Origin of the sequence: Geovibrio thiophilus (genome assembly GCF_004087915.1) — a bacterium.
Taxonomy (GTDB): domain Bacteria; phylum Chrysiogenota; class Deferribacteres; order Deferribacterales; family Geovibrionaceae; genus Geovibrio; species Geovibrio thiophilus.
Window position 1 is genome coordinate 1 of sequence record NZ_CP035108.1, and the last position, 57,671, is coordinate 57,671.

Sequence of the window (57,671 nt, forward strand, 5' to 3'; positions counted from 1 at the left end):
ATGGAAGACGTAAAAATCTGGGAAGAAGTACTTAAAGAAGCGAAAAAACACTGCTCCGATGATGTGGTGTCCACATGGATAAAGCCATTGCAGATGGTTGAGGTAAGGGGAGACCTTATCACCCTTCAGGCTCCGAATAAATTTTATAAAAACTGGGTTGAGGAAAAATACCTTGATACATTGAAGAAAATATTCAATGAAGGGCTTTCCATAGACGCGGATGTGCTCATTATCACAGGGGATGCGCCCAAGGCTCAGGCGGTTTCGCAGATTGCCTCCCCATCCGCCGCTGTGGCGGACTATAAAATTCCCGCCTCTTCCAATCTCAACAGGGACTACATCTTTGAAAACTTCGTTGTGGGAAGCTCGAACCAGTTTTCCCACGCCGCGTGCCTTGCCGTTTCGGAGGGACATTTCCAGAAATACAACCCGCTTTTCATTTACGGCGGTGTGGGGCTGGGGAAAACTCACCTCATGCAGGCGGCGGGAAACAGGATCATGGAGAGGTTCCCAAAACTCAAGGTTCTGTACATCACATCAGAAACCTTTACAAATGAGATGATCCAGTCACTGAAAACCAAAAAAATGGATGAATTCAGAAGCAAATACCGGAACATAGACATGCTGCTTTTTGACGATGTGCAGTTCCTCGCCGGAAAACAGAGGAGCACGGAGGAGTTTTTCTACACCTTCAATACACTGTACGAATCGCAGAAGCAGATTATTCTCACCAGCGACAAGACTCCCAGCGAGATCCCCGAACTTGAGGAAAGGATGCGCAGCCGTTTCGCATGGGGGCTCATAGCGGACATTCAGGCTCCATCAACGGAGGAGAAGGCGGCGATTATAATGAAGCGTGCTGATATTATGAACCTGAAACTTTCGGATGAGCTTGGCATATTCCTTGCGGAAAACATAAAAACTGAGAATATCAGGGAGCTGATAGGCGCTCTTGTCCGTCTCAGCGCATACGCATCCTTCCATAACGAGCCTCTGAGCATCGCCCTTGCCCGGAAGTCTCTTGATAAATTCCTTGTCCGCAAGGATAAAATGGTTACTGAAGAAAACATTATCGATGCTGTAACAGGCTATTTCAACGTGAAAATGAGCGACCTTAAGTCAAAAAAGCGCACCAAAAGCATATCTCTGCCCAGACAGGTTGCCATGTATATACTGAGAAGCAAGCTGAATATATCATTGCAGGAAGTCGGTGAGCTTTTCGGCGGAAGAGATCACTCCACGGTTCTGCACTCCGTCCAGTCCATTGAGAAGAAATGCAGGGATGATAAAGAAATTCAGGAGATCATCGCGACTTTGGAAAAGAGTCTCTATTCATAATGTCAAATTCTCCATCCATGGGAATTTGACATACACGCTCGCGCCGTGGTAAACACGGCTTCGCTTCGCACGGCGCAGTTCCGTCCGCGGAACTGTTTGCGTCATTGCGAACCCTGAAAGGGTGAAGCAATCTCTCACCTGATAACATCAAACAGTACATCCATGGGAATTTGACATACACGCTCGCGCCGTGGTAAACACGGCTTCGCTCCGCACGGCGCAGTTCCGTCCGCGGAACTGTTTGCGTCATTGCGAACCCTGAAAGGGTGAAGCAATCTCTCACCTGATAACATCAAACAGTACATCCATGGGAATTTGACATACACGCTCGCGCCGTGGTAAACACGGCTTCGCTCCGCACGGCGCAGTTCCGTCCGCGGAACTGTTTGCGTCATTGCGAACCCTGAAAGGGTGAAGCAATCTCTCACCTGATAACATCAAACAGTACATCCATGGGAATTTGACATACACGCTCGCGCCGTGGTAAACACGGCTTCGCTCCGCACGGCGCAGTTCCGTCCGCGGAACTGTGTTATCTGTCGTAGTAGTAAAGAACAGTGTCCACAGTTCCGTCAGTGAGGTTACTTTCGCACATGCCTCCCGCAGTCCATGCGGAATTGCCGGAGACTCCCGCCTTGATCCTGCCCTTGGTTCCGTCCATTGTTTTATCAATTGCCGTATCAAGGCTGATTGCCGCGTAGCAGGGGACATTCCTCAGCGTTATCACGTTTTTGCCGTCCGCATCCTGAGCGAAATATGCGAAGCCGAAGCCGCCCTTCATCGTGGCAAGGGCTGAGTTGCCCTCATCAGACAGCATCCCCACCGCCTTAAGCTCGCTGTAGGCGGTATCCGGATCATCCTGCGCTGTGCCTTCCGCGCACAAGCCGGAAGGTGTGCCGTCTAAATCGCTGAGTGCCAGAGCCAACCCCTTTTCATCAACCAGCCCGTCACGGTCGCAGTCTCCGGCGAATCTGCCGAAGCGGTCGTAAAATGTATACTGCATATTTTCAAGATTTTTCACGTCAACAATGAAGCTCTTGGTCTTCGCCCCCTGAACAAGCTCCCTGCCCTTTACAACCATGCCGAGGATTATTCCGATAATAACCAGAACAACCGCCATCTCCACCAGAGTAAAACCTTTTCTGTTCATATGACTGCACGCTCCCTGTGACCATACCAATCATATCAGCATCGGGGCGGCTAAACAATAAAATCATGCCCCCTCTGTTTTTTCCTGTTTGTCTTCCTCTCTGTGTTGTTGTATTTTTATTTATGAAATTTTTAGCCGCAGAGTTTGAAGGAAACAGGACAGACACAGCATCCCGCTCAGCCCTTTTTGAAAAGAAAAAGGGGATGTTCTCCCTTGCGGGCATTTTTTCCGCCAAGGCGGATGATCTGATCTCCGTAAAGGGCAGCGCATCTCTTGTAATATCCTGCGGCTGCCCTGATTTCTCGGCGGAATCCGTTTACGCTCCCGCAGCTCTGAAAGGCAATTCCCTGAGGCTGTTTCTCAGATCGAAATCACTGAAGAACGGTGAAAAAAGCATGGTAGTCCCCGGGAAATGTTCCCTCCCCGAAGGCGCAGGCGAAAAGGAATGCCATGTATACATAATGCCCGAGAGGACATATGAACAGGAGAGCGGGCTGGACTATGAACAGCGTGCATCGGCGGATATTTTCACCCTCTCCCCCGCAGCGCTCTGCGGAATAAGCATGACTCTGTACCCCGACAGAACAGTAGCCCACGCATACGCGGACACAGGCAAGATAATCATAGCCGTTTCCGCCGGAGAAAGCATACTCTACGCCAGAACGGCACTCTGCACAGAAGGAACAGCGCTTGCAGATGAGCTGGGGCTGACTCTCACTCATATGTCAAAAAATAAAGGCATACAACCTGAGCTGATACTGCTTTCCGGCATGTTCGCCACCGACGGACACACAGCGGATGCGGTACGGGGAACACAGACAATACAGACAGTATGCGCCGCACCGGACGGATTGCTCAGTGAATGCAGCTTTGAAGACTTTCATAAAATTATAATCCCCTTCGGTGCTGTGCTGAACGGAAGCAGATTCGACTTTACACCGGAAAAATACAGGAAAAAGAAAGCCTTCACCAAAACCATGCTCTCCTGCAACTGCGCCCTCCTTGTGCTTCTTGTGGCGCTGACGGCTGTGAATCTTCACTTTTTTTCTTCGTACAAAACCAAAACAGAGAAGCTTACGGAATCCGCATCAGCCTTACGGGCAGACAGGGAGAAAACAGCGGAGATACTTGCCTCCTCCCCTTCTGCCGAATATCTGCTCTCCTATCTGGAGCTCCTAGCCGACAGAAACAGGAACCCCATAAGACATCTGAAAGCCGTGGAGCCTCTGATCATGCACATAGGGTTCGACAGAGTGATTATAAGCCGCTCCGAGCCCCTCGTTGTTGCGTCATCCAAGGAGTTCGGCACGCTCAATTCCCTTACGGATTTTGAAGATGAGATCAAGGCGGAAGCCGAACGTCTCCGGTCACTGAAATATAATGTTAAGAATGAAAGCAGGTTCAGCTATGACGAGCTCACGGCAAACGTGAAGCTCAGCATCACCCCGCGGGGAGCAGCGGAATGAAGATACTCTCAAGCTACGGGCTCTTTCTTCTCCTCACAGCCGCCTGCGCGGTCACGGCGGGCATAGGGCTGACCGCATTCAGGCTCAACACCTCAGCAGACAGGGCTCTGGCAGACATAAGCACCCGCGCGGCGGTGCTGAACGCCGCAGAAACGGAAGAAAAAATCGCCGTACTGAACAAGACGGCGGAGAATGCAGATCTTTTCATTTTCTCCGAGAGTGACGCCCGCAAATGGTTCCTTGACGCTCTGGATACCTTTCTCAAAAAATACGACGCTAAAGTGATCAGCCCCATGCAGAAGACAGGCAGCGCCTTCCGCAGCAGGGTCTCCTTCCGTTTCACACCGAAGACACCGGGTGAGCTCGCCACACTCCTTGAATATATGGAAAACTCCGCCGCTCCGGTCTTCATAATAGAGAGCACCGCCTTCATCAGCACCGACAGGGAGAAGTACATCAACGTAACTGCGGAAATAATCCAACCCTTTTACGGAGGCGGAGAATGAAAACAGGGTTCAAGGAAATTCTCATGGTCCTGATTCCGCTTGTGATAGCCGCCGGAGCCGTCTACGGAGTCGCCCTCGGTGGGGAGTATCTGGTTATGCCGGCGGAAAAGCGCATATCGCATCTTCCCTCATCTGCGGACAATGCGCTGCGAGCGTACAGCGATCAGGCTTTTCGCCTGAGCAGCGCCGCTCTGCCCGGAAAGACAGAGCGCTTCACCCTTCGCCCGCTGGATGATGAGGGGCTGCTTGCCCAGTTCGACAATTCCGAAATATATGAAAAACTCGCGGCGCAGGAGAGCGCAGCCTCCGCAGAAGGAGCGGCGGAGAAGAAAGAGGATCCGGACGCTCCGCCTAAATACAGAATAAGCTCCATCCTCAGAGGAGAAGACAGGACATTCGCAGTAATTAACGGTAAAATATACCATCGTGGCGATAAGATTTCCGCAGATGAACATATAGCACGCATTGAAACACGCAGGATTCTTCTTAAGGGCAAATGGGGGGACAGATGGATTGCCGTAAACTTCTGACAGTTGTGCTCACTATGCTTTTTCTTTTCGCCTGCTCGGCTAAAAGACCCGAACCTCAGACGGCGGCACCTGAGCCCGCCAAGACGGAGCAGAAAGAGCCAAATCTGCCTCCGCCGCCGCCTCCGGTTTTCGGCGCTGAGCTCAAGAAACCCGACCCCCTTGAGGGGCGCTATATAACAGTCAGCGCTGTGGAGGCTCCCCTCTCCTCAATCCTCTATATGGCGGCGTCTGAATCGGGCATGAATCTTGTGATCAGTCCGGAAATAGATATTAACAGACCCGTAACCCTCAATCTCAACCGCCTTCCAGCGCGGGAAGCGCTGAACATAATCACCGAAACAGCCGGAATATACTACGAAACAGAAGGCAACATCCTTCGTGTCAGACCGCTGATGACAAAAACATACAAAATTCCCTATGTCCACACGGTAACAGGCTACTCATCCCGTCTCGGCGGCGACATAATAGGCGGAGCGGCGGAAAGCGCAGGCACAATGGCGGGCTCATACAACCTTGAGTTCACAAATCCGGGAGAAAGAAACGACCTCTACAGGCAGGTAGCCGAAGGTGTCCGCAGCATAATCTTCACCGGCAGAAACACAGACAACGGCGGAGACACTAAAACTGCCGAATTTTCTCCCGCCGGAGAAGGGTTCAGCCTTAATATGTTCACAGGAATCCTCACAGTGCAGGCGGGACGTGGCAAAATTCAGCTTATCGACAGATACATGGATTCCATCCTGAAAGAGACCTCAAAGCAGGTGCTCATAGAAGCCAAAATGGTGGAAATAACTCTTAACGACATAAATTCATACGGCATAAACTGGGACAACTTCTTCTTCAATGACCAGCTCCGCTACAGACAGAACTTCGCCACATCAAGCGCCGCTGCCCTTGAGAACATCGGGCTTACTCCTGTCGCGGCTATCTCCTATGCCTCAGGCGGCGCAAACGGACTGCTTAATCTCCTCTCTCAGCAGGGAAAGATCGAAACCCTCGGCAATCCCCGCATAAGAGTGGTCAACGGACAGAGCGCCATAATATCCTCCGGAAGCCTGATCCCCTACTGGGAAAAAAACGTTGAGGACGGCGAAGACCTCCGCCGGGTGGTGAGCTACAACAGGATTACCATTCTGGACGGCATAATGCTCGGCGTAACCCCGTACATCCACGATGACGGAACCATTACTCTCAACATAATCCCCGTTTCCACCATGGCGGAGAAGGACAAGGTGCAGCTCGGGGAGGAAGGGGAGATAGTCGCCAGCTTCCCTGTACTGAACCTCAAGGAAGCGGGAACAGTGCTCAATGTCCGCAACGGAGAGACGGTCGTTCTCGGCGGAATGATAGATAATTACGAGGAGAACACCGAGCAGAAGGTTCCGTTTCTCGGCGATATGCCTCTGGTGGGGAATCTGTTTAAGTCGGTACACAAGCGCAAGGTAAAGAAGGAGCTTGTGATTTTCATAAAAACATCGGTGATACGCATTTGAGAAAGCTCACAGCCGCCGTCCTGACAGCTTTGTGCATAGGTTTTTTCACGGGAAGATATTTTTCTCCCGAACCCGCCGTCTCAGAAGCGCCCGCCGAACCTGTACGGGAATTTCATTTTGCTGATGCGGACGCAGAACCCGCTCCAAAAGCGAAAAGCGCAGAAGTCCTGCCGGACGACCTGTACATAAGGCTGAAGAATGAGGCGGAAAAGCCTGTTCAGAAAAAGACTGCTCAGCCTGCGGCAAAGGCAGCGCCCCGGATGACTCCGGAGCCTCCGTTCACTGAGGACAGAGCTTCAAGGGCGCACAGGGAAGCCTCCGCCGGCATAAAGGCATTAAACGGCGGAAACTGCGTGAAAGCATCGGAATATCTGGCTGAGGCGTTCGCTTATAAAAAGGATAAAAACATCCTCTCCCATTATCTCGTCTCCCTGCTCCTCTGCGGAGAAGCGGAGAAAGCCGCTGAGCTTGCCGCTGAAAACCCTCTTTTCACGAATGGGGGAACCCTTGCGGATGTGCTTGAAACAGCAGTAAAAAACGGCAGAAGCAGCGAAGCGCTGACATTTTTTGAGTCACTGGGAATAAGCGGAAACGGCAGACTGATGAACGCCGCAGGTCTGGCTTATGAGACCGCAGGCAAAAAAGAACAAGCTCTGCTGCATTACAAGGAGGCGTACAGGCTCGATTCGGACAACCCCTTCATAACATTCTCCCGTGCGAGAACTGCCGATATGGAGGGGAATTATGCGGAGGCTGTCATACTCTATGAAAAGACTGCCGCATCAGCGCCGACTGCCGACCTCAAGAGGCACGCTGTCACCAGAAGCGCCGAGATCAGGGAACATCTGACGGGCGAAGCGCTACAAAATCCTTAATATCTTTAATTATATATGGTTTTTTATCCTGACTCTCAAAATAAGTGCGCAGCACCTGCTCGGCAATAAAACCGGAGGAGATCAGCTGTATCCCGCCCAGAGTGAGCACAACACCGAGAAGCAGAAGCGGTCTGCCCCATATGTTCTGCCCGAACAGCTTAAGCACCACCATATAAAGATTGATCAGCATTCCGAAAAACAGACCGAAAAAGCCCAGTGTCCCGAAAAGGTGCATGGGGCGCTGCGAATATTTCTTCAGGAAGAGAACAAGCATCAGGTCGCTTATAACCTTTGTGGTTCTGGCTATGCCGTATTTTGACTGACCGTACATCCTCGGATGATGGCGGACACCCATCTCGTCAATCCTTGCTCCCTGAAGAACGGCGAGAACAGGAATAAACCTGTGCATCTCTCCGTAAAGCCCGAGATTTTTTGCTATATCCTGCTTGAAAAGCTTCAGGGTACAGCCGTAATCATGGATATAAACTCCGGTGAGAAGACATATCAGCTTGTTGGCTATGGTGCTGGGAAGCTTCCGGAGTATAAAGCCGTCCTGCCTTTTCAGCCTTCTTCCGGCTACAACATCAAGCCCCTCATTCTCAAGCTTTTCTATCATAGCGGGTATGTCATCGGGATCGTTCTGCAAATCTCCGTCTATGGTGACGATGTACTCCCCTTTGGCATAGTCGATCCCTGCCGCGAGTGCGGGGGTCTGACCGAAATTACGCTTGAAGCGTATAAGCTTCGCGCGCTCGTCGGCGTATTTTTCGACCATTTCGACAGTCTTATCCCTTGAGCCGTCATCAACAAGAATAATTTCATAATCTATGTACTTTAAAGCGCTTCTGATCTTCTCAAAAAACGGCTTTATGCTTTCCTCTTCGTTATAAAGAGGAACCACAACAGAAAGCTTCATTTTTCCTCCGCAACCTGTATCAAACGATAACCCGCCCACTCTTTTATTGTAACATAGGGTCTGTTGATTTTTCCTGTTTTATCACTGTCAACAAATACAAACCCGCCGTCAGCGGGCAGATTTTTATCGGCATTTTTCCCGTAATAAACATTAAATGACGGCACACGCTGAGTCCATACATTGACCTTTATATTTTTTCCCGCAGTGTAAAGCGCTGCCTCCCTGACCGGAGCCTGCTTAATATCCGCCACCAGAGGAATATAAAGCACATTCAGCGAGATTACGGTAAAAAACGCCAGTACAGCGATGAATGTCCTGTAGCTGAGCGTCCTTATGAGACTCATCACAACAGCCACCGCAAGCATCGCACCAACCGGAACGGTGTAAGTCATATCCAGCCTGCGCCCTGTCTCAAGCAGCATCTCCGCCGCCGTCAGGCTGCCTGTCTTCGCCGCAACAGACGGAATAATAAAGGGCAGAGAGAGCAGAAAAATAAAATAAGCAAATATCGGCAGGGCAAACAGAATCTTTTTTCTGTGATTATTGAATACATAAGCGCAGAGTATGAAGAGCGGGGTCATGCCGCTGAGTATAAGGTGCGGAAGCTTCGTTCCGCTGAGAGCAAAAAAGATGAAGACAAAAAAGAACCAGATCATCATATATCTTGAGAAGAAATCGTTCCACAGCGGACGCAGACGCTTGAGCACGCTGAAAAGAAGGGATGTTCCGGGAAGGAGCCCTGCCAGCAGAAGCGGAATATAGTATGCGAAACCGCCCCCCTGCGCCGCTCCGCCGAATCTGCCCGGATTATTCTTCGCAAGGAAACCGCTGACAAAAACATCCCCGTACTCCATATATTCAACGACATACCACGGCAGGGCGATAATAAGCATGATTCCGATCCCCAAAGGGGAGAAAGCAGCCCTCAGCCACTCCTTCATGCGTCCGGCGGAGAGGAAAAACAGTCCGCTCACCGCAAAAGGAACAAGGGCGGCAACGGGTCCTTTTGTCATTGCGCCCAGACCTGCGGCGGCAAAAGCAAGGTATACGTACTTTTTCCTTCCGGTTTCAAAATACTTGTAAGCAGAGAACATCGAGCCAGCCAGAAAGAGGTTGAGCAGGACATCCGCAACCGCCAGCTTGGAAAAGACAGAGACTATGACGGATGAGGAGGCGATAAAAGCGGAGTTAAACGCCATCTCCTCGTTTCTGGTATTTCTGACAAAAAATAATATGAGAAGAATCCAAGCGCACGCAGCCAGAAGGGAGGGGAGGCGAAACGCCAGCTCTTCCGCTCCCAGAAGCTTTACGGAAGCTGCCTGAAGCCAGTAGATGAGAGGCGGGTTATCGAAATCGGGTCTGCCGTCCAGATACGGGGTGAGCATGTCGCCGCCCTGTGCCATCGCCGCCGAGCCTTGGGCAAAGGTGCCTTCCGATGTGTCAAAAAGAGGATTTGAGGCTGTTCCGTAAAAAAAGCTGAAGAAAACAAGCAGACAGAGCAGCAGATACTTTAACACACCCTTCAATATTCACCACCGTTTAAACCCTGAAAAAGAAGACTAGCATAATAGCCGTATTATGGAAACATTTCCGTAAATTCAGGAGTGCGGAACCTTTATATTCATTCCCTCAAGCTGCTTCTCCACATATTCCATGTGCTCCAGCATATATTCATAAGCTTTTTCAGGATTGCGGCTTTTTATGGCTTCAAAAATCTTCCGGTGGAGGGTGTCCACCTCTTTTGTGCCGCCGGCGGGTCTTATGTGTCTGCGAACCTCATAGGTCACTTTGGTAATCCACTCGTAAATAGTGTTCATCACATGAACTATCAGAACATTGTGCGAGGCATAGGAAATAAGCGCATGGAAGCTGGCATCGCTCTCATAGTCTCTTTCCGAATCCTCCATCTCGTTGAGGAACTCCTCAAGCTGCTCTATCTCCTCTTCCGTGGCACGCGTAGCGGCGGCTTTTGCCGCCCATGTCTCAAGGATTTTCCGGAGTTCCATGAGATCCCCCATGGCATCATCCTTATTGAGCATTTCGGTGAATGCCTGAGAAAGCACAGGGGAAGCGGCAGACTGTACATAGGTTCCGTCACCCTGAATCTGCTTCAGGAAACCGTGCGCCTCAAGCTTTTGCAGCGCTTCCCGCAGTGTCGGACGGCTGACGCCCATCTGCACCGCAAGCTCTCTTTCCGAAGGGAGTTTTTCACCCGGCTTCAGTTCTCCGATCAGAACAAGCTCTTTAAGCTGTCTGTAAATTTCATCGCTAACTCTTTTAGGTTTGATCTTCTGAAATCTCATCCGTCCGACCCCGCAGTAAAAACAATAATAAAACAGCGATATGACATACTGCTAAAACAGCCGTTTGAAAAGAACAAATGCACAAATCATACCCAAAGCGTCTATTAATTCTCTCTTAAATCCGCACGTGCTTTAAGCAGTGTTTACCAAAGGTCTTACCCTTTAAACATCTTGCCGTTCATTAACATATACTATAAACACACCCCTAAGGCAACGATTGAATACGCTGTTTTGAAAATATGGATGACTGACGGAAGCGAATCAGGACGTCAGCATTTCAGGCTGGATTTAATATCCGCAGGAAACAGCAGTCGGTTTTATAAACAAATTGGTATGGAATATCGAAAAATTTGAGTATATAATTCTCCTAATTATTTATCTGACGCAATTGCGCTCTAATAGGTAAATTTTATTAAGAATTATAAATTTGCTGCAAATTTCTGAAATTCCGCTCTATAAAAAGGTTGCGATGAATTGTTCTGCTAAAACCGTAACGGGCATCTGCGCCGCGCTTGTCATTCTGTATGCCGCAAACATATTCTGTGTCCATGCGGTGCTTTCCGGCTATGCCGGAAAAAGGCTTGCTGCTGAGACAGCCTCCGCCGCAGACATGGCAGCGGACAGAATCTCTCTTACCCTGAAAGACATACGCTCTGAATCCCTGTTTATAATTGAGAGCATTGCAGGGCAGAGCGAGCAGTCACGCGCTGCGGTTCTTTCATCCTTTATACAGACAAAGCCTGAAATAACCGAAATTGTGGCGGCGGATTCCGAAGGTTTTTCATGGTTCACCGCGGGACGCGCGGAAACACCCCCCATAGGCGCCGATTATTCCGCTGAGAAATCGATCTCCGCTCCGCTTGAAACAAAAAGCACACACACCGGACAAATCAGAACGGACGCCTCGGACGGTTCGCCCTATATCGAAATATCCGCTCCGCTGATAAACCCCGAAACAGATAACACAGACGGAGCCGTGAGGATCAGAATTTCACTGGGCATGCTTAAGGACGCGGCGGCGGCAGCGGTTCCCGAAGGGATGAAGACTGCGGTTCTCATAGGGAAAGACGGAGAAATGATAGCGGGGGACATGAGTCCTTCCGAGAAAAACATGCTCACCGCATCCGCCCGCCTGAGCGGTGGAGAGACCCACGCCTTTTCTCCCGAAGAATACATAATTTCTTACAGTAAATTCAACTTTGACGGTAATGAGCTCACTGCCGCCGCTTATCTGCCCGGCGGAAAAGTGTCCGCCTTAATATCGCCAAGCCTTAAAAGTTACGCCGCAGCGTCTCTGGCTGTATTTCTGCTTGCCGTGCCCTTTGCTGTCTTCATAGTGCGCAGATACAGATCTCCCTATGAAAAATGCGGGGAACGGATGCTGGAAACGGAAAAAGTGCTTGAGCCCGCATTTACAGAAGCACTCAAAGGAAAAAGCGGAACAGAGTACACGGAATGCTTTCTGGACGCCTGTGAGGCAACCGTCAATTCTTTGAGAAGGGTCTCTGAGGAATCGGGCAGGTGCACCGCAGAGCTTGTGGAAAAGCGTACCGAGCACCTGAAAAGCGAGATAAACGAGCTTCAGCGCAAGCTGAAGGAGGAATACACCAAGAATACCAAAAAAGACCAGATGATGATCCGCCAGAGCCGCCTTGCCGCAATGGGAGAGATGATCTCAAACATTGCTCACCAGTGGCGCCAGCCACTGAACGCCCTCGCTCTTACAATTCAGGACATAGAGGATTCGTACCGCCACAATGAAATCAATGATGATTACATAAGGGACACCGTGGAAAAATCCATGGAGCTTATTCTGCATATGTCCGTCACCATTGACGATTTCCGCAATTTTTATAAAACCAATAAAGACATAATGGAGTTCAGTCTGAAACGCGCGATAGACGAAGCTATGAAAATTATCAGCGCAAGCCTGAAAAACTCCAGCATTGATATAGAAATCGACTGCAAGCATGATGTCACGGCACACGGATACCCCAATGAGTTCTCTCAGGTTATCCTGAATATTCTCAGCAACTCCAAGGACGCTCTCATAGATAACAGACCCGCCGGCAGGCTGATAAAAATCTCCATAGAAAAAACTCCGGAAGGCAAGGGACGCATAATCATAACCGATAACGGCGGCGGCATCCCCGCCAATGTAATAGACAGCGTGTTCGACCCCTACTTCACTACGAAGGAGCAGGGCAGAGGCACGGGCATCGGTCTCTACATGTCCAAAACCATCATCGAAAACAATATGGGCGGCAAGATCGATATAGCGAATATCGGTGACGGTACAAAAGTCACCGTCGAACTGTAGCCATCACAGTTCCACGGATGGAACTGCGCCGTGCGAAGCGAAGCCGCATTCAATGCGGCGCGAGCGTGCAGATAAATCCGACAGGATGTACGGATTTACCTTATCAGTCAGATATAGCGAATATCGGTGACGGTACAAAAGTCACCGTCGAGCTGTAGCCATCACAGTTCCACGGATGGAACTGCGCCGTGCGAAGCGAAGCCGCATTCAATGCGGCGCGAGCGTGCAGATAAATCCGACAGGATGTACGGATTTATCTTATCAGTCAGATATAGCGAATATCGGTGACGGTACAAAAGTCACCGTCGAGCTGTAGCCATCACAGTTCCACGGATGGAACTGCGCCGTGCGAAGCGAAGCCGCATTCAATGCGGCGCGAGCGTGCAGATAAATCCGACAGGATGTACGGATTTATCTTATCAGTCAGATATAGCGAATATCGGTGACGGCACAAAAGTCACCGTCGAGCTGTAGCCATCACAGTTCCACGGATGGAACTGCGCCGTGCGAAGCGAAGCCGCATTCAATGCGGCGCGAGCGTGCAGATAAATCCGACAGGATGTACGGATTTATCTTATCAGTCAGATATAGCGAATATCGGTGACGGTACAAAAGTCACCGTCGAACTGTAGCCATCACAGTTCCACGGACGGAACTGCGCCGTGCGAAGCGAAGCCGCATTCAATGCGGCGCGAGCTCCATTCATCATAACCGCATGTCACTCTGAACGGAGTGAAGAGTCTCAAACCTCAGAAGCTCCGTTAACAGCGCCTCCCGACCCGCTCCCTAAACTTTGCATTGACTATACAGCCCCGCTAATCTAAAAATTATGTATGTCTTATCTTGCTTTAGCCCGAAAACTCAGACCCCAGAATTTTGATGAGATAGTGGCACAGGAATTTGTGGTCACTACCTTGAAAAACGCCATTGAGCTGGACAGACTCGTCCATGCCTATCTCTTCACCGGTCCCCGGGGCGTGGGCAAAACCAGCACGGCGAGGATCTTCGCAAAGGCGCTCAACTGCCTTGACCCTCAGGGGGTAAACCCCTGCAATAAATGCGAAAATTGCCGTGAGATAACAGACGGAACCTCTATGGACGTGATAGAGATAGATGGCGCATCCAACAGGGGCATAGACGAAATACGAGACCTGAGAGAAGCTGTCCGCTTCTTCCCCGTTAAATGCAGGAGAAAGGTCTACATCATAGATGAGGTTCACATGCTTACGGAGCAGGCGTTCAATGCACTGCTCAAGACCCTTGAGGAGCCTCCTTCACATGTGGCGTTTATTCTCGCCACCACTGACGCTCAGAGGATACCCGCCACAATTATTTCCCGCTGCCAGAAATACGATTTCCGCAAGATTCCCTTTGAGCAGATGCACGATTCCCTCACCGATGTGCTCTGCAAAGAGCAGATAGAATATGAGGACGACGCCCTTAGCCTGATCATCCGCAACTCGGACGGATGTATGCGTGATTCGCTCTCCATGCTTGACCAGATAATCGCCTTCACCGGCGGAAAGGTGGACGAGACAAACACCGCTTTTCTGCTGGGCTTTTCCGACACTAATCTTATCGAAGATCTTCTGAAAATTATCCTTGAGGAAAATACCGCTGAAATACCCGCGATAGTTGAGGAGATATGCGCAAAAGGGATAAGCCTCCGCTTCGCCGCGGAATCCCTCATTGAACATACCCGCAACCTCCTCTTTTTCATAGCCACAGGCGGCAGGAATACCAAGGAGCTCACCAGCCACGAAGAACAGCTTTACCGCAGCCTGTCCGCCAAAGTCACCGAGCACAGGCTTTTCGCCCTGTTTCAGGTTTTCCAGAAGCTCCTTAACGACCTTAAATTTTTCAGCTTTGAGCAGTATGTGTTTGAGTTTGCCGCATACAAGGCTGCGTCTCTTTCATCCGTAATACCTGTTTCAGGAACTGGAGCTGTTCAGACACAAACTCCGGCGAGGCAGAGAACAGAACCGCCGAAACAGCAGCCTGCACCGAAGGAACCTCACCAGCCGCATCAGCAGAGCGAAACCCCGTCCGGTGACGACCCTTGGAAAAGCATGGTGCGCCACGCAGCCAAGGAAAACGGCAAAGTGGCGGGCTATCTTGAGAACGTATTTCTCTCCGGTGTGGCAGGGGATGAGCTCCGAATAGGCACCACGGAGGACAAGAAGTTCTACTTCCAGATGCTGAACCGACCGGAGCATCTCAAATATCTGTCCGAAACCGCAGGCAGGTTCTTCCCCGGCGTGACTAAGGTAAAACTGGCTCTGGAAAACGAGCCGAAAAAAAAAACTCTGACTGAGACAAGAAAGGAAGCGGAAACCTATCACGACCGCAAGACGAGAAAGGAAGCGGAAGACAACGAACTGGTAAAAAAACTTGAAAAGGAATTTAACGCCAAAGTCATTGGCATAGAAGTAATAAAATTTTCTGCTGACGAAGAAACCGAGCAGGAAGCCGACTCTGATTAACAATATTTCAATTTAACTGTTTCATTTTGAACCGAAATGATCTAAAACGTCAACCTTCATAGACAGGGAAGATGGATACTGTAAAACTGAAAGCAAGCCTTTCAAAATTCAGCCTGAGAAAGTACCTAGACGGACACGAAGATCTCTACATGCTTCTGACCGCCGTGGTTATAGGTCTACTCGCCGGCGGCGGCAATATCATATTCCGTCATATGATCAGCTTCTTTCAGGGGATTTTCTACGGTGACGCATCCGAATTCGCCCTTGAAACTTTCAGAAACACTCCCGTATGGAAAATAATCCTCATACCCGCAGTCGGCGGTCTGATGGTGGGGATTATCTCAATATCATTCAAATTCGCAAAAGGGCACGGTGTGCCGGACGTTATGCGTGCCATGGCACTGAACCGAAACATATCGCCCTTGGTTGCTCTCATAAAATCGGTTTCCTCCGCTATAACTCTCGGTTCCGGCGGCTCGGCGGGACGTGAGGGACCGATAGTTCAGATAGGCGCCGCCATAGGCTCCGGCGTGGGCAAGCTCTTCCGTTTTTCATCCAACAGAATGCGCACAGTGGCGGCGTGCGGAGCGGCGGGCGGTCTGGCTGCGACCTTCAACGCTCCCATCGGCGGAGCTATGTTCGCGGCTGAGGTTCTTCTCGGCGAGTTCGGACTCAAGACATTCAGCCCGATAATAATCTCATCAGTTATAGCGACAGCCATATCAAGGGCGTATCTGGGTCACGAAGTAACCTTTGATGCGCCTATATACGAGCTGGTCAGCATATTCGAGCTGCCGCTCTACGGAATTCTAGGTCTCGTCTGCGCCGTGGTTGGCGTTGTTTTCATACGCACCTTCTACTTTATCGAAGGAAAATTTGAGGGGCTGAGCATTCCCTCATGGATAAAACCGGCAATAGGCGGGCTCATGATGGGCTGCATCGCCCTCGCCTCTCCGGAGGTTATGGGAGTGGGGTACGACACAATAGTGAATGTCCTCCACGGCAACCAGCTTGGTGCGTTTCTCATTGTCATAGTAGCGCTTAAAATAATAGCCACTTCATTCACACTAGGCTCGGGCGGAAGCGGCGGACTTTTTGTTCCCTCCCTGTTCATTGGCGCTGTTACGGGCGGCTTCTTCGGCTGGGCGGCTCACATGGTTTTCCCCGCAAGCACCGCAGGCAGCGGCGCATACGCCCTTGTGGCAATGAGCGCCATGCTCTCCGCCACTCTGCGCGCGCCCATGACGGCGATACTTATCATCTTTGAAATTACTCAGTCATACACGGTAATACTGCCGCTGATGATGACCGCTATTATAGCCAATCTCGCCGCTGAGAAGCTTGAGAAGGAATCGATCTTTACATGGGTGCTCACAAAACAGGGCGTGCGCATAAAGAAAGGAGTGGAAGAAAAGATTCTGGAATCTATTCGCGTGAAGGATGTTCTCTTCACGGGAGTCACGTCATTCAGGGAGAACACCCCTTTCAGGGATATACTCAGCGGAATACAGTCCGCCCCGCATATGCACTTTCCCGTTCTTGATGATAAAAACTGCCTTATCGGAATGATCTCCCTTGTGGATATTAAGGAAGTTCTTTTTGAGCAGGGACTTGAGGATTTAGTCGTGGCGGGGGACATCTGCACGAGGAAGAACATAATCTACCTTGAGCCGGAAAACACACTGACAGAAGCCATGGAAAAGCTCGGCAAAAAGGACTTGGAAGCGCTCCCCGTTGTGCAGGATACGCCGGACGGACTGAGATTTACGGGACTTCTCCGCAGGGGTGATCTTATAATAGCCTACAACAAGCGGGTTGCCGGAATTACGGATTGACCCTTATTTTCGGTACGCATTCATAAGTTTTTTCAGCCTTTCAGTCTTGTCGGCGTTGCCTGACATATAATCAAAGGCGGTTTCCCCTTCAGCATCCTTAAGCATCGGATCGGCGCCCTTTGCCAGAAGAGCCTCTGCGAGATCCTCCCGCCCGTTTTTCACGGCAGCCATAAGCGGCGTCTCCCTTGTGCCAGCCGTGCGCCCGTTGACATTACCGCCCATAGATATAATCTTTTCAATGTCCGCCGCTCTTATACCTCTGTTCCCCGCCGCAGCATTGAGCACAGGCAGGTCAGCCTTGGCTGTGATCTTCACTCCGTTTTCAAGAAAATGCCTTATGACATCCTTATCCGCACCCGCTTTAAGCGCTTCTGAGAAAAGCGGATTGCCCGTGTGCGCTACGGCATTGAGGTTTGTTGTTTTAAGAATTTCTTTGGGATAACGCCAGCTCTGCAATGAATCAAGCAGGTACTCTTCGCCGTTTTCAAAACTGAACCCCTGTTCCAGCAAATATTCGGCAGGATCATTTCCTATAAAAGACATAAACTTTACCAAAGAATTGTCAGGATTTCTCAGTGCCAGATTAAGCAGGTCAACTGTCCGTCCGTCCTCAAGGGCAAATTTTCTGTGTACATCCGCCCCGCTCTCTTCAAGGATTTTAAGAATTTCAGAATCATTATAGAGAGCCGCATAAGCTGCTGGGGTGAACCCTCTGCTGTCCGCGGCGTCAATATCCGGATAAGCCGCATTCAGGTAAGCTCTTATATTTTTCGCCTGCCCTGTTCTTATCAGCATATGCAGAGTATTTCCATCCAAAGCCCTGTCAATATCCGCCACTGCGTCCGCTCCGAGATCATGGAGAAACATCTCCCATTTGACTTTATCCAGCCCTGCGGGCTCCACCCCCATTTCAGCCAGAACGGATGCGGTAGAGGGGGGAATCTCACAGATTACCCCGTTCTCGGTAAACGCAACAGGTTCGGTGAATAAGGGAACAGGCTGCACAGCCTGAAGAGAGGACTGCGGAGAGGATTTCGCTGACAACCAATAACCGGTCACGAAACAAAAAATGAACACCGCTGCGGAAGCAATAATATTCTTCTTCATATTCATTTTCTGTTCCTGTATTTGTCCAGAAGGGTGCGCATCCGCTCCCTGTCATCCGGCGGATAATGGTACATGCCCTTATCAACAAGATATTCATAAACATCCTGATTACGGTTATCCAGCACATCAAGCCCTGCGCCTTTCCGGAGCAGCAGCTCAGCCATATCAAAACGTCTGCCCTTGACCGCGTACATAAGCGGTGTCTGCCCTGTCGAAAGCATTTTACCGTTCACATCAGCTCCAAGCTCAATCATTCTTTCAACCTGATTCATTGTTACAGCAGAATTTGACATAGCCGCCTGAAGGGGAAGAAACATATGATTCCGAATATCCAGATCTATTCCCTTCTCAAGACAATAGTTTACTGCATCGCCTGTTGTGTCATCCCTCAGGATAGCATTAATTACGGGGAAAGAACCTGACGGATCAGCGGGCACGAACGGATCGGTGTTTTTCAGAATCTCAGTAAGATATTTTGCCTGCTTTTCTCTGTCGGAAAGTACGCCGAGAATATATTTATTGCTGTCAGCAAAGGAGCACCCCTTTTCGAGGAGCAAATCAGTAATTTCATGACTTTGCTCTTCCTCCGAAAGAAGCGCAAACCACAGGACATCACCATTCAGAAAGCTGTTCTCTCTTTTAATATCCGCACCCATGTCATAGAGAAGCTTCACCGCCTCAAGCTCACCGTTCATAACAGCATAGTGCAGCGGAGAGTTCCCCCAGCGATCCACGGAATTCACTTCTGCGGGGTATCTTTCAAGATATTCGGCGGCGTCCTGAAGTCTGCCTGTGGCGGCAAGCAGATGCAGATATGTTATCCCAAGCTCTTTTTCCAGTTCGTTCACGTGCTTTTTTCTGACCGCATAGGCAAATTCCTGCCAGTTTGAGCCCGAGAGGTTCTCAAAACCGAATTTCTTAGCGCTCTTTTCCATGAAAGACGGCAGACAGACAGCCCTTTCCAGCGGTTTTTCAGCCGCAGGAGCCGGAAGAACCTGCTTCTCTTCAACGACAGCGGTCAGGATTGTCTGCGGAGGTTCTTCATGCCGCATCAGCTTAGCCGTATAATTACCGGAGGCAAAACCGAGGGCTCCGCAGACAATAACAAGTATACTGATTATTTTCATATCCATCTTTATCAAAGAAACCTCAGAAGGAAAGCTGACAAGCCCGCCGTTTCAATAACAAGCAGAATGCCTATGTAGTAGATAAACCCTATTAAAAAGACACACAGAAAAAAGACAATTTTATTGGACTCAAGATAATACTCATAAAAAGCCTTATCGATTTTCCCAAAAGGAGTATCTGACAATCGGAGCAATCCCCAGTCTTTATCTTTAATTTCCCCTCCCTTTGGCGGAGCAGGATGTTTTTTTGATTTTTTTAAAGCGATAAATGTATAAAAAAACATGACAGTAACAAACGCCAGCAAATAATACAGCCGCTGAAAACTGTCGCCAAATAATAACACGCCAATATGCAAAGCGATTGTTGAGTAAACAATCAGTTTTAATATTTTAAAGATCAGATAGTCTGCCTTATTCATTTTCTAACCCCCAGTTTTAAGGCAATTTAACAAAAGTGAAATTGAAGAATATCTTATAATGTTCCGCCTGCTTATACATACAGAATATTCTCTCAGTTCAGAAACTCCGTCTCGTCTCATTAAAAGCAATTGAAAACTATCAATCGGACAGAATCGTACTGACAGGAAGCAGGACTTGAGCTTTTTAATATTACCATAGACTAACAAATATGCACAATTCTAACTCTCTTAAGCGGGACTGTCAACACAAGCTGAATATATAATTGCACTAAAATAAAAAGGGGTGCGCCCTTCTGAGACGCACCCTGCTGAAGTCTATTTTCTCTTGTTTTTCACATACTTTTTGAGCTGTTTCATCTCACCCTTGCTGCCGAACATCCGCTTTATCTTCTCCTGCTCTGCCTGACGGGAGTTCAGCCCGTCGTAAGTCATTTCCCTGCGGAGTTTGAAATATCCGGCGAGGCGGTCTTCGGACAGTTCGCCTTTTTCAGCAGCAGTCCTGACCGCGCACCCGGGTTCTTTTGTATGGGTGCAGTCACGGAATCGGCAGTTTGCGGCAAGCTGCTCAATATCCTCAAAAGTTTTTCCCAGATCTGCGGCGTAAAGGTGCAGTTCTCTCATTCCCGGGGTATCTATCACCGTCCCGCCGTCCGGCAGAAGAATCATCTGGCGGCTGGTTGTGGTATGCCTGCCCTTATCGTCTCCGGCACGGGTTTCGTTCACCGCAAGAACATCACGACCGGCAAGCCTGTTGATCAGTGTGGACTTCCCCACACCGGAGGAACCGATGAAGGCTACTGTCTCCCCTTCCGCTATGTACTTCCTCACTGTCTGCCAGCCGTTTTCCTCCACGGATGAGCAGATGACAATCTCCGCTCCGCCGCTGACGGATTCTGTTTCCTCCAGTTTTTCAACCAGATCCGCGCACAGATCCGCCTTGGTGAGAACAACAACGGGCTTTGCCCTGCTCTCCCATGCGGCAGCCAGATACCGCTCAAGCCTCCGCAGATTGAAATCCGCATTCAGCGCCATGCAGATGAAGACAGTGTCAACATTAGCGGCGATTACCTGCACGCCTCCGGCAGTTCCGGCAGCCTGCCTGACGAAAAGGCTTCTTCGGGGCAGAATGCCGTGTATTACAGCATCCCCCTTGCCGCCCTCCGTCCTGTCAGTCATGACCCAGTCGCCCACAGCGGGAAAATCTGCTCCGTCTTCCGCCTCATGGCGGAATCTGCCTGTCACGACCGCCTGAATCTCGCCTTTTTCGGTGATAACCTTATATAAATTATGATGCTGACCGGAAACTCTGGCTATGAACATTCCTTCATATTCAGCCGCTTCTTCGGTCAGTCTTTCATTGAGTCCGTATTTTTTTAAGCCGATGCCGCTCATTTTATCCTCCGAAATATTTAATCTGTCATCCGGAGGGTACGAGGAGATGTTTATTCTCTGCGCCCTCCTCAGGCCGACGCAATCTCTGTGTGTTCTCTGAGCATCATAAAATGCCTCCTTTAGCTGTATTCATACCTGTTTATAGCACATTCGCAAAAAAAGAGTTCTTTTAATTGTCCGTTTTCCCTATAATTGACTGGCTGATTATCGGACAGTTTCACGCAAGGCAACTTTTATCCTAAAACCGAAGGTGTATAATCAATATGATCGACTATAAAAACGAACTAAACAAAGGTCAGTACGAAGCTGTGGTGCGCACGGATACCCCGCTTCTTGTTCTCGCCGGTGCGGGCACGGGAAAGACAAGGGTTATCACCTACCGCATAGCCTATCTCATAAACGAAATAGGCATTGATCCCGAACGCATCCTCGCAGTCACCTTCACCAATAAGGCAGCCGAAGAGATGAAACACCGCCTCAGAAGCCTTGTGGGCACTGCCGCCGGCTCCGTCTGGATGGGTACGTTCCACAGCATATCGCTGCGCATCCTCCGCAGAGACGGGCAGACAGTGGGTCTGAAACCCGGCTTCGGCGTGATAGATCAGGACGACCGCATGTCTCTCTTCCGTGAGGTGATCAAGACCCTGCGGATAGACCACAAGAAGTACCCTCCCAAGCAGTACATGAACAAAATAAGCTGGTTTAAGAACACTCCGCAGTATGTGGAGGGTCAAATCCCCGACGCAGGGGCGTTCCACAGAGTGGATGAAGTTTTCAGGGAATATCAGAAACGTCTTGATGAGCAGTTTCTCATAGACTTTGACGATATGCTCAGCCTCACGATCCGCATGTTTGAGGCATCCGAAGAGGTGAGGCAGTATTACTCCGCCATGTTTGAGCACATCCTCGTGGACGAGTATCAGGATACAAACGCCATTCAATTCATGTTCCTTCGCCTTCTGGCGGGGAGAAGCGGCAGGATATGCGTTGTCGGGGACGACGATCAGTCTATCTACGGCTGGCGCGGAGCGGATATACGCAATATTCTCGAATTTGACAAGCATTTCTCGGATGTGGAAGTGGTGAAGCTCACAGAAAACTACCGCAGCACGGCGGATATTATCGCCAGAGCGAATACGCTGATAAAAAACAATGCCATGCGAAGAGGCAAGGAGCTCACAGCACACCTTGAAACAGAAGGCGCTCTTGAGCACTTATCGCTCCTTAACGAAACCTCGGAAGCGGACTTCGTGACGAAGACAATCGCCCGATACGCCGAAGAAGGCATAAGCTACGGAGATATGGCAGTCCTCTACCGCACCAACGCCCAGTCACGTAACTTTGAAGTAAATCTCAACAAAACGGGGATCCCCTACAAGGTTGTCGGAGGCACGGCATTCTACCAGAGGCGGGAGATCAAAGACCTGCTGAGCTATCTGCGCTTTTTTGACAACAGCTTCGACAGCGTGTCCTTCTCAAGAAGCCTCACAACCCCCTCAAGGGGCATAGGCACAACCACCATAGACAAAATACGTGAGTTTGCCTCCAAAAACGCCGTCAGTCTCACCGAAGCGGTTAAGCAGATGTTCTCAGCATTCGGCAGAGGACAGCAGGAAGCATTCAGACAATATATAACCACCCTTGACCACCTCGCCTCCTTTACAAAGGTCAGCGACATGGTGAACGCCGTAATAGAACGTACAGGCTACAAGGAATATGTTCTCGCAAACGAAAGCGAAGAGGAAGCAAAGAAAAGGATAGAAAACATCTTCGAGCTGTACAACGCCGCCGTTGCGTTTGAGGAAACCTCTCCCGAAGGCACGCTCACAGACTTCCTCGCCAGTACATCCCTAAGCTCCTCCACGGACGAGACAGCGGGCGACAGAGTAAGCCTTATGACAATCCACTCCGCCAAAGGACTTGAGTTTGACACTGTGTTCCTCACAGGGCTTGAAAACGGCTTATTCCCCCTCTACGGCAGCATAGACGAGCCGGAGCTCATGGAAGAAGAGCGGAGACTCTGCTACGTTGGCATAACAAGGGCAAAACGCAACCTGTACGTCACCTGCGCCGAATCACGCATAATATACGGAAACAGAACCGTGAGCGCCCGATCATACTTCCTTGAGGAGATGGGCTTTGAAAAAGCGAAAGCGGTATTGGCACCCTCAAGCCGCCAGTTTTCCGACCGTTTCCAGAATTACTCAAGGAGACCGTCCCGCACTCAGAACAAAGAGCCCTTGGCTCCGTCCAAGGCAGGCAGAAAAGTGCGCCATGAGAAATTCGGCGAAGGGGTGGTGATAAACACCACCGGAGAAGGAGCAGCGGAAAAAGCAGAGGTCTTCTTCAAAAACGCAGGCGGGCTGAAAAAAATTGTCACAGCCTTCCTCACCTTCGTTGATGAATGAAAAACTTGAAAATACTGTGCATGTAAGGATATAATGTTATTTTTGCCCCTCACAAAACTTCGGTTTTGAGGGGATTCGGGAGGACTTTTCACGTAAAAAGTTCCCACAAAAGCGAACGGAAACAAAAAACAAATATTACAAAGGTGTTATCTATGTCCATAACCGATAAAGACGTAAGGCACATAGCCAAGCTTGCCCGTCTGAAAGTTGATGATGCGGAAGTTGAGAGGCTCGCCCTTGAACTGAGCTCCATTCTCGGCTACATACAGAAGCTTGAGGAGCTTGACGTGACTGGTGTTGAGCCCACATCCCACGTGCTTGACCTCTACAGCGTAACAAGAGAGGACGAAGCCAAGCCGTCCCTCGGCACAGAGAGAGCCCTCGCCAACGCTCCCGAAGCCGAACACGGTCACTTTAAAGTCCCAAGGGTGATAGAATGATCAGGGCTGCTGAAGCAGGTAAAAAATCCGGTTTCTTTGGAAAGAGTCTGAGAAAACCTTTCTTTTTCGTTAAAGAAAGGTTTTCTCAGAAGCAAAACCTAACTTTTACTACGGTGACAAAATGAGTATTTTAAACATGACTCTCAAAGAAATGAGCGCGGCTCTCAGGGATAAAAAACTTTCCTCAAAGGAGCTGGTTTCATTTTACTTAAACAGGATACAGAAGTATGACGGCAATCTTCAGGCGTTTCTTCACGTTAACGAAAACGCCCTGAAACAAGCGGAAGAGGCTGACGCCAGAAGAGCCAAGGGTGAGGTTCTTCCTTCTCTGGCGGGTATTCCCGTCGCCCTTAAAGATCTCATAGTAACGGACGACATGCCCACCACATGCTCATCCCGCATTCTGAAAGGTTTCCGTGCGCCCTACAACGCAACAGTGACAGAACTGCTCAAAAAAGAGGGAATGGTGATCCTCGGCAAGCTCAGCATGGACGAGTTCGCCATGGGTTCCTCCAACGAAACCTCATACTATAAACAAACCCGCAACCCTTGGGACCTCTCCCGTGTTCCCGGCGGTTCAAGCGGCGGCTCCGCTGCCTCTGTTGCGGCGGGGTTTACCCCTGTTGCCCTCGGCAGCGATACGGGCGGCTCCATACGCCAGCCCGCCTCACTCTGCGGCGTAGTGGGGCTTAAACCCACATACGGCACAGTTTCCCGCTTCGGTCTTATCGCTTTCGCATCCAGCCTCGACCAGATAGGCACATTCTCCCGCAATGCGGAAGACGGCGCTATGGTGCTCTCCGCAATAGCAGGGCATGACCCGAAGGACTCCACATCCGCACCTGTTGCGAAGAAAGACTACACCGCCGAACTCACAGGCGATATAAAAGGGCTTAAAATCGGCATCCCCACAGAGTTCTTCGCCGAAGGACTCGATCCGGTTGTTAAAGCAAAAGTGGAAGCAGGGATCGCGAAGCTTAAGGAACTGGGCTGTGAACCCGTTGAAATCAGCATGCCCCACACGGATTACGCCGTTTCGGTTTATTACATAATCGCCACAGCGGAGGCATCAAGCAACCTTGCCCGCTTTGACGGCGTAAAATACGGCTACAGAGCCGAAAGCGAAAACCTGTATGACATGTACACAGCAACCCGCTCCGAAGGCTTCGGCGCTGAGGTTAAACGCAGAATAATGCTCGGAACATACGTGCTCAGCGCGGGCTATTACGACGCATACTACATAAAAGCGCAGAAGGTGCGCACGCTGATCAAGCAGGATTTTGAAAAGGCATTCGGGAAAGTGGACGCTGTCATCTGCCCCACCTCTCCATCGACTGCGTTTAAGTTCGGCGAGAAGTCATCCAACCCACTTGAAATGTATCTCAGCGACATATACACCATCTCCCTGAACCTGTACGGCGGTTGCGGACTCTCCGTTCCCTGCGGATTTGACGACAAAGGGCTCCCTGTGGGAATGCAGATCCTCGGCAGATATTTTGAGGAAGGGAAGATAATGAACATTGCCCATGCCTATCAGCAGGCTTCCGGCGTATCAACCGACATACCTGAAGGATTTAAGGAATAGATCATGAAATACGAAGCTGTCATAGGGCTTGAGGTACACGCTCAGCTCTCAACAAAATCAAAAATATTCTGCTCCTGCTCCACTGCCTTCGGAGCGGAAGCAAATTCGCAGGTATGCCCCATATGCCTCGGCATGCCCGGCACACTGCCTGTTTTGAACAAAAAAGTAGTGGAATACACCGTGAAGACGGGGCTCTCAGTCGGCTGCCGCATTGCGGAGAAAAGCATTTTCGCCCGCAAAAACTACTTTTACCCCGACCTGCCGAAAAACTACCAGATCTCACAGTACGAGCTGCCCACCTGCATAGGCGGTGAGATACACATAGAACTTGAGGACGGAAGCAAAAAAGTAATCGGTCTCACCCGAATCCACATCGAAGAGGATGCGGGAAAATCTATCCACGGCGAGAACCTCGGTTCCGCCGGAAACAGCTTCATCGACCTTAACCGCACGGGAACTCCCCTTATGGAGATAGTTTCCGAGCCGGACATGAGAACCGGAGAAGAAGCCAGAGCATACCTCACCAAGCTGAAATCCATACTGAAATATCTGGATATAGCAGACTGCAATATGGAAGAAGGATCACTCCGCTGCGACGCAAACGTCTCCATACGCCCCATAGGTCAGGAAAAGCTGGGCACAAAGGCTGAGATAAAAAACATGAACTCCTTCCGCAATGTGCAGAAGGCGATAGAATATGAAATACGCCGTCAGGAAAAAGTGCTGAACGAAGGCGGGCGGATAGTTCAGGAAACAAGGCTCTGGGATGCCGCCAAAGGAATAACCGTATCCATGCGCAGCAAGGAAGAGGCAAACGACTACCGCTACTTCCCCGACCCTGACCTTGTGCCGATAATCCTCAGCGATGAGTATGTCGAAGCCGTGCGCGCCACGCTCCCTGAACTGCCCGATGCCAAGATGGCACGCTTTATGAGCGAATACGCCCTGCCGGAGCATGACGCAATAGCCCTCACCGCTGAAAAAGCATATGCGGACTACTTTGAGGAAGCTCTCAAAGGCTTCAATAACCCGAAAATGATCGCAAACTGGATCCTCTCAGAGGTGCTCAGCACACTGAATGAGAAGCAGTGCGGCATATCAGATGCGGGCATATCCCCATCCCAGCTTGCGGAACTGGTAAGCCTGATAGACAGCGGCAAAATCAGCGGAAAAATAGCCAAAGACGTTTACAAAGCAGTGATCGACACCGGCAAAAACCCCGCCAATATAGTCGAGAGACAGGGACTGGTGCAGAACTCCGATTCAGGCGAGCTTGAGGCGATCGTGAAACAGGTCATAGACTCAAGCCCCGCAGAAGCCGAAAGATATAAAAACGGCGAAAAACGCCTACAGGGGTTCTTCGTCGGACAGGTTATGAAACTCTCAAAAGGGAAAGCAAACCCGCAGATGGTAAACGATATTATCGCTAAACTTCTGGGCTAGGGTTAACCTGCGAAGCAAATAAAAAATTTTGAAGGGGTTTGGGGGAAAGCTTTTTTAAAAGTTTCCCCATGAAAACAACTTTTTTTAATCTTGAGGACACCTTTCTTTTATGGCAAAGAAAGGTATCCTCAAACTCCTTCCAAAGAAACCAAAACTTTAAACTGCTTCTGAAAAATATACTCACACAGGTGATTTTATGCTGGAAAAGATTGATCACATCGGAATAGCGGTCAGGAATCTGGACGAGGCGCTGAAATTTTACGGCGTTATGGGTGCTGGTGCTGATCATTTTGAGGAAGTTCCCGCGCAGAAGGTGCGTGTGGCGTTCATCAATGTCGGCGGCGTGAATATCGAGCTTCTGGAGCCCACGAGCGAGGAGAGCCCCATCGCCAAGTATCTTGAAAAGAAGGGTGAGGGCATTCACCACATAGCTTACAGGGTGCCCTGTATAAGAACGGCGCTGGACAAACTCAGGGCAGAGGGGATAAAGCTCATTGACGAAGAGCCCAAGCCCGGGGCTCACGGCATGCAGATAGCCTTTGTTCATCCGAAAAGCGTAAACGGCGTGCTCACGGAGCTTTCACAAGCGGGTGATCATTAATCTATGCTGTACTACATTCTGGCGGTTATCGCAGGGCTGATTCCGTCTCTTTTCCTGCCTGAAGGGTATCTGGGGCATGTACGGAGGCATCTTTTTACATTCAGCCTTGTGGGATTATTGTTTTTCATGGGCGTAAATCTCGGCAAGGACCCGCATATACTTGAAAAACTGGCGGACTACGGACTTACGTCTTTTATTATATCTGTATTTGTCATTGTTTTCAGCGTGGCGTTCGTCCTGCTGTTTGTTCGTTTATTCGGTAAAAAAGAATGCTGATTATACTTATTGTCTCTGTTGTTACAGGAGCTTTCCTTTCGTTCAACGGTCTGCTTCCGGAAGTTCTCGTAAATAATAACGGCTTGCTGGTTGAGGCTATGCTTTATCTTATGCTTTTCCTCATCGGCTTTGATCTGGGCACATCCAGAGCGGGGCTGAAGGCTACACTCAAGCCGGACAGATACCTGATCATAGTGCCTGCGGGGACAATTGCCGGCACCATTTTCGGCGGCTTTCTCTGCTCATTTGTCATAGATCTTTCCGCCATGGATTCCATGGCAGTTGCCTCAGGCTTCGGCTGGTATTCGTTTTCGGCAGTCATCCTCGCTAAGGTAAAAAGCGCGGAGCTCGGGGCAATCGCATTCCTCTCAAACGTTATCCGTGAGAGCCTCACCCTTGTCAGCGTGCCGTTCATCGCCAAATATTTCGGTCAATACGCTGCTATCGCCCCGGGCGGAGCAACCACAATGGATGTTACCCTGCCTGTGATAGAGAAATTCGCAGGAAGACGCGCGGCGCTCATCGGCTTTGTTCAGGGGGTTCTGCTCACCGGACTGACTCCGTTCATTATCCAGCTTTTTATTTAAAGGCTAACTTTTCTGCCCATATGTAATTATTCACATACGTTCTATCTACATCTCTGCTAGAATTATTTATATATCTAATAGAGGTGTGTGATGCGGTATTTCAGGATTTTATTAATAGTATTCTCAGTATCAGTGCTTTTTGCATGCAACAGTGGAAGCGGCAGTTCATCGGATGAAAATGACGATATTGGCTACACTGCGGCGGATATGGACGGAGTCTGGAATGTGAGCGGCTTCGGAAGCGACCCGGACTACTTCATCGACAGAGGTGAGGTTACCTACAGCTTAAACGGAAATGTCAGCAGCACACTCAGCAGCAGGCTGGCGGGAACCGGCTACACCGCAGAGGTTATTAATGATGGTTCCAGAGTTGATATGATCATCTCACCTGAAATGACAATTCCGGGAACCGGCGGCGCATCAGACGAGAACCAGTATTTCGGTTTCCTAGACTACGGCAAAACAATCATTCCTTACTTCAATGAATACGAATACAGAAAATATTTTCTGGGACTTGAACTTAAAAGAGGCTCAAGCTATGCCCTGAGTGACTTGCAGGGAGAGTGGGAGTTTGTCTCCGTCTCATATTCCGGTATTCAATGGTTCGCTAAGGGAGCTGTTACAGCCGCTGCGAACGGAGAATTCACCGGTTCGCTGACAAACAACTCCGAAATTACATCGCCTTTCAGCGGCACATTCGGCATTGACAGCACAGGTCTTGTCACAGTGGAGGAGAGTTTCGGTCTGATAGGCTGGATGGATGCGGGAAAAACAGTGTTCACTCTCAGTTATTACGATGAAGATTCCCCGCAGCTTCAGCGATACTATGTGTTCGCTAAAAAGCCGGCGTCTGTTTCTCCCGCGGATTTCCAGACTACATGGTCATCTCTGTCGATGAACTTCATTACCATGTACAGAGGCTGGTCATCGGTTTCCTACGGTATAGAACCGGACGAAAACTGCATAGTTGATTCCGACAAAACATTTCAGGCGTGTGTGAGGAATGACGGCGGGCAGATTCTTGAACTGCGCATCCGCAATGTGAAAAACCGTAATATGTTTCAATAGGTAAAAAGGCTGATGCGGTCGAAACTGCATCAGCCGTCTGTTCAGTTTCTCGAAATCTGAAGCGCTACTCCGCCGTCAGAACGGTTTATCATGAGATTAGCCTTGGGCATAACATCGGCAAGCTGAACATCATTGCTTGAATCATTTATAAGAGACATAGTGACCGGAGCGGCTGCTATATCTATAATGCCGAATCCGCTTATCTGCCCTGTGCTCAGAAGGCTGCTTGATGCGATAAAATCTCCCTGTGAGGAGCTGAGCGCAAAGCTTAAATCAGCCGTTGCGGTATTGACAGCTCCGATGAGTCCGTCAGTGGAAACATTCCAGTTAACAATGTATCTTCCCATCTCATTAAAAGTTACAATGCCCGTTACACTGTTATAGCTTATATTTCCGCTTGCATAGGTCACACTGTTAAACACCATGTTTGCGCTGACAGCCACACTGACATCCGCTGAATACGCAGGAGATGTAAGAACATATGTCGCTCCGTCTGAGCCGGCTGGTCCGACCGCTCCCGCAGCTCCTGCGGGACCCGGTTCTCCCTGCGGACCTGCGGGTCCCTGCTCACCCTGAGGACCGACCGGACCAGCCGGACCTTGTTCGCCCTGAGTGCCGGTTAAACCGTCTGCACCATCCGCACCGTCGCTGCCGTCATCAGCACCGCAACCGTATAAAAAAAATGCAAATATAACGAAGATAATCAATATCGTCTTTTTCATAAAACACCTCATACGTTATTTCAGAGACCTGACTATAAAATTATACACCAAAAGCCTGAGCATATTGTATGAACGTTCATAAATAGGAGGAGAGATTCTCTACTCTTGCAGCGTCCGCAAGGACACAAAAGCTTCCACATATAAGTGAATTTGACATTATAAAATAAGAAAGGCGGCACATATCATATGTGCCGCCTTAGGTATAAAGACCGTTCTACAACGGAAACTTTAATAGTACTTATACTTTTCTTGAAGCTTTCTCTGAAGCTTCTGCTGCTTCCTTCTGGCTTTGAGAAGTTTCTTCCTGCGGACTTCCGTAGGTTTCTCATAGTAGGTGTGTCTTTTGATCTCTCTTATAAGACCTTCACGCTCTACTTTCTTCTTCAGAAGTTTGAGTGCGTAATCAACGTTATCGCCCTCAACCCTAACTGCTGCGTTAGTAGCCAAAGTAATCACATCCTTTTTATTTGATAATTACGGTTTCAAGCACCTGATCAATATTATCGAAGAGGTGGAACCGAGTTTCGTTTTTAACATCAGCCGGAATATCTGTCAAGTCCTTTTCATTGGCGGACGGGAGGATAATCTCCTTCACGCCTGCCCTGTGAGCGGCGAGCACCTTTTCTTTTATTCCGCCCACGGGAAGAACCCTTCCTCTGAGGGTTATCTCTCCGGTCATGGCCACCCGGCAGTTTACATCCAGCCCTGAAAGAGCGGACATAATAGCAGTAGTCATAGTTATACCCGCTGAGGGACCGTCCTTCGGCACTGCGCCTTCAGGAACATGGAGGTGTATGTCGTTGTCCTTGAACATATAAGCAGGTATGCCGAATTTATCCGCCCGACTCTTCACAACGGAAAGAGCCGTTTTTGCGGATTCGCTCATCACCTCGCCCAGCTTGCCGGTAAGCTCCAGCCTGCCGCTGCCGGGGAAGACGGAAACCTCTATCTGAAGTATATCACCGCCGTAGGGTGTCCAAGCAAGCCCTGTGGCTATGCCCTTATCCCTGTCCTCTCGGAGCTCCTCGTGGCGGTATTTCTTCTTGCCGAGCATCTTTTCCACAGCTTCGGCGTTTATTTTTACAGTCTTTTTCTTTTTATTCTGAACGAGAGCCCTCGCAGCCTTGCGGATTACCGACGCTATCTCCCTCTCAAGGGTGCGGACACCCGCCTCACGGGTGTAGCTTCTGATTATCTCGCTGATTGCGGAGTCAGCTATCTTCACCTGACCCGCAGTTAAGCTGTGCTCCTCAAGCTGCTTGGGAATAAGGAAGTTTTTACCTATGCTGAACTTCTCCTTCTCCGTGTAGCCGGCAAGCCCGATTATCTCCATCCTGTCCAAGAGCGGGGCGGGGATGCTCTCCACACTGTTTGCGGTGGTGATGAACAGAACCTTTGAGAGGTCGAACTCAACTTCCATATAATGATCCATGAAAGTCGAATTCTGTTCAGGATCAAGAGTTTCAAGCAACGCGCTTGAGGGATCGCCTCTGTAATCTGAACCTAGCTTGTCTACCTCGTCCAGCAGAAACACAGGGTTCATGCTGCCCGATTTTTTTATGGACTGAATTATTTTGCCGGGCAGAGCGCCCACATATGTTCTTCTATGACCACGGATTTCCGCTTCATCTCTCATACCGCCCAAACTCATGCGGACAAACTTTCTCCCCATGGATTCGGCGATTGATCTGGCTAGTGATGTCTTGCCCACTCCGGGAGGACCGGCGAAACAGATTATCGGTCCTTTCAGCCTTTTGGAAAGGGAACGCACAGCGAGATATTCCAGTATGCGCTCCTTCGGCTTTTCAAGTCCGAAGTGATCACGGTTGAGTATCTCCTCCGCCCTTGAAATATCAAGATTATCCTCGGTGGTTTTTCCCCACGGGATGTTCACAAGCCAGTCCAGATAGTTTCTTGATACCGTTGTTTCGGAGCTCATAGAGGGCATGCTGCGGAACTTTTTCAGTTCCTTCGTTGCCTTTTCCCGCACCTCGTCCGGCATGGAGGATTCCTTTATCTTCGCCTCAAGCTCATCGGCTTCCGCCTTTGGATCCTCATCACGTCCGAGTTCCTTGTTGATAGCCTTTATCTGCTCACCGAGATAATATTCTCTCTGAGCTTTTGCCATCTGTGTTTTGACTTTCTTTTTGATTCTTTCGTCTATGCGGATCAGCTCTATCTCTGTAAAAAGGGTTTCCATAACCTTTTCCACCCGCTCGGGCAGGCTGTTTATTACAAGAATTTCCTGATGAGTTTCATTTTTGACATGCACACTGCCCGCTATCATCCATGTAAGTGTTTCAAGATCCCGCAGGTTTTTTATGTTCTCACGCACAGCGGGATCAACCTTGCCGGAGAGCTCCGCGTAGTCGTTGAAGGCTTTCATAAGCCCTGCTGTCATGGCTTGCGTGTTTTCATATTCTTCTTTTTCGATCAGGGGGAGCACTTCGGCGTACAGACATTCTGGTTCATCAAGAAACTTTTCGACCTTGCCTTTGGTGAGTCCCTCAACAAGGATCTTGATGGAGCCGTCAGGCAGCTTAAGAACCTGAAGCACCTTAGCTATTGTGCCTATCTCGTTGAGATCGTCCTGACCGGGTTCATTGACCGTAAGGTCTTTCTGGAGGGTAAAAAATATGCGCCTGTCGGTTGATTCGGCTATATCGACAGCCTCAACGGACTTTTTTCTGCCAAGGAAAACGGGAGTAATCATACCCGGGTATATAACCATATCCCTCAGAGGGATAAGGGCGTATTGCTCGCTTATGCTCACTTATTACACCTGTATGGAGAATTAAAAAGGAAAAGGAAAGAGGGCTCTCTCCGCTCCGCAGGAAACACCCCCGCCAAGGAGGGTGTCGTGCGATTCTGAAGCGGATAACAGGCTAAGCTGTTTCCTTTTGATTTTCATAGATTATAATCGGTTTTGCTTTTCCGGCGATAACATCTTCGTTCACCACACACTCTTTCACATTCTTGAGAGACGGAACTTCATACATGATGTCCATCATCGCCTCTTCAAGTATGGAGCGCAGACCCCTTGCCCCTGTCTTTCTGGTGAGCGCCTGTTTGGCGACAGCCTTAAGGGCGGAGTTGGTGAATTCAAGCTTCACATCGTCAAACCCGAACATCTCCTTGTACTGGCGGAGAAGCGAGTTCTTCGGTTCTACAAGGATGCGGATCAGCGCGTCTTCGTTAAGGTCCTCAAGAGCCGCCGTAACGGGAAGCCTGCCGATGAACTCAGGTATAAGCCCGTACTTGCCGAGGTCTTCGGGGCGCACGTTTTTGAGGAGTTCATAGCGCTTCATCTCTCTTGTTTCGTCTATTTTAGAGCTGAAGCCGAGGGTTTTCTCGCCCATTCTCCTTTTCACTATGTCTTCGATGCCTTCAAAGGCGCCGCCGCATATGAAGAGGATGTTGGAGGTATCCACCTGAATATATTCCTGATTCGGGTGCTTGCGTCCGCCCTGAGGAGGAACATTGGCAACCGTGCCTTCGATTATTTTAAGCAGCGCCTGCTGAACGCCTTCGCCGCTGACGTCTCTGGTTATGGAAGGGCTGTCGGTCTTCTTGGAGATTTTATCTATCTCGTCTATAAAGATGATACCCTTCTGAGCCCGCTCCACATCGTAATCAGCGTTCTGGAGAAGCTTGAGAACAACGTTCTCCACATCCTCGCCGACATAGCCCGCTTCGGTAAGCGTTGTAGCGTCTGCTATGGCGAAAGGAACATTAAGTATCTTAGCCAGAGTTCTGGCGAGAAGAGTCTTGCCCGTTCCGGTGGGTCCAAGAAGCAGGATGTTGCTTTTTTCAAGCTCCACATCTGTCTTGCTGCCGTGGAGAATGCGTTTGTAATGGTTATGAACAGCAACGCTGAGAACTTTTTTTGCCTGAAGCTGACCGATAACATAGTCATCCAGCTTCTTGCTGAGTTCTCTGGGAGTGAGCAGGTTAAGATCTTTCGTGCTCTGATCTTCAAAGCTGTCTTCACTGAGAATTTCATTGCAGAGCTCTATGCACTCATTGCAGATGTATACTTCAGGTCCTGCGATGAGCTTTTTGACCTCTTCCTGACTTTTACCGCAGAAAGAGCAGTTGAGTGTTTCTTTATTTTTTTTCATAAAAGTACGCTCCCGTTAAAGGCGGCTTCCGCAGGTATATGCGGAAACAGGCACGGAGCGTATCACACCGTGCCGCATTCTGATCAAAATACCTGCCTGCGGGCAAATTTCAACCTTATATTTAGTATAAGACTAAAATCAGCCTCTTTTCACAATAACATCGTCAATGAGACCGTAATCTTTAGCCTCGGTGCTGCTCATGAAAAAGTCGCGGTCGGAGTCCTTCTCAAGTTCCTGCATGCTTTTGCCGGAACGCTCGGAAAGAATCTCATTGAGGAGCCTCTTCATGCGTCCCACTTCACGGGCGTGAATTTCAATATCTGCCGCCTGACCCTGAAAGCCGCCAAGGGGCTGGTGAATCATTATCCTTGCGTTGGGCACGGCAAATCTTTTGCCTTTGGCGCCGCAGGCAAGGAGAACAGCGCCCATGCTCGCCGCCTGACCCAGACATATTGTTGATACCGCAGGCTTGATATAGTTCATGGTATCCATAATAGCGAGCCCGCTGGTTATTACACCGCCCGGGCTGTTGATGTAGAGGAATATATCCTTCTCGGGATCCTCGGCCTCAAGGAAGAGAAGCTGGGCGATGATAAGGTTCGCTATCATGTCGTCAATGGGTGTGCCGAGAAAGACAATTCTGTCCTTCAGCAGCCTTGAGTATATGTCGTATGAGCGTTCCCCTCTGCCTGTCTGTTCGATGACAAAGGGGACGTAAGCGTTTGTTGTTTCCTTCATAAATTACTCTCCGGAGACAGGTTCTTCTGCGTTCTCCTGCTCAGCTTTCAGTCTTGCCTCTAATTCTTCTTTAGTGGTTTCTTTAAGTGTAACACTATTTTTTCCCGCAAGGAAAGCTGTAACTTTATCTGTGTTGATGGAATTTCTCAGCGCGTTCATGCCGTTGTGCTTCTCAACCTCAGCTCTGTAGTCCGCAGGGGTCATTTTGCTCATGACGGCGTATTTCTCGATTGTTTTTTCTATGTCCTCATCAGACACGGTAAGTTCAAACTTTTCAGTGATGTGATTGATGATCAGAGCGCCTTTAACCTGTTTTTCGGCTGTTTCCATGTGCTGTCCGGCTATTTTCTCTTTTGTGATGCCGAAACGGGCGGGATCCATACCGTACATTACGTACTGCTGCATAGTCTGCTCCGCCAGCCTGAAAGCCTGCTCCTTCACCATAGCCGTGGGAACGCTGAAGGGGTTTTCCGCGATTATGTTCTCTATAATGTCGTTGAGGAGCTTGTCGTCTGCCTGACGCTCGGAGCTTTCCTCAAGCTCGTTTTTGATTGTGGATTTAAGGTCTGCGTAGCTTTCAAACTTTTCATCAACATCCTTTGCGAACTCGTCGTCAAGCTCGGGGAGAACCTTCGCCTTGATCTCCTTCATAGTGATGCCGAAGGTAATAGGCTGACCTGCGAGACTAGGCTCGTGGTACTGCTCGGGGAATGTTACTTCTATATCTTTCTGCTCTCCTGACTTCATGCCGATAAGCTGAGCCTCAAAACCGGGAATGAAAGCGCCTGAACCGATCTCAAGGGAATAGTTCTGAGCCGTGGCGGAGGGGATGACTTCACCGTCCTTGCGCCCTTCAAAGTCGATGACTGTCATGTCGCCGTCCTGAACTGCTCTGTCTGTCACGGGTTCATAGCTTACCTGATTTTTTCTGATATTTTCGATAACCTGATCAACATCGGCATCAGTAACAATTACTTTTTCTTTTACAAGCTCAAAACCTTCAAGCTTACTGACTTCCACTGCGGGAAAAACGTCAACGTAAGCCTTGTAGGAGATGGGCTCGCCGTCTTCAAACTTAACGTCTTTTATCTCGGGAGCGCCGAGGGCTTTGATGTCCTGCTGCTGTATAGCTTCAAAAACTGAGTCATTGATAAGTTTTTCAAGAGCCTGAACCCTGATCGCGTGTCCGTGCTCCTTGAGGATTTTTTCCTTAGGAGCTTTTCCCTGTCTGAAGCCTGCTATTTTGGCTTTCAGGGCGACCTTGCTGTATTCAGAATCAAAGACCTGCTCGTATTTTTCCACAGAAAGTTCTACGGAAAGCTCCTTCTGGGATTTCTCGGCGTCTCTCACTTCGACTTTCATTGACTTCTCCTTAGATAAACGGTGCGGGGTGCATCTTTATATATTTAATTTTCTGCTTTATTTATAAAATGACAAAACAAAGCGCAAGGGTTTCCCCCGGCCTTGTTAAAAATCCAAACAAAAATTATGTGAGCTTACGGACTGCTGCGCTGAGATTTGTGGAAGCGTGGAAAAAGCGGGTGACCGGGCTCGAACCGGCGACCTCAACCTTGGCAAGGTTGCGCTCTACCAACTGAGCTACACCCGCTTACAAAAATCTATGATAGACCTGATTCAGACACAAGTGCGAGTGAAGGGACTTGAACCCCCACGCCAAAGGCACTTGATCCTAAGTCAAGCGCGTCTACCATTCCGCCACACTCGCAAGGGCGAATAAGGGTGAGTGACGGGGATTGAACCCGCGACAACAGGAATCACAATCCTGTACTCTACCAACTGAGCTACACCCACCATATTATCCGTTCTTACCTCAACGCGCTCAGGAGGACTCGAACCTCCAACCTACGGATTAGAAGTCCGTTGCTCTATCCTGTTGAGCTATGAGCGCTCTGTTACAGGAAACAAGCTTGTATCAAAACGAGGATAAAAAGTCAACATTTTTTAAAGGGATCAGGAAATTAATCGAAAAAAGCCGTACAGACCGGTTATTCATTCTGAGTTTATACACATGCGACTCACTCAAGGTCTCTGTTTCCCTGATGCCTGCGCACGGGTTTTCCGCAACAGTCCTGACCGCCTCATCAGGAGACTGCTTCTGCTGCTGACATTTTCCGCCTTCCCTAGACTGCTCTTAACACCATATAGTTTACCGATTGACACCTTTTGCTGCCGATGACTGTTCAGGAACCAACATTTCCCTTGCCTAGCCAGCGAAAAAACAATACTTTCAAGGCAGACAGCGGAGGTTTTGAGTTGTTTCTAGACGGTACACCCATATATATAGGCACGAGCGGTTACAAGCATGACGACTGGCTCGGAACCCTTTATCCCCAATATCTCAAGAACGAACAGTTTCTTGACTACTACGCAAACAGCTTCGGGCTGAACTTTGTGGAGATCACTTATCCCTTTTACGCCATACCCACAGTGGAGACAACGGCAAGAATAGCCGAAAACGGAGGTGAGAAGCTTCATTACTCCGTGCGCTTATTTAAGGACTTTCTCAAAGAAAGGCTTGATAAGGCAAAGGTGAGGGAGTTTCTTGACGGAATGCAGCCTCTCCTTGAGACAGGGAGACTGAAGTGCTGGCTTGCGGATTTTCATCACACATTCAAGCCGTCCAAGGAAAACCTTGAGCGCATACTCCGCCTCAGAGACAGCTTTTCGGATCTCCCCTTCTTTGCCGAACTTCCCAGAGGCTGGCACAGGGAGAAACAGATAGACGACCTCCGCAACAACGCCATAGGTCTCGTCGTGGCTGACATGCCCCGCAATAACACCCTGCCCCCCTTCATGCCCTGCGCTCCGAACCAGCGCGCCTATTTCCGCCTTTACGGAAGAAATAAAAGCTGGACAATACCCGCGAAGAAGGTTCTGGACTACAGCTATGTGAAGCCGGAGCTTGAGGAGATCAGGGAAGGCATATCCAACGTTACTTCCGTCTCCAAGGAGATCTTCGTTTCCTTCTGCAATGTCGCAAAAGCTCAGGGAGCATACAACGCAAAATATTTCACAAAAATGACGGACGAAGGCAATGAGCCTCTTTGATAAATATTCCGCAATGTTCCCCTTATCCGAAAGGGAGTACGGAAAAGCCCTTGAGCTTTTCCCCGGGGGCGTGTGCCACGACATAAGAAGGTTTGAGCCCTTCCCATTCGTAACAGACAGCGCCGAAGGGGCGTATCTCCAAACCATAGACGGAGTGACTCTCCTTGATCTCTGGTGCGGTCACTACGGCAATATTCTGGGGCACGCAAGCACCGAAACAGCCGCGGCTCTCCGTGAGGCGGCTGAAAACGGAACCCACACTGGAACCCTCAACGAACAGCAGATAAAGCTGGCTTCTCTCATAAAAAGCGCTGTTTCTGAGATGGAGCTCATGCGCTTCTGCACATCCGGCACGGAAGCAACTATGTACGCCGTCCGCACTGCTAAGGCGTACACCGGCAGGGAGCTTATAGTCAAAATAGAAGGCGGCTGGCACGGCGCGAACAGCGAACTCTCCTATGACATAAAACCACCCTTCAACAGACTCACCGGAACGGGCGGCACAATATCTCTCCCCTTTAACAATATGGAAGCCACTGCCGATGTCCTTGAAAAGGTCGGCGATAACGCGGCGGCAATAATTATTGAACCGGTAATCGGCGCAGGCGGCGGCATTCCCGCCAAGAAGGAGTATCTTCAGATGCTCCGAGAATTCTGCGACCGCACCGGCACGGTGCTCATATTCGACGAAGTGATCACAGGGTTCCGTTTCCGCTTCGGCAGCGTATCCCCGCTGCTCGGGGTAACGCCCGACATGTTTACCATGGGCAAAATCATAGGCGGCGGGCTTGCCATAGGAGCCTACGGCGGCAGAAGGGAGATAATGCGCACCATCACTGACAAAAAAATTGTTGTGGGCGGCGGAACATTCTCTGCTTCTCCCGTGACAATGAACGCCGGGTTCAACACTCTCTCGACATTAAAAAAGGCTGACTACTCCCTGCTGAACTCCGCAGGAGATAATATAAGGGAAAGGATAAAGACGACTGTCTGCAAATACACCGACAAGGCATGCGTAACAGGCTTCGGCTCGTTCTTCTTCCTCCACTTTCTGAACGAGGTTCCGCAGGAAGTGACATGCAGACCCTCAAGACTGCTGCCCGCCATGGACAGCAATACTGAGAGGCTGTTCAAAATCGCAATGATACTCAACGGTGTATTCACCATGCACTCCGGCGGAGCCTTGAGCTTTGCCCACCTGAAAACCGAAAAGCTGTCCGATACTGTAATAAAAGCCTACGAAAATTCTCTGGAGGCTGTGTTCGATGAAAGAAGGCAAACTCTTCCGTAAAAAAGCCGCAGCCATCGGCTACGACCTGTCCAAGGATAAAGCTCCCCGCCTGCTTGCGAAGGGTTCGGGAATCATTGCGGAAAAAATCATTGAAAAAGCCAGAGAGCACGATATTCAGATCAAAGAAGACAAAGACCTTGTTGAGGTTCTGGCGACGCTGGATCTCCACGAGGAGATCCCCGAAAGCATGTACAAGGCGGTCGCCCAGCTTCTCGCAGAAATCTACCGCATTAACGCACGGCTCTAACTAATCCGCCTCACATCTGTCCGTCCCCGCTGACACTGACACCGGTTTTGTCTATTTAAGCGTATTATATAACTTATTTATAATCCGCCGGCATACTGATTTGTCAAAACATGATATTTATCTCTGATTAATTTATTTCATAAACCGAGAACATACGCATACTGCCTATAATCCACGTGATCGCCCTTTTACAATATTTAATTTATAGAACATTATTTATATTATAATTAATACCAATTTTGTTAACTTTTCATTAATAAACAATATTGTTAAAAAAATTAATTAAAACAATAGTAACTTATAGTAAGTTTACATATAAAGAACATAGTTATAAACAAGCATAAGATGCGTCTGAGCCTTTCAACAGCTGAAATTTGTTATTGCACTGCGTTTTCATATACTATATACACAGAAAAAATAATTACTGATTGTTCATAACTTATTAAATCGGTCGGACATGAATTCTTAATTATAAAATGGAGGTTCACTATGGCAAAACAGGAATTGACCCAGCAGATCTCACCCGTTGAGACGGTGAGCAAGAAAGTCAGCGAGGCTGCTGCCTTCGCCGAAACAGTAATCAAGGACACAACCGCAAACCCCGCCCCTCTCGGGCTTATGGGCTTCGGGCTTACCACCATCCTTCTCAATCTTCACAACATAGGGCTGTTCGGTCTCGGCAGCATGATCCTCTCCATGGGCATTTTTTACGGCGGCATAGCTCAGATCATAGCGGGCATTATGGAATGGAAAAAGAAAAATACCTTCGGAACAGTGGCTTTCATATCCTACGGCTTCTTCTGGATAACTCTGGTCGGGCTCATAGTGTTCCCGAAATTCGGATTCGCCGAAGCGCCGGACGCAACTGCCATGGCATCCTTCCTGTTTTTCTGGGGATTCTTCACGCTTATCCTTTTCCTCGGCACATTTAAAATGAATTACACCATGATAGCCATATTCGGTTCGCTTACAGTCCTCTTCTTCCTCCTTGCAGTGGGCGACATGACAGGCAATCACACCATAAAAATAATCGCCGGATACGAAGGCGTTCTCTGCGGCGCGCTGGCTGTTTACGCCGGAGCGGCTCAGATACTCAACGAAATATACGGACGCGAAGTTCTTCCCTTAGGGACAATAGAGTAGGAAATGGACTATACCAGACTGGAAACCGGACCTCTCTCCTTTGCGGGATGGACAGTAAGCATACGCAGGGGAAGGGGTACTGTAACCGATTTTCACGGAAACAGTGTAGCGGATTTCAGCGTAACTCATGACGGCGGAATCGTGCTTGAGCACGGCTCCGCCAAATACGCTGACATGGCGCTTATCGCCCTGCGCTCCTACGTGCGGGAACGTGCCATATCGGCACTCACACAGCGGGAAACCGCAATCAGAGACACCACAGCCAATCCCGCCCCTCTCGGTCTCATGGGCTTCGGGCTGACAACCATTCTTCTTAATCTCCACAATATCGGTCTTTTCGGGCTCGGCAGCATGATAATATCCATGGGGCTCTTCTACGGCGGAGCTGCGCAGATAATAGCCGGAATGATGGAGTGGAAAAAGAAAAATACCTTCGGAACCGTGGCTTTCATATCCTACGGCTTCTTCTGGATAACTCTGGTGGGCATGCTCACCTTCCCCAAATTCGGTTTTACCGAGGCTCCGGACGCAACCGCCCTTTCGTCATTCCTGTTTTTCTGGGGGTTCTTCACGCTGATACTCTTTATCGGAACATTCCGGATAAGCCGTGCGCTGACTGTGGTTTTCTTCCTGCTGACTCTGCTTTTTTTCATGCTCGGCGCGGCGGATATGCTTGAGAATCCGGCACTGAAAACAGCTGCGGGTTTTGTGGGAATACTCTGCGGGCTTGCCGCCGTTTACACAGGCGCGGCGCAGATGCTGGGCGAGATATACGGAAAAGAGATTCTGCCTCTGGGCGAATTTAAATAAAATATACTGAAAAAAATAATTGAATCTTTTGAAAGGGTGTCTGTCTTCTTCCTATACAAAGAAGACATAATCTTCCGTGTTAACCCCTTGCACGAAAAAAGCCGCCCTGCGCCGGGCGGCTTTTTGCATTTATATGTAGTCGCTTATTTTCTTAAGGATTACTTCGGGCTTTTTCGCCTTGGTGAGGTATTCATCCGCGTAAAGAGAGGAAAAATTTCTCTTATACTGCTCATAGGCAGTGAGAAGGAAGACAGGCAGCTTTTCATTTGCCTCCTTGACCTCCTTCAGAATATCCAGCCCGCTTTTGCCGGGCATATTCACATCAAGCAGAACAAGATCTGGCAGACCGGCACCCAGCGCGGCAAGAGCCTGCTCGCCATCCATTGCTACCTGCACTTCATACCCGCTGCCTTCAAGCAGCTCGCTGTAGTATTGAATAATACCCTTGTCATCATCCACAAGCAGTATTTTTTTAGTCATTAAATCCTCCGGGCTTCGGCAGAATAAGGGCAAAAACCGCGCCCGTTTCGTCATTGGTAACGGTTATCTGTCCGCCGTGAGCTGTCATAATTTTTTTGGAGAGAGAGAGCCCCAGTCCGGTGCCGTCCTGCTTGCTTGAGTGAAAAGGCTCAAAAATCTTTTCCATCTCGCACTCAGGAACACCGCCCCCCGTATCCTTAATATAGAGTATAATCGTTTCCGAACTTTCTTCAGCACTTATTTTTAAATCGCCGCCGCTCGGCATTATCTGAATAGCATTTATGATAACATTTATCAACACTTGAATAAACCTGTTTTTATCAGCGTGAACAGATATTTCAGGGTCAACAGACTTGCTTACGTGTATCATACCTATGCTTATGCTTTCGGAAAGAAGCCTCAGGGTCTCGTTCACTACAGTGTCAAGCCGGAGTCTCTCTATTTTGAGGTCAATGCTTTTTGAGTAATCAAGTATTTCCGTCACAAGGTTTTCAAGTCTTGTAACCTCGGACTGAATCATCGCTATGTAGTTATCCATTCTCGGATCGGAGCCGAATGCGGCGAGTCTTTTCGCGAAACCGCCGATTGCCACCAGAGGATTTTTAAGCTCATGGGCGACAGTAGCCGCCAGCATGCCCATCTTCACCAGATCCTTGGACACATAGTCGACCTTTTCAAAATCTTCCTCATAGGTTTTAAGACGGATAAGCTCACCGCGCATATTGGCGTTGCTGAGAGCTATGGAGCAGAGGTTTGAGTAAAACTGCAAAATAGCAGCCGCTTCATCGGAATAGCCGCCGCCGGTGGCGATAACCATGCCTGCGGCGCTTCCGTCCATGTTTATCAGCGGGCAGGCATAAGCCTCACCCTTCAGGCAGTCCTGCATGCCTTTCCAGTCTTCCACCTTATCCAGATCAACGGTGCCGCTCCTGCCGAAGTACATTATATCAGACAGCGGGCTTTTCTTGGTGAACCTTATTTTCCTGCTGCGGAAGCTTATCCCCTTTCCTGCCTTGTTTTCAGCTTCTCCGGCGTATACAAGCCCACGAAGTTCCAGAAGGATTTCATTGAGGAGGAACACACCCGCCGAATCGAATGCAGGCGTGGCAACTATCAGCAGCACCAGTTCATTAAGAATATTATCTATGCTCCCGCCGCTCACGATGCTGCCGAGAAGATCAGCCCGCTTGGCGCATTCTGCGGGAAAGCCGCCCTTCATGGCAGCGCAGTAGAGGCTCACCGCGTCAGCAAGTATAAGGCGCGCTTTTTCCTCATCTGCCGAACCCCTGTAGCCGATGGTACAGGAGAAACTTTCTCCTGCAACTTCAAGAAGATGAGCTTCCTGCTCTTTACCGCTGAGGAGGCTGTGTGTTTTTCCCGAAAAGACTATGGTGCACGAGACTATACTGATACCCAGAGAGTTTTCAAGCAGACGGATTAAACCTGCGTCCGGAGTCATAAAGCACGACCTGAATCATTATAAAACAAGAAAAAAGGGGGCATAAAGCCCCCATTGAAATTTATTAGCCCTTAAGAGCCGCGTGCGCGGCAGCGAGTCTCGCCACAGGAACCCTGTATGGAGAGCAGCTTACATAGTTAAGCCCCGCCTTCTGGCAGAAGGCTATTGAGTCAGGATCACCGCCGTGTTCACCGCATATTCCTGTCTTGAGTTCTTTTCTTACAGAGCGCCCTTTGGCAACTCCCATCTCCACAAGCTGTCCCACGCCGGACTGGTCTATGGAGACAAAGGGATCTTCCTTGAAGATTCCCTTTTCCACGTACTGAGGCAGGAACTTGCCCGCGTCATCACGGCTTATGCCGAGAGCGGTCTGCGTGAGGTCGTTCGTTCCGAAAGAGAAGAACTGGGCATGGGCGGCTATCTCGTCCGCTGTGAGGGCGGCTCTGGGAAGCTCAATCATTGTTCCCACAAGGTAGTCAACCTTAACGCCTGTTTTTTCCATAACCTCAGCGGCTACGTTGTCCACAAGCTCTTTCAGTTCTTCAAGCTCTTTATAGTGTCCCACAAGGGGTATCATTACTTCGGGGATTACGTTCACTCCCTCTTTTTTCAGCTTGCATGCCGCTTCAAAAATTGCGTATGCCTGCATTTCGTATATCTCGGGGAAAGTAACCGCAAGGCGGCAGCCCCTGTGACCGAGCATAGGGTTGAACTCATGAAGCTCCTGAGCCTTTCTTTTCAGCCTGTCGAATGCGATGCCCGAAGCCTTTGAGACCTTTTCCACATCCTCGTCAGTGTGAGGAATGAACTCGTGAAGCGGCGGATCAAGAAGCCTGATTGTGACAGGAAGTCCTTCCATAACCTTGAAGAGTCCCTCGAAGTCTTCCCTCTGGTAGGGCTTGACCTTTTCAAGGGCTTTTTTGCGTCCGTCAACATCGTAAGCGAGAATCATTTCACGCACGGCGTCTATTCTGTCGCCGTCGAAGAACATGTGCTCAGTGCGGCAGAGACCTATGCCCTCGGCGCCGAAATCACGGGCGACCTGAGCGTCATGAGGAGTATCCGCATTGGCTCTCACACCAAGGGTGCGGAACTCGTCCGCCCATGTGAGTATCTCCGCGAACTCACCTGAAAGGGAGGGCTCTATAAGCTCAACCTGACCGAGAATAACCTCACCGGTGGTTCCGTTGATGGTGATGAAGTCACCCTCTTTTATCAGGTGACCGCCTACGGTAAACTTTCTGCCTTTTTCATCTATATTTATGGAACCGCAGCCGGCGACGCAGCATTTGCCCATGCCTCTGGCGACAACAGCCGCATGGCTTGTCATTCCGCCTGTGGCGGTGAGGATACCCTGAGCGGCGTGCATTCCGCCTATGTCCTCGGGAGAGGTTTCCTTTCTCACAAGGATAACCGCTTCGCCTCTCTGCGCCCAGCTTTCAGCCTCTTCCGCAGTGAAGACAGCCTTGCCCACGGCAGCGCCGGGAGAGGCGGGAAGCCCTTTCGCCACTGCGTCATATGAGGACTTGGGATCTATCATCGGGTGCAGAAGCTGGTCAACCTGCTGAGGAGCGACACGGAGAACAGCGGTTCTTTTATCTATAAGCCCTTCCCTGAACATGTCATAGGCTATCTTAACCGCGGCTTTCGCAGTACGCTTTCCGGAGCGTGTCTGGAGCATATACAGCTTATTTTTCTCTATGGTGAACTCTATATCCTGAACATCCTTGTAATGTTTCTCAAGAGTCTGATAAACCTTTTCAAGCTGAGCGAACGCCTCGGGCATTACGGTTTTCAGCTCTATGATCGGGTTGGGGGTTCTGATGCCCGCGACGACGTCCTCACCCTGAGCGTTGATAAGAAATTCGCCGAAGAACTCCTTATCGCCGGTGGAGGGGTTTCTGGTGAAGGCGACACCCGTTCCGCAGTCGTCACCCATGTTGCCGAACACCATTGCCTGAACGTTTACGCCCGTTCCCCACTCATGAGGTATTTTATTGATTTTTCTGTAGGTTTTCGCTCTCTGGTTGTTCCATGACTCAAACACGGCATTCACCGCGAGCTTAAGCTGCTCCTTCGGCTCCTGCGGAAAGTTACGTCCCGTCTCGGTTGAAACAACATCCTTATACTGATCAACAAGCTTCTTCAGGTCGGCAGCGTCAAGCTTGGTGTCCTCATCGACATTTTTGGCACGCTTCATGTCGGTAAGCAGTCTCTCAAACTTACCGTGACCGACACCGAGCACAACATCGCCGAACATCTGGATGAATCTTCTGTAGGAATCATATGCGAAGCGTTCGTTTCCGGAGGAGGAAGCAAGCCCTTTCACTGTTTCATCATTAAGACCGAGATTAAGAACCGTATCCATCATGCCGGGCATGGAGACCCTTGCGCCGGAACGGACGGAAACAAGCAGAGGGCAGGCAATATCGCCGAAGTTTTTGCCCACTGCGGTCTCAAGCTTGCCCATGGCCTCAATCATCTGAGTTGTAAGTCCTTCCGGATACTGCTGATTATTCGAGTAGTATTCAACGCAGGCTTCCGTGGTGATTGTGAAGCCGGGAGGAACAGGTATGGAGATATTCGTCATCTCGGCAAGTCCGGCACCTTTTCCGCCGAGAAGCTCCTTGTCGGTACCTTTGCCTTCGGCTTTTCCGTTGCCGAAGAAATACACCCATTTTTTAGACATTTACTAACCCCCAGTATATTGTGGTTTAAGCTAATTTTGAAAGGTCTCCCGCCAGCCCGAAGATGTTTCTCAGTCCGGTAAGGAGGCTCAGCCTGTTGTTCTTCACCTTTTCGTCTTCAGCCATTACCATAACGGCTTCAAAAAAGGCATCCACAGGCTTGCTGAAAGCCAAGAGTCCGCTTAATGCGGTCTCAAAGTCTTCCTTATTAATAAGCTCCGCTGTCGCCTGCTTTTTCTCCGCAAGGAGGTCAGCGAGTGCTTTTTCTTCCACTTTCTCAAAAAGGGCGGGATTAACGGCGTCCGTGTTCCATTCCTGCTTTTTCAATATGTTGTTGATACGTTTATACCCCTGTGAGATCACGCCGAACTCTGCGCTGTTTCTGTACTTGGCGAGAGCACGGGCAGCCTTTTCAAGGGTGATCACGTCAGAAGAAAGTCCTGATGCCGCATCGAAACATTCCCCGTCAACCCCTTCCGTGACGAGAAGCTGCTTAAGTCTCTGGAGGATGAACTCCTTAACTGCGGCTGCGGTTTTCTCCGCATCAAATTTGACTGCGCCCGCAAGGACAGAAAGGCTCTTCTCTATGAGACTGCCGAGGTCAAGTCTGTATCCCTTGGTTCTTATAATCTGTAAAATGCCTATTGTGCTGCGGCGCAGTGCGTAGGGGTCGTTGCTTCCGCTGGGAATGAGCCCCACAGCGAAGCAGCCGCACACGGTATCCAGCTTGTCCGCCATGGAAACAAATGAGCCTGCGGCGGTTTCCGGCAGCCTGTCTCCTGCGAAGCGAGGCAGATAATGCTCAAATATTGCCTTAACAACACTCTCCTCTTCCTTCTGGAGAGCGGCGTATTCTCTTCCCATTATACCCTGAAGCTCGGGGAACTCGTACACCATTTCACTGAGCAGGTCTGCCTTGCAGAGATAGGCGGCTCTGTCGGTGTTTGCTTTGGCGGTATTGTCCAGAGTTTCCGCAAGATACGCGGCAACGGTCCTGAAGCGCTCCATCTTGGCGTAGGATGTGCCAAGCTTTTCCTGATAAACAACCTTTCTAAGTTCTTCCGTCCTCTGAGAAAGGGGAACGTTTATGTCGTTCTCATAGAAGAACTTGGCATCCGTAAGTCTCGCCCTCAGAACCCTTGCGTACCCCTTGCGGATAAGCTCGGTGTTCTCCGGCTCAGTGTTTGATATGCCGATGAAGTAGTTAAGCAGTTTGCCGTTTTTATCGTTTACATAGAAGTATTTCTGATGGTTTTTCATGGAAGTGATAAGCACTTCGGGGGGAAGCTTGAGGAAGTCCTCTGAAAAGCTGCCGAGAACAGCCACCGGAGCCTCAACAAGATTGCTCACAGTGTCAAGAAGATCGGGATCCACATCCACACGGAAACCGTGTTTCTCCTCAAGGGCTTTTATCTGTATCATTATCTGTTCTTTGCGGCTCTCGGTGTTTACTGTCACACGGGCGTCCGCAAGGGTTTTCACATAGCTGTCATAGTCCTTAATCTCAAATCGGGAAGGACACATTATTCTGTGACCGTAGGTGAAGCGGTCTGCCTGAATGCCGTCAATCTCGAAAGGGAGAACCTCTCCGCCGAAGAGGGAGATAAACCAGTGAACAGGGCGGGCGAAACGGAAGTCTGTGCTGCCCCAGCGCATTGATTTCTGAAATGGTATTGACTTTATAATGCGGGGAACAAGATCCTTAAGCACCTCAGCGGTTTCAACGCCGACGGATTTTTTAACCCCTGAGATATATTCGCCTTTGTCTGTCTTGGTGCGTTTCAGGTCTTCGGGCTTGATTCCCTTGGAGGCGGCGAACCCCTGTCCGGCTTTGGTGAGATTTCCGTCAGCATCGTAAGCTATGGAAGCGGGAGGACCCATAATGAACTCCTCGGAGTCCGCCTGCTTTTCAGCTATGCCGGTCACATAAACATACATCCTGCGGGGCGTTCCGTCAGCCGTAACGCTGCCGAAGGCTATATTATTCTCTTTAAGCTGTTTTTCAAACTCGCCTCTAAGAAAATCACAGGACTTTCCTATAAACCCTGCGGGGATTTCCTCACTGCCTATTTCGAGAAAATAGTAAGACATTCTTCACCCTTTCCAGTACCGATTTATTTTAATATCCAATTTATCATTTTTCAGACAATCCAACCTTTATATAACTTAGGAAAGGGCTTTTCAAGCAAATAATCCGCTTTTTTTGGCGTATGTGAAGCTGTTTGAAGAATAAAACATGGAATGAGTGTTTTCAGGAAGAATTAATTTACGGGAAAGTATTTAAGCAGATTGACACGGAAGAGCAGGCGGGCTCACATCTGCCCTGCGGCAAAGGCAATGACAAAATCCGGAGATACGCGATTAATATTACAAATCTCCCCCCTGCCCCTCTTTAAGAAAGAGGGGTGTTTTGCCTTTGTATGCGGAGCGAAGACGAACGAAGTTCGGCGCGAGCGTGTACGCTGAGCGGACAGGATGTAACGCCGATATTGTCCACAAGCCCATGGACGGGCTTGCGCCGTGCGGAGCGGAGACGAACGAAGTTCGACGCGAGCGTGTACGCTGAGCGGACAGGATGTAACGCCGATATTGTCCACAAGCCCATGGACGGGCTTGCGCCGTGCGGAGCGAAGACGAACGAAGTTCGACGCGAGCGTGTACGCTGAGCGGGCAGGATGTAACGCCGATATTGTCCACAAGCCCATGGACGGGCTTGCGCCGTGCGGAGCGAAGACGAACGAAGTTCGGCGCGAGCGTGTACGCTGAGCGGACAGGATGTAACGCCGATATTGTCCACAAGCCCATGGACGGGCTTGCGCCGTGCGGAGCGAAGACGAACGAAGTTCGGCGCGAGCGTGTACGCTGAGCGGACAGGATGTAACGCCGATATTGTCCACAAGCCCATGGACGGGCTTGCGCCGTGCGGAGCGAAGACGAACGAAGTTCGGCGCGAGCGTGTACGCTGAGCGGACAGGATGTACCGCTCAGCGTTTATAATTTAGAACCTGTAAGGCAATGCCGCCTCAAGCTTCGCCGTCTGCTCCCTTCCGGTAAGAAGCTGCGCCAGTGAATCATACGTGCAGTCGAGAAAAGCCTTTCTCGCTCCGTCCTTGATTCCCACATTATATGTTTTGCCGCCCGCTGTGAGTGTTCTCACCTCAACATCAAGCACAAACTCGGTTTTGGGATCCTTTTTGACCAGAGCAGTGAGTTCAGCTCTTTCCGCATCGGGAAGAGTGACACAGACAATACCAAGCGTGGTTGAGTTGCCGAAGAATATCTCGGCGTAGCTTCCGGCTATGACAACGTCATAACCCGCACGGATGATCGCCTGCGGAGCATGCTCACGGGAGGAGCCGCAGCCGAAGTTGTTTCCGCTGATGATGAATCTTGAGCCCTTATATTCCGGAGCGTCCACCGGATGTCCGAGGGGTTTGCCCCCCTCACCGAAGCGCTCGTCAAAAAAAAGCGCAAGCCCAAGACCGTCAAAAGTGACGCACTTGAGGTATCTGGCGGGAATAATTCTGTCTGTGTCTATATCATCTCCGGGAACGGGAACAGCCGTACCCTTTACCTGTCTTATCGCTTCAAGCTTCATTTAACACCCCCGAAGGTTTTTCTGCAGTCGGCAATACAGCCTTCAACTGCGGCAGCGGCAGCCATAACCGGGCTCACAAGCAGTGTTCTGCCTGTGGAGGAACCCTGACGCCCCTTGAAGTTTCTGTTTGAGGTGGATGCGCTTATCTGATCCCCTTTGAGCCTGTCGGGGTTCATGGCAAGGCACATGGAGCAGCCGGGCTCACGCCATTCAAAGCCCGCTTCCTTGAAGATAACATCCAGACCCTCTTTCTCCGCAAGCGCCTTAACCTCATATGACCCGGGCACGGCAAGTGCCCGCACATGGGGAGCCGCCTTGCGCCCCCTGAGATATTTTGCCGCCATGCGGAAATCCTCTATACGCCCGTTTGTGCAGCTTCCGATGAAACAGACATCAATTTTCTTGCCTTCCATCTTATCGCCGGCACCGAACTTCATATATTCAAGGGCTTCCTTCATAGTCTCGTTCACCGGTACGGGAATGCTTTCCGAAATGCCTATGCCCTGCTCAGGGTTGATCCCCCATGTGACCATGGGCTCTATCTCGGATGCGTCAAAAACCACCACGTCATCATACTCAGCGTCAGCGTCGGAGGCTATGCTCTTCCAGTATTCCTTACGTTTTTCAAACTCTTCGCCCTTGGGAGCGTAAGGTCTGCCCTTGAGATACTCGAAGGTCACCTCATCGGGGTTGATGTAGCCTACCCTTGCGCCGCCCTCAATCGCCATGTTACAGAGAGTCATTCTGGCTTCCATGCTCATATTCTTCACGGCCTCGCCGCAGAACTCGTAAGCATAACCCAGACCGCCGTTAACACCCAGCTTGCGGATCACATGCAGGATAACATCCTTTGACGTGACCATGTCGCCCAGCCTGCCTTTTATCTCAATCTTCCTCACCTTGAAGGGGGAGATAGTCATTGTCTGAGTAGCGAGAACATCACGCACCTGACTTGTGCCGATCCCGAAGGCTATCGCGCCGAAAGCGCCGTGTGTCGCCGTGTGCGAGTCACCGCAGGCAACGGTCATCCCCGGCTGGGTAAGCCCCTGCTCCGGACCGACTATATGCACAACACCCTGAGCGCCTGACTCGGGATTGAAAAACTTTATGCCGAACTCTTCGGTATTCCTTTCTATAGACTGCATCATCTCCTCAGCCATGGGATCGGCGAAAGGTCTCTCACGCCCGTCCGTGGGGATAATGTGGTCGCAGGTTGCGTATGTTCTGTCCGGATAAGCCACCTTAAGCCCAAGCTCCCTGATCATTGCGAACGCCTGAGGGCTGGTGACTTCGTGGATAAGATGCAGCCCGATAAAAAGCTGGGACTGACCGCTGGGAAGCTCACGCACAAGGTGCTTTTCCCATACTTTCTGAAAAAGATTTTTGCCCATCGCTATATCTCCTTGTTTAAAGGGAAAGTGAGTTTTTGAGGGGGTTCGGGGGAACTTTGTTCCTAAAAAGTTTCCCCGGAAAATATTAATATTACTGAGAAACCCTTTTTTAACGAAAAAAAAGTGTTTCTTAAACTCTTCCCAAAAAACTGAATTTCTGAATTCAATAAAATCTACAATGTACATGAACAAATGTAAAGGATAAAGTTTGGTTTTGCTGAATTTTGTTTAGCGATGTTGGAACCGGTCTACTTTTCCTCGAAGAGCTCGCATTCCGGTTCGGCGTTGAAATAAAGCCCCAGTATTCCGGTGAATTTTGGGTTTGCCTCGAACAGTCCGAGCGTAAGCGCTATTTCCGTCTGATTATTAAAAGGAGTTGATTTCAGGTATGAGACAACGCAGTTGCGCACAGGCTCAGGCGATGCGGCAAGCTCCGTGAGGAAGCATTCGGGGCTGCGGATCAGCGTGAGCGCAAGGGCGGAGTAATATTTATCCAGAGCGTCCTCTTCAAGGGGAAGGCGGGAGATTTTGAGAAAGTTCTTTACCTGTGCCCTGTTTTTGCAGAGGAAAACATCGGGATAATACTGCGAGTACGCCGTTTCTGTTTCCGCCGGAGAGAGGCGGGCGAAGTTGTCGAAAACAAATGCGAAGTCGAATTTTCCGGTGACCTTTTCATCGAAGGAGCATAGCGGTGAAGCATCATATATTTCCGCAAGGGAAGCATATTTCTCCTCTGTCAGATAATCTGCCAGCCTGCTGTCGAACGACTCATCCTCGCTCTCCGAGTTTGTCAGGCGGAAGAACACACATGACTGAACCTCGTCCTGAGACGCGGAGAGTTCCGCCATGAAGACATCGGGGCATTTTTTGAAATTTGTCCTGAATGCTTCGGCGTAGATATTGCCCTCTTCATAGCCGTAAATAACCCTTGAGAGAGCGGTAAAACCTTTCACGGAAGCCTTTGAGGAACAGTTTACTGTATTCTTTTCAAAAAACACCCCCAGTTCCTCCGCAGTGACGGACGAAGCGGAGAGGTACAGTGATTCAAAAGGATTTTTCTCAGCGGCATAGACCGTGAAAGCAAACAAACAGAATAGGAGAACAGCAAAAATACGCATACAGCCCCTAAAATATATTCGCTGACAGATACCTTTCCCCTGAATCGGGAAGGATTATTACGATGGTTTTCCCCTGAAGTCCGAGCTCTCTGACGGCAGTATCCGCAGCCCATACGGCGGCACCGGAGGAGATTCCCGCGAGAATGCCCTCTTCCGTTGCGAGTCTTTTTGTCCAGTCATAGGCGGCGTCATCCGGCACGGTGACAACCTTGTCCAGAAGCTTAACATCAAGGGTTTTTGGTATGAAGCCCGCACCAATGCCCTGAATCCTGTGGGAACCGGGGATCATAGGCTTACCCGCCATAAACTGCGTGATAACCGGACTGCCGTCGGGCTCAACACCCACGGCGATGATATTTTTCTTTTTATCAAGCTTAAGACACTGGGCAATGCCTGTGATTGTGCCGCCGGTGCCTATTCCGGATACTATCACGTCCACCTGTCCGTCAGTATCGTTCCAGATTTCCACCCCTGTTGTTGCTCTGTGGATAGCGGGGTTTGCGGGGTTTTCAAACTGCTGAGGCAGGAAATATCTGTCGGGTTCCTTTGCGGCAAGCTCCACAGCCTTGTCCACCGCGCCCTTCATACCGAGAGCGCCGTCAGTGAGCATACATTCGGCGCCGAAGGCACTCATAAGCATCCTGCGCTCCGCACTCATGTTATCGGGCATAATCAGAGCTACCTTTATCCCCATGGCAGCCCCGGCATAGGCAAGCCCGATTCCCGTGTTCCCGCTGGTGGGTTCTATAACCGTCATCCCTTTTCTCAGCTTTCCCTTCTCAAGGGCATCCCAGAGAAGAGCGGCGCCTATTCTGCACTTTACGGAGTAAGCGGGGTTGCGTCCTTCTATCTTAGCGAGGAAGGTATTACCCGCCGCACATATCTTATTAAGCCTCACGAGGGGCGTGTTCCCTATGGAGGCGGGGTTGTTTTCAAATACTCTCATGGGTAACTCCTTCCACATACTTCGTTGACATTACATACCGAATTAATTATTTTGCATCCAAACGAAGAAAATGGAAAGTTTTTACTTTACCTTTTCTCATTCAAAAATAAACTTGCGAAGTAAATAAAAATTTTTTGAAGGGGCTCGGCGGATGCTTTTAATAAAAAGTTTCCCTGAACAGTAAAACCCCGAAACCAAACAAAAATTTTATTTCATCTGCCGGAGGAACGAAAATGTCAGGCAAAATCCATTCAATAAACATCAGCGAGAAAAAGGGAGTGCAGAAAACCCCTGTTGACTCCGTTGAGATGGTAAACGATTTCGGTATAAAAAACGATGCGCACAGCGGCAAATGGCACAGACAGGTAAGCTTTCTCGCTCAGGAAAGCATAGATAAGATGGTGGCAAAAGGTCTTAAAGTCAAAGGCGGCGACTTCGCCGAAAACATAACCACAATCGGAGTTGACCTCGTCAGCATGAAGGTGGGCGAAAGACTTAAAATCGGCGGTGTTGAGTTCATCATCTCCCAGCTTGGCAAGCTCTGCCACAACAGATGCGCAATCTACCACGCCGCAGGAGACTGCGTTATGCCCCGTGAGGGAATATTCGGCGTTGTCAAAGGTGACGGCGAAGTTAAACTCGGCGATAGTGTGGAAAAGCTCCCCAAGGAAAAAATAACCGTCGCCGTTGTCACCCTCAGCGACAAAGGGAGCAAAGGCGAGCGTGTTGACGAGACCGGTCCCGCCCTCATAGAGATGGTGAAAAAGGAGCTTGACCCCTCCTTCACAAGGCTTGAGCTCATACCCGATGAGGTCGATCAGCTTAGGAATATAATAAAATATCTCATAGACATTCAGGGCTTTGACCTTGTGATAACAAACGGCTCCACAGGGCTTTCTCCCCGTGACATAGCTCCGGACGCCACGCTTGAGATGATAGAAAAGCGCCTCCCGGGGTTCGAGGAAGCCATGCGGATGGAAAGCTTCAGGAAGACTCCCCACGCTCTTTTATCAAGAGCGGTTTGCGGAACCAGAAAAGACAGTATAATATTGAATGTGCCGGGAAGTCCCAAGGGCGCCCTTGAGAATCTTGAGGTCGTGATAAAGGCTCTTCCCCACGCCATAAAAAAGCTTCAGGGGGATCCCGCTGACTGCGCGGCAAAATAACGGACTTTACATAGCGCTGGACGGAATAGACGGCTGCGGGAAAAGCACCCACTGCATCAGGCTTGCCGAATACTTCGGCTCGCTTGGGCGCAAGGTGCTTCTCACCCGTGAGCCGGGCGGAACCGAGATAGGAGCCGAGCTGAGGGCGAGACTTCTTTCAAGCAAATATGAACTGGAGCCCGAATCGGAGATGATGCTCTTTTTCGTGGACAGGCTTGAGCACCTCACAAAGAAGGTGATACCAGCGCTCAATGAAGGAATGGTGGTAATAAGCGACCGCTTCACGGCGTCCACCTTCGCTTATCAGGTCTTCGGACGGGGAATACCGGAAAACGTCTACACAGCGCTTGAGCGCATGGCGCTCAAGATTGTGCCGGATGTGGCAGTTATAATCGACAATGAGCCAATAACCTGCATAGCAAGAGCCAAAGCAAGGCTTGCGGAAGACGGCAAGTTTGACACGGAAGGCAAGTTTGAGCAGCTTTCCTACGACTTTTTCCGCAGCGTGCGGAACGGCTTTCTCACCTTCGCGGAAAGAAACGGCTATGTCCGCATTGTTGACGGTCTGGGAACTGTTGAGGAAGTATTCTCCCGCATACTCAGTAATGTAAGATGAGATACACTGGTCACAAAAGGGAAAGAGAGATTTTCTCCAAGGCCCTGAAAGCGGAAAAGCTTGTTCATGCGTATATATTCAGCGGGAAGGAGAGCTGCGGCAAAAAGCTCCTTGCCCGTGAGATTGCCCGTTCGCTGTTCTGCGGGTGCGCTCTCTTTGAGGAATCAGCCTCCCGCCACTCAGCGCAGGTTGACGCGCTGAACCACCCCGATCTCCACATTTTCGAGGACGACTCCATACCCATAGAGAAGGTGCGGAAAATAAGCGAAACAGCGTATCTGAGCCCCCATTCGGCAAACCATAAAATATTCATAATCGACAACGCCCACAACATGCGCACAGAAGCCTCAAACGCTTTTCTCAAAACTCTTGAGGAGCCCGGGGAGAACACTGTGTTTTTCCTCATAACCGATAAATACGACCGCCTTCTGCCCACTATCCGTTCAAGGTGCATACACATAGAATTTTCCCGCCTCAGTGATGAGGAGGTTGTTTCCATTATAAAAAAACTCCGCCCCGATGTTTCAAACTACGAGGCGGCGGTTAAGCTTGCCGCCGGTTCCGTGTCGCAGGCTCTTTATTTTCTGGACAATAACGCAGCGGAAAAATGGATGCTTTTTGAGGATCTCAGCGGCGAAAAACTGTACAAGCGTCTGGAAGGACTGAAAGAAAAGGACGATATAAGGATTTTCTGCTCCGTTCTCTACGGCTTTCTTCTGGAAAAATACAGACGTGCCGGAGATCCCGTTCTGCTTGAGTTTTCAAACTATTTGCTGGATATTTTGCAGAGGCTTAACTATAATGTTAATCTTGACATTTTCAGGTTTGACCTGTTCACGAAAATAACAGAGGTTCTAATTGAAAGAGATTGAAGTTACCGGAGTGGCGTTTAAGCCCGCCGGAAAAATATATGACTTTTTATCCTGCGGGATAGAGACAAAGCACGGCGAACATGTTGTTGTGGAAACGGAAAAAGGCGAAGACATCGCCGCCGTTATCCTTTCCCCCCGTCCCATGATTATCAAAAACATGGACGAAATGAAAAAGGTTGTCCGCAAGGCGACTGAGGAAGACTACGCCAGACGCGCCAAAAATATTGAGGAAGAGCCTGCCGCCTTTGCAGAGTGCAAGGAGCTTGTGGTAAAGCACGGTCTCGATATGAAGCTGCTCAAGGCCGAATACACTCTCGACAGGAGCAAGCTCACCTTCTTCTTCACCTCCGACGGCAGGGTCGATTTCCGTGCTCTGGTGCGTGACCTTGCCCGTGTCTTCCGCACCCGTATAGAAATGCGTCAGGTCGGCGTCAGGGACGCAACCAAGATGCTCGGCGGCTTCGGGCTCTGCGGAAAGGAGTTCTGCTGCTCCACATTCTTAAGAAAATTCGACAATATTTCCATAAAAATGGCGAAGGATCAGAACCTTATCCTCAACCCCACCAAGATCTCAGGGGTTTGCGGAAGGCTGATGTGCTGCCTGCTCTATGAAAAGGAATCGTACTCCGGAATCATAGACGAAAACGGCAACACGGCAAAGGTTGAGTTCACACTGGGCAAGGCGGAAGACGAAGGAGGAAACATATGACAAAACAGCCTTTTTATATCACAACACCGATTTACTACGTAAATGACGTGCCCCACATAGGACACGCGTATACGACGGTTGCGTGTGATGCTGTTTCCCGCTTCAAACGCCTCACAGGACACGAAGTCTTCTTCCTCACCGGAACAGACGAACACGGACAGAAAATCGAACAGGCTGCGGAGAAGAAAGGAATAACTCCCAAGGAGCTCGCCGACGGCGTGGTTCAGCGCTTCGCCGGACTCTGGGAAAAGCTCAATATCTCTAATGACGATTTCATCCGCACAACGGATCAGATACATAAAGACTCCGTGCAGAAGCTCTTCAAGAAAATGCAGGAAAACGGCGACATCTACCTCGGTCATTACGAAGGCTGGTACTGCACCCCCTGCGAGACCTACTGGACAGAGACTCAGCTTCTCGACGGAAACTGCTGCCCATCCTGCGGCAGAACCACCGAAAAACTGAAAGAGCCCAGCTACTTCTTCCGTATGAGCAAATACGGGGACGCCCTCCTGAAGCACATTCAGGACAACCCCGACTTCATAAAACCGGAATCCAGACGAAATGAGATAATCTCCTTCATCAGAGAGGGGCTTAAGGATCTCTCCGTGAGCCGTGTCTCCTTCAAGTGGGGGATACCCGTTCCTGATGATACAGATCACGTTATCTATGTTTGGATCGACGCCCTCACCAACTACATAACCGCCCTCGGCTACAGGGACGACGCGGAAAACTTCAAAAAATTCTGGCCCGCTACATACCATGTGGTAGGAAAGGATATTCTCCGCTTCCATACCGTTTACTGGCCTACAATGCTCAT

At 49.8% G+C, this 57,671-nt stretch carries 49 protein-coding genes and 4 tRNA genes (1 of these 53 running past the window's edge); 27 read left to right on the forward strand and 26 right to left on the reverse strand.

Annotation, left to right across the window (positions count from 1 at the left end; translation table 11 throughout):
• Window positions 1-1,338, forward strand: coding sequence for a chromosomal replication initiator protein DnaA (gene dnaA / locus EP073_RS00005; RefSeq protein ID WP_128465128.1), 1,338 nt, complete (start codon window positions 1-3; stop codon window positions 1,336-1,338).
• Window positions 1,339-1,870: 532 nt separating this feature from the next.
• On the opposite strand, the gene EP073_RS00010 is transcribed toward dnaA, so the two are convergent.
• Entirely contained in the window at window positions 1,871-2,488 is a 618-nt protein-coding gene (locus EP073_RS00010; protein ID WP_128465129.1) for a type II secretion system protein, read from the reverse strand.
• 122 nt (window positions 2,489-2,610) lie between these two features.
• Here EP073_RS00010 and EP073_RS00015 point away from each other — a divergent pair, with 122 nt between their 5' ends.
• The 5 genes from EP073_RS00015 to EP073_RS00035 are packed head-to-tail and all read left to right on the forward strand — an operon-like array spanning window position 2,611 to window position 7,358.
• The gene (locus EP073_RS00015; protein WP_128465130.1) at window positions 2,611-3,954 is read left to right on the forward strand and encodes a hypothetical protein; all 1,344 of its coding nucleotides are present in this window, start codon (window positions 2,611-2,613) and stop codon (window positions 3,952-3,954) included.
• Window positions 3,951-4,460: a hypothetical protein gene (locus EP073_RS00020; RefSeq protein WP_128465131.1), complete on the forward strand. Its 510-nt coding sequence runs from the start codon at window positions 3,951-3,953 to the stop codon at window positions 4,458-4,460. Before EP073_RS00015 ends, EP073_RS00020 begins: the two co-directional genes overlap by 4 nt.
• Window positions 4,457-4,990 (forward strand): hypothetical protein, encoded by a 534-nt coding sequence (locus EP073_RS00025; RefSeq protein ID WP_128465132.1) that lies wholly within the window; start codon window positions 4,457-4,459, stop codon window positions 4,988-4,990. Before EP073_RS00020 ends, EP073_RS00025 begins: the two co-directional genes overlap by 4 nt.
• Window positions 4,969-6,483, forward strand: coding sequence for a secretin and TonB N-terminal domain-containing protein (locus tag EP073_RS00030; protein ID WP_164885223.1), 1,515 nt, complete (start codon window positions 4,969-4,971; stop codon window positions 6,481-6,483). The genes EP073_RS00025 and EP073_RS00030 overlap by 22 nt, the downstream gene beginning before the upstream one ends.
• Window positions 6,480-7,358: a tetratricopeptide repeat protein gene (locus EP073_RS00035; protein ID WP_128465134.1), complete on the forward strand. Its 879-nt coding sequence runs from the start codon at window positions 6,480-6,482 to the stop codon at window positions 7,356-7,358. The genes EP073_RS00030 and EP073_RS00035 overlap by 4 nt, the downstream gene beginning before the upstream one ends.
• On the opposite strand, the gene EP073_RS00040 is transcribed toward EP073_RS00035, so the two are convergent.
• The 3 genes from EP073_RS00040 to EP073_RS00050 all read right to left on the reverse strand — a co-directional run bounded on the left by EP073_RS00040 (window position 7,318) and on the right by EP073_RS00050 (window position 10,577).
• A complete protein-coding gene (locus tag EP073_RS00040) occupies window positions 7,318-8,274 on the reverse strand; it encodes a glycosyltransferase family 2 protein (protein ID WP_128465135.1) in 957 nt (318 codons plus the stop codon). The two genes, EP073_RS00035 and EP073_RS00040, sit on opposite strands and share 41 nt — an antisense overlap.
• Window positions 8,271-9,791: an ArnT family glycosyltransferase gene (locus tag EP073_RS00045; protein ID WP_241654086.1), complete on the reverse strand. Its 1,521-nt coding sequence runs from the start codon at window positions 9,789-9,791 to the stop codon at window positions 8,271-8,273. Before EP073_RS00045 ends, EP073_RS00040 begins: the two co-directional genes overlap by 4 nt.
• Window positions 9,792-9,872: 81 nt before the next feature.
• Entirely contained in the window at window positions 9,873-10,577 is a 705-nt protein-coding gene (locus EP073_RS00050; RefSeq protein WP_128465137.1) for a FadR/GntR family transcriptional regulator, read from the reverse strand.
• A gap of 469 nt (window positions 10,578-11,046) precedes the next feature.
• Here EP073_RS00050 and EP073_RS00055 point away from each other — a divergent pair, with 469 nt between their 5' ends.
• The 3 genes from EP073_RS00055 to EP073_RS00065 all read left to right on the forward strand — a co-directional run bounded on the left by EP073_RS00055 (window position 11,047) and on the right by EP073_RS00065 (window position 17,215).
• On the forward strand, window positions 11,047-12,897 hold the full coding sequence (locus tag EP073_RS00055; protein WP_128465138.1) for a sensor histidine kinase: 1,851 nt from the start codon (window positions 11,047-11,049) through the stop codon (window positions 12,895-12,897).
• Between the two features lie 833 nt (window positions 12,898-13,730).
• Window positions 13,731-15,380: a DNA polymerase III subunit gamma/tau gene (gene dnaX, locus EP073_RS00060; RefSeq protein WP_128465139.1), complete on the forward strand. Its 1,650-nt coding sequence runs from the start codon at window positions 13,731-13,733 to the stop codon at window positions 15,378-15,380.
• A gap of 71 nt (window positions 15,381-15,451) precedes the next feature.
• On the forward strand, window positions 15,452-17,215 hold the full coding sequence (locus EP073_RS00065; RefSeq protein ID WP_128465140.1) for a chloride channel protein: 1,764 nt from the start codon (window positions 15,452-15,454) through the stop codon (window positions 17,213-17,215).
• 3 nt (window positions 17,216-17,218) lie between these two features.
• Here EP073_RS00065 and EP073_RS00070 read toward each other — a convergent pair whose 3' ends face one another.
• From EP073_RS00070 to rsgA, 4 genes are all read right to left on the reverse strand, one after another.
• On the reverse strand, window positions 17,219-18,259 hold the full coding sequence (locus tag EP073_RS00070) for an ankyrin repeat domain-containing protein (RefSeq protein WP_164885224.1): 1,041 nt from the start codon (window positions 18,257-18,259) through the stop codon (window positions 17,219-17,221).
• 65 nt (window positions 18,260-18,324) lie between these two features.
• Window positions 18,325-19,455 carry an ankyrin repeat domain-containing protein gene (locus tag EP073_RS00075; RefSeq protein ID WP_241654087.1) on the reverse strand — a complete coding sequence of 377 codons (1,131 nt, stop codon included), beginning with the start codon at window positions 19,453-19,455 and terminating at the stop codon, window positions 18,325-18,327.
• 5 nt (window positions 19,456-19,460) lie between these two features.
• On the reverse strand, window positions 19,461-19,868 hold the full coding sequence (locus tag EP073_RS00080; RefSeq protein WP_128465143.1) for a hypothetical protein: 408 nt from the start codon (window positions 19,866-19,868) through the stop codon (window positions 19,461-19,463).
• Between the two features lie 315 nt (window positions 19,869-20,183).
• Window positions 20,184-21,260: a ribosome small subunit-dependent GTPase A gene (gene rsgA / locus EP073_RS00085; protein ID WP_128465144.1), complete on the reverse strand. Its 1,077-nt coding sequence runs from the start codon at window positions 21,258-21,260 to the stop codon at window positions 20,184-20,186.
• Between the two features lie 263 nt (window positions 21,261-21,523).
• Between rsgA and EP073_RS00090 the strand changes: the two genes are divergently transcribed.
• The 8 genes from EP073_RS00090 to EP073_RS00125 all read left to right on the forward strand — a co-directional run bounded on the left by EP073_RS00090 (window position 21,524) and on the right by EP073_RS00125 (window position 29,668).
• Window positions 21,524-23,668: an ATP-dependent helicase gene (locus EP073_RS00090; RefSeq protein WP_128465145.1), complete on the forward strand. Its 2,145-nt coding sequence runs from the start codon at window positions 21,524-21,526 to the stop codon at window positions 23,666-23,668.
• A 152-nt stretch (window positions 23,669-23,820) separates the two neighbouring features.
• Window positions 23,821-24,108 (forward strand): Asp-tRNA(Asn)/Glu-tRNA(Gln) amidotransferase subunit GatC, encoded by a 288-nt coding sequence (gatC, locus tag EP073_RS00095; RefSeq protein WP_128465146.1) that lies wholly within the window; start codon window positions 23,821-23,823, stop codon window positions 24,106-24,108.
• Window positions 24,109-24,229: 121 nt separating this feature from the next.
• Window positions 24,230-25,693, forward strand: coding sequence for an Asp-tRNA(Asn)/Glu-tRNA(Gln) amidotransferase subunit GatA (gatA, locus tag EP073_RS00100; protein ID WP_128465147.1), 1,464 nt, complete (start codon window positions 24,230-24,232; stop codon window positions 25,691-25,693).
• A gap of 3 nt (window positions 25,694-25,696) precedes the next feature.
• The gene (gene gatB, locus EP073_RS00105; RefSeq protein ID WP_128465148.1) at window positions 25,697-27,136 is read left to right on the forward strand and encodes an Asp-tRNA(Asn)/Glu-tRNA(Gln) amidotransferase subunit GatB; all 1,440 of its coding nucleotides are present in this window, start codon (window positions 25,697-25,699) and stop codon (window positions 27,134-27,136) included.
• Between the two features lie 196 nt (window positions 27,137-27,332).
• Window positions 27,333-27,737, forward strand: coding sequence for a methylmalonyl-CoA epimerase (gene mce, locus EP073_RS00110; RefSeq protein ID WP_128465149.1), 405 nt, complete (start codon window positions 27,333-27,335; stop codon window positions 27,735-27,737).
• A gap of 3 nt (window positions 27,738-27,740) precedes the next feature.
• The gene (locus tag EP073_RS00115) at window positions 27,741-28,013 is read left to right on the forward strand and encodes a LysO family transporter (protein WP_128465150.1); all 273 of its coding nucleotides are present in this window, start codon (window positions 27,741-27,743) and stop codon (window positions 28,011-28,013) included.
• Window positions 28,007-28,600, forward strand: a complete 594-nt coding sequence (locus EP073_RS00120) for a LysO family transporter (RefSeq protein WP_128465151.1) — start codon at window positions 28,007-28,009, stop codon at window positions 28,598-28,600. Before EP073_RS00115 ends, EP073_RS00120 begins: the two co-directional genes overlap by 7 nt.
• Window positions 28,601-28,690: 90 nt before the next feature.
• Entirely contained in the window at window positions 28,691-29,668 is a 978-nt protein-coding gene (locus EP073_RS00125) for a hypothetical protein (RefSeq protein WP_128465152.1), read from the forward strand.
• 41 nt (window positions 29,669-29,709) lie between these two features.
• On the opposite strand, the gene EP073_RS00130 is transcribed toward EP073_RS00125, so the two are convergent.
• From EP073_RS00130 to EP073_RS00175, 10 genes are all read right to left on the reverse strand, one after another.
• Complete coding sequence (locus tag EP073_RS00130) at window positions 29,710-30,390, reverse strand: collagen-like protein (protein WP_241654090.1); 681 nt, start codon at window positions 30,388-30,390, stop codon at window positions 29,710-29,712.
• A 228-nt stretch (window positions 30,391-30,618) separates the two neighbouring features.
• The gene (gene rpsU, locus EP073_RS00135; RefSeq protein WP_241654013.1) at window positions 30,619-30,846 is read right to left on the reverse strand and encodes a 30S ribosomal protein S21; all 228 of its coding nucleotides are present in this window, start codon (window positions 30,844-30,846) and stop codon (window positions 30,619-30,621) included.
• A gap of 7 nt (window positions 30,847-30,853) precedes the next feature.
• On the reverse strand, window positions 30,854-33,163 hold the full coding sequence (lon, locus tag EP073_RS00140) for an endopeptidase La (RefSeq protein ID WP_128465155.1): 2,310 nt from the start codon (window positions 33,161-33,163) through the stop codon (window positions 30,854-30,856).
• A 112-nt stretch (window positions 33,164-33,275) separates the two neighbouring features.
• Window positions 33,276-34,511 carry an ATP-dependent Clp protease ATP-binding subunit ClpX gene (clpX, locus tag EP073_RS00145; protein ID WP_128465156.1) on the reverse strand — a complete coding sequence of 412 codons (1,236 nt, stop codon included), beginning with the start codon at window positions 34,509-34,511 and terminating at the stop codon, window positions 33,276-33,278.
• Window positions 34,512-34,649: 138 nt separating this feature from the next.
• On the reverse strand, window positions 34,650-35,249 hold the full coding sequence (clpP, locus tag EP073_RS00150; RefSeq protein WP_128465157.1) for an ATP-dependent Clp endopeptidase proteolytic subunit ClpP: 600 nt from the start codon (window positions 35,247-35,249) through the stop codon (window positions 34,650-34,652).
• 3 nt (window positions 35,250-35,252) lie between these two features.
• On the reverse strand, window positions 35,253-36,611 hold the full coding sequence (gene tig / locus EP073_RS00155) for a trigger factor (protein WP_128465158.1): 1,359 nt from the start codon (window positions 36,609-36,611) through the stop codon (window positions 35,253-35,255).
• A gap of 174 nt (window positions 36,612-36,785) precedes the next feature.
• Window positions 36,786-36,858 (reverse strand) — tRNA-Gly (locus EP073_RS00160).
• Between the two features lie 37 nt (window positions 36,859-36,895).
• Window positions 36,896-36,975, reverse strand: a tRNA-Leu gene (locus EP073_RS00165).
• Between the two features lie 13 nt (window positions 36,976-36,988).
• Window positions 36,989-37,061: transfer RNA gene (locus EP073_RS00170), tRNA-His, on the reverse strand.
• A gap of 23 nt (window positions 37,062-37,084) precedes the next feature.
• A tRNA-Arg gene (locus EP073_RS00175) sits at window positions 37,085-37,158 on the reverse strand.
• A 365-nt stretch (window positions 37,159-37,523) separates the two neighbouring features.
• Here EP073_RS00175 and EP073_RS00180 point away from each other — a divergent pair.
• From EP073_RS00180 to EP073_RS00200, 5 genes are all read left to right on the forward strand, one after another.
• On the forward strand, window positions 37,524-38,318 hold the full coding sequence (locus EP073_RS00180) for a DUF72 domain-containing protein (protein ID WP_164885225.1): 795 nt from the start codon (window positions 37,524-37,526) through the stop codon (window positions 38,316-38,318).
• A complete protein-coding gene (locus EP073_RS00185) occupies window positions 38,305-39,609 on the forward strand; it encodes an aspartate aminotransferase family protein (protein ID WP_128465160.1) in 1,305 nt (434 codons plus the stop codon). Before EP073_RS00180 ends, EP073_RS00185 begins: the two co-directional genes overlap by 14 nt.
• Window positions 39,584-39,856 carry an EscU/YscU/HrcU family type III secretion system export apparatus switch protein gene (locus EP073_RS00190; protein WP_128465161.1) on the forward strand — a complete coding sequence of 91 codons (273 nt, stop codon included), beginning with the start codon at window positions 39,584-39,586 and terminating at the stop codon, window positions 39,854-39,856. Before EP073_RS00185 ends, EP073_RS00190 begins: the two co-directional genes overlap by 26 nt.
• Window positions 39,857-40,345: 489 nt before the next feature.
• A complete protein-coding gene (locus tag EP073_RS00195; protein ID WP_128465162.1) occupies window positions 40,346-40,999 on the forward strand; it encodes an acetate uptake transporter in 654 nt (217 codons plus the stop codon).
• A 174-nt stretch (window positions 41,000-41,173) separates the two neighbouring features.
• Window positions 41,174-41,809 (forward strand): acetate uptake transporter, encoded by a 636-nt coding sequence (locus EP073_RS00200; RefSeq protein ID WP_128467737.1) that lies wholly within the window; start codon window positions 41,174-41,176, stop codon window positions 41,807-41,809.
• Window positions 41,810-41,938: 129 nt separating this feature from the next.
• On the opposite strand, the gene EP073_RS00205 is transcribed toward EP073_RS00200, so the two are convergent.
• From EP073_RS00205 to cysK, 8 genes are all read right to left on the reverse strand, one after another.
• Window positions 41,939-42,289 (reverse strand): response regulator, encoded by a 351-nt coding sequence (locus EP073_RS00205; RefSeq protein WP_128465163.1) that lies wholly within the window; start codon window positions 42,287-42,289, stop codon window positions 41,939-41,941.
• Window positions 42,282-43,748, reverse strand: coding sequence for a sensor histidine kinase (locus tag EP073_RS00210; RefSeq protein WP_128465164.1), 1,467 nt, complete (start codon window positions 43,746-43,748; stop codon window positions 42,282-42,284). The genes EP073_RS00205 and EP073_RS00210 overlap by 8 nt, the downstream gene beginning before the upstream one ends.
• A 64-nt stretch (window positions 43,749-43,812) precedes the next feature.
• On the reverse strand, window positions 43,813-46,437 hold the full coding sequence (gene ppdK / locus EP073_RS00215) for a pyruvate, phosphate dikinase (RefSeq protein WP_128465165.1): 2,625 nt from the start codon (window positions 46,435-46,437) through the stop codon (window positions 43,813-43,815).
• A gap of 25 nt (window positions 46,438-46,462) precedes the next feature.
• Window positions 46,463-48,526 carry a glycine--tRNA ligase subunit beta gene (glyS, locus tag EP073_RS00220; protein ID WP_128465166.1) on the reverse strand — a complete coding sequence of 688 codons (2,064 nt, stop codon included), beginning with the start codon at window positions 48,524-48,526 and terminating at the stop codon, window positions 46,463-46,465.
• Between the two features lie 907 nt (window positions 48,527-49,433).
• Window positions 49,434-50,033, reverse strand: coding sequence for a 3-isopropylmalate dehydratase small subunit (gene leuD, locus EP073_RS00225; RefSeq protein WP_128465167.1), 600 nt, complete (start codon window positions 50,031-50,033; stop codon window positions 49,434-49,436).
• Window positions 50,030-51,424 (reverse strand): 3-isopropylmalate dehydratase large subunit, encoded by a 1,395-nt coding sequence (gene leuC / locus EP073_RS00230; RefSeq protein WP_128465168.1) that lies wholly within the window; start codon window positions 51,422-51,424, stop codon window positions 50,030-50,032. Before leuC ends, leuD begins: the two co-directional genes overlap by 4 nt.
• A gap of 248 nt (window positions 51,425-51,672) precedes the next feature.
• Window positions 51,673-52,542: a hypothetical protein gene (locus EP073_RS00235; RefSeq protein ID WP_128465169.1), complete on the reverse strand. Its 870-nt coding sequence runs from the start codon at window positions 52,540-52,542 to the stop codon at window positions 51,673-51,675.
• A 7-nt stretch (window positions 52,543-52,549) separates the two neighbouring features.
• Window positions 52,550-53,488, reverse strand: coding sequence for a cysteine synthase A (cysK, locus tag EP073_RS00240; protein ID WP_128465170.1), 939 nt, complete (start codon window positions 53,486-53,488; stop codon window positions 52,550-52,552).
• A gap of 233 nt (window positions 53,489-53,721) precedes the next feature.
• Between cysK and EP073_RS00245 the strand changes: the two genes are divergently transcribed.
• The 5 genes in view from EP073_RS00245 to metG are tightly spaced (at most 10 nt apart) and all read left to right on the forward strand, a layout consistent with a single transcriptional unit that may run on beyond the window.
• Window positions 53,722-54,654 carry an MOSC domain-containing protein gene (locus EP073_RS00245; RefSeq protein ID WP_128465171.1) on the forward strand — a complete coding sequence of 311 codons (933 nt, stop codon included), beginning with the start codon at window positions 53,722-53,724 and terminating at the stop codon, window positions 54,652-54,654.
• Between the two features lie 10 nt (window positions 54,655-54,664).
• The gene (tmk, locus tag EP073_RS00250; RefSeq protein WP_283808394.1) at window positions 54,665-55,270 is read left to right on the forward strand and encodes a dTMP kinase; all 606 of its coding nucleotides are present in this window, start codon (window positions 54,665-54,667) and stop codon (window positions 55,268-55,270) included.
• Window positions 55,267-56,142: an AAA family ATPase gene (locus tag EP073_RS00255; RefSeq protein WP_128465173.1), complete on the forward strand. Its 876-nt coding sequence runs from the start codon at window positions 55,267-55,269 to the stop codon at window positions 56,140-56,142. Before tmk ends, EP073_RS00255 begins: the two co-directional genes overlap by 4 nt.
• Entirely contained in the window at window positions 56,129-56,851 is a 723-nt protein-coding gene (locus EP073_RS00260) for a PSP1 domain-containing protein (protein ID WP_128465174.1), read from the forward strand. The genes EP073_RS00255 and EP073_RS00260 overlap by 14 nt, the downstream gene beginning before the upstream one ends.
• Window positions 56,848-57,671, forward strand: partial view of a methionine--tRNA ligase gene (gene metG, locus EP073_RS00265; protein WP_128465175.1) — the beginning only. 1,123 nt of this gene lie beyond the right edge of the window; only the first 824 of its 1,947 coding nucleotides appear in the window; it begins with the start codon at window positions 56,848-56,850; its stop codon lies off the right edge, out of view. Before EP073_RS00260 ends, metG begins: the two co-directional genes overlap by 4 nt.

Coding starts and splice junctions, on each gene's coding strand:
- dnaA (WP_128465128.1), top strand. CDS start 1: ATGGAAGACGTAAAAATCTGGGAAGAAGTACTTAAAGAAGCGAAAAAA.
- EP073_RS00010 (WP_128465129.1), bottom strand. CDS start 2,488: ATGAACAGAAAAGGTTTTACTCTGGTGGAGATGGCGGTTGTTCTGGTT.
- EP073_RS00015 (WP_128465130.1), top strand. CDS start 2,611: ATGAAATTTTTAGCCGCAGAGTTTGAAGGAAACAGGACAGACACAGCA.
- EP073_RS00020 (WP_128465131.1), top strand. CDS start 3,951: ATGAAGATACTCTCAAGCTACGGGCTCTTTCTTCTCCTCACAGCCGCC.
- EP073_RS00025 (WP_128465132.1), top strand. CDS start 4,457: ATGAAAACAGGGTTCAAGGAAATTCTCATGGTCCTGATTCCGCTTGTG.
- EP073_RS00030 (WP_164885223.1), top strand. CDS start 4,969: ATGGATTGCCGTAAACTTCTGACAGTTGTGCTCACTATGCTTTTTCTT.
- EP073_RS00040 (WP_128465135.1), bottom strand. CDS start 8,274: ATGAAGCTTTCTGTTGTGGTTCCTCTTTATAACGAAGAGGAAAGCATA.
- EP073_RS00050 (WP_128465137.1), bottom strand. CDS start 10,577: ATGAGATTTCAGAAGATCAAACCTAAAAGAGTTAGCGATGAAATTTAC.
- EP073_RS00055 (WP_128465138.1), top strand. CDS start 11,047: ATGAATTGTTCTGCTAAAACCGTAACGGGCATCTGCGCCGCGCTTGTC.
- dnaX (WP_128465139.1), top strand. CDS start 13,731: ATGTCTTATCTTGCTTTAGCCCGAAAACTCAGACCCCAGAATTTTGAT.
- EP073_RS00065 (WP_128465140.1), top strand. CDS start 15,452: ATGGATACTGTAAAACTGAAAGCAAGCCTTTCAAAATTCAGCCTGAGA.
- EP073_RS00075 (WP_241654087.1), bottom strand. CDS start 19,455: ATGGATATGAAAATAATCAGTATACTTGTTATTGTCTGCGGAGCCCTC.
- EP073_RS00080 (WP_128465143.1), bottom strand. CDS start 19,868: ATGAATAAGGCAGACTATCTGATCTTTAAAATATTAAAACTGATTGTT.
- rsgA (WP_128465144.1), bottom strand. CDS start 21,260: ATGAGCGGCATCGGCTTAAAAAAATACGGACTCAATGAAAGACTGACC.
- EP073_RS00090 (WP_128465145.1), top strand. CDS start 21,524: ATGATCGACTATAAAAACGAACTAAACAAAGGTCAGTACGAAGCTGTG.
- gatC (WP_128465146.1), top strand. CDS start 23,821: ATGTCCATAACCGATAAAGACGTAAGGCACATAGCCAAGCTTGCCCGT.
- gatA (WP_128465147.1), top strand. CDS start 24,230: ATGAGTATTTTAAACATGACTCTCAAAGAAATGAGCGCGGCTCTCAGG.
- gatB (WP_128465148.1), top strand. CDS start 25,697: ATGAAATACGAAGCTGTCATAGGGCTTGAGGTACACGCTCAGCTCTCA.
- mce (WP_128465149.1), top strand. CDS start 27,333: ATGCTGGAAAAGATTGATCACATCGGAATAGCGGTCAGGAATCTGGAC.
- EP073_RS00115 (WP_128465150.1), top strand. CDS start 27,741: ATGCTGTACTACATTCTGGCGGTTATCGCAGGGCTGATTCCGTCTCTT.
- EP073_RS00120 (WP_128465151.1), top strand. CDS start 28,007: ATGCTGATTATACTTATTGTCTCTGTTGTTACAGGAGCTTTCCTTTCG.
- EP073_RS00125 (WP_128465152.1), top strand. CDS start 28,691: ATGCGGTATTTCAGGATTTTATTAATAGTATTCTCAGTATCAGTGCTT.
- EP073_RS00130 (WP_241654090.1), bottom strand. CDS start 30,390: ATGAAAAAGACGATATTGATTATCTTCGTTATATTTGCATTTTTTTTA.
- clpX (WP_128465156.1), bottom strand. CDS start 34,511: ATGAAAAAAAATAAAGAAACACTCAACTGCTCTTTCTGCGGTAAAAGT.
- clpP (WP_128465157.1), bottom strand. CDS start 35,249: ATGAAGGAAACAACAAACGCTTACGTCCCCTTTGTCATCGAACAGACA.
- tig (WP_128465158.1), bottom strand. CDS start 36,611: ATGAAAGTCGAAGTGAGAGACGCCGAGAAATCCCAGAAGGAGCTTTCC.
- EP073_RS00185 (WP_128465160.1), top strand. CDS start 38,305: ATGAGCCTCTTTGATAAATATTCCGCAATGTTCCCCTTATCCGAAAGG.
- EP073_RS00190 (WP_128465161.1), top strand. CDS start 39,584: ATGAAAGAAGGCAAACTCTTCCGTAAAAAAGCCGCAGCCATCGGCTAC.
- EP073_RS00195 (WP_128465162.1), top strand. CDS start 40,346: ATGGCAAAACAGGAATTGACCCAGCAGATCTCACCCGTTGAGACGGTG.
- EP073_RS00200 (WP_128467737.1), top strand. CDS start 41,174: ATGGCGCTTATCGCCCTGCGCTCCTACGTGCGGGAACGTGCCATATCG.
- EP073_RS00205 (WP_128465163.1), bottom strand. CDS start 42,289: ATGACTAAAAAAATACTGCTTGTGGATGATGACAAGGGTATTATTCAA.
- EP073_RS00210 (WP_128465164.1), bottom strand. CDS start 43,748: ATGACTCCGGACGCAGGTTTAATCCGTCTGCTTGAAAACTCTCTGGGT.
- ppdK (WP_128465165.1), bottom strand. CDS start 46,437: ATGTCTAAAAAATGGGTGTATTTCTTCGGCAACGGAAAAGCCGAAGGC.
- glyS (WP_128465166.1), bottom strand. CDS start 48,526: ATGTCTTACTATTTTCTCGAAATAGGCAGTGAGGAAATCCCCGCAGGG.
- leuD (WP_128465167.1), bottom strand. CDS start 50,033: ATGAAGCTTGAAGCGATAAGACAGGTAAAGGGTACGGCTGTTCCCGTT.
- leuC (WP_128465168.1), bottom strand. CDS start 51,424: ATGGGCAAAAATCTTTTTCAGAAAGTATGGGAAAAGCACCTTGTGCGT.
- EP073_RS00235 (WP_128465169.1), bottom strand. CDS start 52,542: ATGCGTATTTTTGCTGTTCTCCTATTCTGTTTGTTTGCTTTCACGGTC.
- cysK (WP_128465170.1), bottom strand. CDS start 53,488: ATGAGAGTATTTGAAAACAACCCCGCCTCCATAGGGAACACGCCCCTC.
- EP073_RS00245 (WP_128465171.1), top strand. CDS start 53,722: ATGTCAGGCAAAATCCATTCAATAAACATCAGCGAGAAAAAGGGAGTG.
- EP073_RS00255 (WP_128465173.1), top strand. CDS start 55,267: ATGAGATACACTGGTCACAAAAGGGAAAGAGAGATTTTCTCCAAGGCC.